Raw genomic sequence first — 54,958 nt, forward strand, 5'->3', positions numbered from 1 at the left:
GTCGTCGAAGCCGGGCACGTCGATGTAGGTCGTCCAGCCGCCCGGCCGTCCGGTCTCCTTGGGGATCACCGCGAACGGCACGTGCTGGTCGTCGCCGATGAGCGCGCGGGCGGTCCTGGCCAGGTCCTCCTCGGTGCGCGGGGTGGCGATCGGCAGCCAGCGCCACAGCTCGTCGTCCCCGCCGCCGGCGGCGAACAGGTCGGGGACGTGTTCCAGGGTGAGCGGCTCTAGGCGCACGACGTCGTTCTCCAGCACCACGGGCGCGGGCAGCTTGGCGGTCATGCCGCCACGATAGGCGGCGGTCCCGTCGCAGGTTGACGGCCACCTGGCCCTTTTTGCGGGGAACCACCTGTCGACATCCATACCGGCCGGTCGGTAGGCTCACCGGCATGGACTTCGCCTTCGACACCGTCACCGAGGACCTGCGCGAGCGCCTGCTCCGCTTCATGGACGAATGCGTCTATCCGGCCGAGCCCGCCTTCGAGGAGCAGGCCGCGGCCGCCGGCTGGAGCCCGCCACCGCTGCTCGACGACCTCAAGGACGAGGCGAGGAAGCGCGGCCTGTGGAACCTGTTCCTGCCCGGGGCGCACGGCGCCGGCCTGACGAACCTCCAGTACGCCCCGCTGGCCGAGATCATGGGCCGCAGCCCCAGCATCGCCCCCACCGCCACCAACTGCGCCGCCCCCGACACCGGCAACATGGAAGTGCTGGCGATGTTCGGCAGCCAGTGGCAGCGCGAGGAGTGGCTGCGCCCGCTGCTCGACGGCGAGATCCGGTCGGCCTTCGCGATGACCGAGCCCGACGTCGCCTCCTCCGACGCCACCAACATCGCCACCTCGATCGTCCGCGACGGCGGCGAGTACGTCATCAACGGCCGCAAGTGGTTCATCTCCGGCGCGATGAACCCCAATTGCAAGATCTTCGTCGTCATGGGCAAGACGAACCCCGACGCGCCCAAGCACCGGCAGCAGAGCATGGTCCTGGTGCCGCGCGACACCCCGGGGCTGCACGTCAAGCGCGGCATGCACGTCTTCGGCTACACCGACGCCGACCACGGCGGCCACGCCGAAGTGATCTTCGAGGACGTGCGCGTACCGGTCGAGAACCTGATCGGCGAGGAGGGCGGCGGCTTCGCCATCGCGCAGGCCAGGCTCGGCCCCGGCCGCATCCACCACTGCATGCGCCTGATCGGCATGGCCGAGCGCGCGGTCGAGCTGATGTGCCGGCGGGCCCTGGCCAGGACGGCGTTCGGCAAGCCGGTCGCCCAGCAGGGCGTGGTCCAGGACTGGATCGCCGAGTCCCGCATCAGGATCGAGCAGTTGCGCCTGCTCGTGCTCAAGACCGCCTGGCTGATGGACACCGTGGGCAACCAGGGCGCCCACACCGAGATCCAGGCCATCAAGATCTCCACCCCGATCACCGTCGAATGGATCCTGGACAAGGCCATCCAGGTGCACGGCGCGGGCGGCGTCTCCCAGGACTTCCCGCTGGCCGCGCTCTGGGCGGGCGCCCGGTCCCTGCGTCTGGCCGACGGCCCCGACGAGGTGCACAAGCGGTCCCTGGCCCATCGCGAGCTGAAGAGGTTCATGTGAACGAAGCGCAGATCAAGGAGCGCGTGCGCGCGTTCCTCGGCGAGCACGACCCCGAGGGGGACCGGCTGGAGTTCCTGCGGGCCAGGTTCGACGCCGGGCTGGCCTGGGTCTGGTTCCCCGAAGGGCTCGGCGGCCTCGGCGCGGCCAGGGAGCTGCAGCAGGTGGTTGAGCACGAGCTGGCCGGCACGCCGCAGATCAACAGCGGCGTCCAGGGCATCGGCCTCGGCATGGCCGCGCCGACGATCCTGGCGTTCGGCACGCCGGAGCAGAAACGGCGCTTCCTGCGCCCGCTGTGGACCGGCGAGGAGATCTGGTGCCAGCTCTTCAGCGAGCCCGGCGCCGGCTCCGACCTGGCCACGCTCGCCACCCGCGCGGTCCGCGACGGCGAGGAGTGGGTGGTCGACGGCCAGAAGGTCTGGACGTCGGGCGCCCACCACTCCCGCTGGGCCATCCTGGTCACCCGCACCGACCCGGACGTGCCCAAGCACCGCGGCATGACGTACTTCGTCTGCGACATGCACGCCCCCGGCGTCGAGGTGCGGCCGCTGCGGCAGATCACCGGCGAGGCCGAGTTCAACGAGGTGTTCCTGACCGGCGTGCGGCTCTCCGACGACCTGCGGCTGGGCGAGGTCGGCGACGGCTGGCGGGTCGCGCAGACCACGCTGATGAACGAACGCGTCGCGATCGGCGGCGCACCCGTGCGGCGCGGCGGCGGCATGGTCGGCGCGGTGCTGGAAGCCTGGCGCGCACACCCCGAGCTGCGCACCCATGACCTGCACCAGCGGCTGCTGGCGTTGTGGGTGGAGGCCGAGGTCACCCGCCTGTCCGGGGCCCGGCTGCGCGAGCAGCTCGCCGCCGGCCAGCCCGGCCCCGAGGGCTCGGGCATGAAGTTGTCGTTCGCCAAGCTCAACCAGGCGCTGTCCGGCTTCGACGTCGAGCTCCGCCGCGACCTCGGCTATGACGACTGGACGTTCCGCCGCTCGGAGGACGTCGACTTCTACGGCCGCGGCCCCGGCTACCGCTACCTGCGGGCCAAGGGCAACTCGATCGAGGGCGGCACGTCCGAGATCCTGCGCAACATCATCTCCGAACGGGTGCTCGGCCTGCCCTCCGAGCCCCGAGTCGACAAGGACGTGCCCTGGAAGGACCTGCCGCGATGACTCTGCTCTACTCCGAGGTCGAGGAGGAGCTGCGGGCGGCCGTGCGCGGCCTGCTCGCCGACCGCTGCCCGCCCGCCGCGGTGCTCGGGCGCGTCGAGTCGCAGCCCTACGACCTGGACCTGTGGAAGACGCTGGCGGGCGAGATCGGCGTCGCCGGGCTGCTCGTGCCCGAGGAGCTGGGCGGCGCGGGCGCCTCGGCCAGCGAGGCGGCCGTCGTGCTGGAGGAACTGGGCCGGGCCGTGGCGCCGGTGCCGTTCCTGACCAGCGCGGTCCTGGCCACCAAGGCGCTGCTGCCCACCGGTGACGCCCTGCTCGGCGAGCTGGCCGAAGGACGCAGGACGGCGGCGCTGGTCGTGTCGTTCGCGGCCTCGCCGTACCGGCCGGGGCGCGGGTCGTCGCTGCGGCTGGCGGACGGGCGGCTGTCCGGCACCGTCACCGGCGTGGCCGGCGCGGACGTGGCCGACGTGCTCCTCGTCCCCTTCGAGGGCAGGCTGTACGAGGCCGAGGGCGCCACCGTGGAGGTCGTGCCCTCGCTCGACCTGACCCGGCCGGTCGCCACCGTCACCCTGTCCGGGGCGCAGGTCCGCGACGTCGGCGCGTGCGACCTGGCCGGCGTGCTGAGGTTCGGGGCCGGGCTGCTGGCCTCCGAGCAGGTCGGCGTGGCCGAGTGGTGCCTCGACACGACGCTCGCCTACGTCAAGGAGCGCCACCAGTTCGCCCGGCCGGTCGGCTCGTTCCAGGCGATCAAGCACCGGCTGGCCGACCTCTGGCTGGACGTCGTCAGGGCCAGGGCCGCCGCCCGCGGCGCGGCCGCCGATCCCGGGGACATCGCGGTCGCGGTGGCGCAGTCGTGGAACGCGGGGGTGGCGGTGCACGCCGCCGAGGAGGCGGTGCAGCTCCACGGCGGGATCGGGATGACCTGGGAGCATCCCGTGCATCTGTATCTCAAGCGCGCCAAGGCCACCGAGATCGCGCTCGGCACGCCCGGCGACCATCGGGAGGCGCTGGCCTCACTCGCCGGCGTCCCCGGTCCCGAGGGAGTTCAGCAGTAGGTCGGCGAAGTGCTTGCCCACCTGGGCGCCGGTCAGCGGCCCGTCCGCGTGGAACCAGGTGCCCAGGTGGTGCACCGAGCCGAAGAAGTAGTCGACGACCAGCTCGGCGGGCACCCGGTCGCTGAGCACGCCGGTGCGCTGCCCCTCGGCCACCAGGTCGCGGAAACGCTCGTGGTAGCGGCGGCGCTCGGCGCGCACGGTCTTCTGCTTCTCGGTCGCGAGCAGGTGCATCGACCTGAAGAAGATCTTGGAGTCGTCGAGGTTGGCGGTCGTCGTCTCCACGACGTCGGCCGCGGCCCGGTGCAGCCGCTCGCGGATCGTGCCGGGGCCGTCGGCGATGCGCGTCAGCCGGTCCATCTGCATGCGGAGCAGGCGGGCGTAGATCTCGTGCAGCAGATCGTCTTTTGAGTCAAAATAGTGGTACATGGCGCCCTTGGTGACGCCGGCCGCCTGGACGATCTCCTGGACCGAGGTCCCCTCGAATCCACGGGCCGCGAACAGCCGGGTCGCCTCGGCGAGCAACCGCTGCCGAACGGGTTCTTCCTTCACATCGTCCCCCTTGTCACCCGCCATAGCATACCGACTGGTCGGTTGACGGTCTTGCAGGTTTTATTTGCGTCACCTTAGGCTCGCCTTGGTTCGTACTTGGGTATGCCTCCGTCCGGCGAGGGATCTTCGGAGTGGCAGATCCTGAGGGTTTCTACTCATTCGGGGAGTTTGCCGTGCCCGGTGGCTCTATCTACGTGCAGCAGGACGAGAAGTACACAGGCTCATCCCCGCAGTGGTGGTACGAGAAGTTCTGGCGCGAGGACGCGCCCAACCGCCGCCGCTCCCGGTACGTCAAGGCAGGCGTGGGCGCGGTGGGCGGCATCCTGCTGGCGCTGCGGTTCGGCTCGGAGTACATGCTGTTCTGGGGGGCCGTCACCGCCGGTCTCGTGGCCGCCGTCGACTGGTACATCGACTGGCGCGCCTTCCGCGCGACAGCCGTCTGGCGCGGCGCCCGGCGCGGTGAGCTGATCACCGGCCGGCTGCTGCGCAGGCAGCTCGCCAGGCGCGGCTACCAGGTGCTCGACGGCCGCGCGATCCGCGACCAGGCCTCCATCGACCACCTCGTGATCGGCCCGACCGGCATCTGGGTCATCGACAACGAGTCCTGGAGCCCCGACACCGAGATCGGCTGCTACAACGGCAGGCTGTTCTTCAGCGAGAAGTACGGCACCAAGTGGGCCAAACCGCTGGTGGACACCGCCGAGGCCTTCGCCGAGCTGCTGACCCGCGAGACCGGGATCGAGGTCACGATCTCGCCCATGCTGGCCGTCCACTGCGGGCTGCTGCCGCGCGGCGGCGTCGTGGTCGGGGAGGGGCTCACGCTGCTCAAGCCGCGCCTGGTGGCCAGGCGCATCAAGGCGGTCGACGGCGTGGTGTTCACCGACGAGCAGGTCGAGCTGCTGGCCCGCACCGCGGCCAGGGAGCTGCAGAAGGTCTGACCGCCGTCAGGCCAGCGTCTCGATGAACGCGGTGAGCTGAGCGACGTTGCGGCACTCGTGCATCTCCACCACGGTGCCGTACTCGCTCGCGACCGAGTCGCCGGTGTCCCACTGCTGCCTGGGCTCGGGGTTGAGCCAATAGGCGTGGCGGGCCCCCGACGTCAGGCGCCTGAGCACGTCGAGGGCCGGCGGCTGGTAGTTGGAGCGGGCGTCGCCGAGGATCAGCAGCGAGGTCCTGGGGCCGATGGCGTCGGAGTGCCGCTCGGCGAAGCCTTGTAGGGCGTGGCCGTAGTTCGTCCGTCCGAAGCGCGACATGTCGGCCTCGTTCGCGAGCCGCGTCATGGCCTCCACGACGTCCGCGCCGGGCACGAAGAAGCGGGTGATCTCGTCCACCCTGTCCACGAACCCGAACGCCCGCACCTTCGTGAACTGCTCCCGCAGCGCGTACGTCAGCAGCAGCGTGAAGTGCGCGAACGACGAGACCGAGTCGCTGGTGTCGCAGAGGATGACCAGCTCCGGCTTGTGCGGCCGGGGCGGTCTGAAGTGCGTGGTCAGCGGCACGCCGCCGCTCTGCAGCGAGGCCCGTACGGTGCGCCGGAAGTCCAGCCGCCCCCTGCGCCCCTTCCTGTGCTTGATCGTCAGCCGCGCGGCCAGCCGCCTGGCCAGCGGATGGACCTCCTTGCGCAGCCTGGCCAGGTCGGCCCTGGTGATGCGGAGGAAGTCGATCTGGTCGAGCGGCGGGCGCACGGCCGAGCGGGCGATGCGCTCGATCCCCGAGTCCTCGGCGATGCGCCGGCGCACGTCGGTGGCCACGGCCTCCTCGAACCGCCGGATGTTGCCGGTGACGCGCTGCCGCACGGTCTTCTCGGCCAGCCCGCCGCGTTCCTGCCCGGCCAGCACGTTCTGCAGGATGCGGGCCATCAGCGTCTCGGGGGACAGGGCGCGCAGGACGCTGTAGGAGAACCAGTTCTGGCGGCCCGGCCCGGTGGTCTGCTGGCGGCCGAACCGCTCGACCATGGCCTGGGCGAACTCCCGCAGCTCGCTGTCCGTGCTGCCGGTGAGCAGCTCCGCCAGGCGCTCGCGCAGCTCGTCCACCGGGGCCGTCTGAGGGTCCAGGCGGGCTTCGGCGGGGCGGGGGGCGTACATGCCGGTCGTGGACGACGGGAACCACAGGTCGAACAGCACGTCGAAGCCCGGACGGTAGGCCGGCTTCTTGACCAGCGTGGCCGCGTAGGCGGCGCGCAGCGACTCGCGCTCGCTCAGGTCGATCACCCGCAGCGCGCGGGCCGCGTCGAGCCCCTCGGCGAGCGACACCGGCAGGCCCGCCTCGCGCAGCGCGTGCACGAAACCGACATGCCGGTCCACCAGCGATCCGCGCTCAGGCATCCGGCAGCCCCAGCTCCTTGATCGCCCGCGTCTGGTCGGAGGCGTGCTTGAGCACCACGCCCAGCGTCCCGGCCACCGTCGCCTCGTCCAGCTCCTGGCGGCCGAGGGCCAGCAGCGTGTTGGCCCAGTCGACGGTCTCGGCGACCGACGGCGCCTTCTTCAGCTCCAGCGCCCGCATGGTGGCGACCGTCCTGGCGAGCTGCTCGGCCAGGTCGGCGCGGATGGTGGGCACCTGCGCGAGCACGATGTCGCGCTCCCGCTCCGGCGTCGGGTACTCGATGTGCAGGTAGAGGCAGCGCCGCTTGAGCGCCTCGGACAGCTCGCGGGTGGCGTTGGAGGTCAGCAGCACGAACGGCCGGCGGGTGGCGGCGATCGTGCCCAGTTCGGGGATGGTGACCTGGAAGTCCGACAGCAGCTCCAGCAGCAGGCCCTCGACCTCGACGTCGGCCTTGTCGGTCTCGTCGATGAGCAGCACGGTGGGGGCGGCCGACCTGATCGCCTTCAGCAGCGGGCGTTCGAGCAGGAACTCCTCGGTGAAGATGTCGTCGTCGGCGCTGGTGGCCTGGATGCGGAGCAGCTGCTTCTTGTAGTTCCACTCGTACAGCGCGCGGGCCTCGTCGAGACCTTCGTAACACTGGAGGCGGACCAGCTCCGAGCCGGTCGCTTGGGCCACGGCCTTGGCGAGCTGCGTCTTGCCCACCCCGGCGGGCCCTTCGACCAGCAGCGGCTTGCCCAGCGCGGCGGCGAGGAACACCGAGGTGGAGATGGCGTCGTCGGAGAGGTAGTCCACGGCGGCGAGCCGCGCCGTCACGTCGGCGGGCGAGTCGAACATCGATGCTCCCTGTCTGCAGGCCGAACTTTATTCTAGCGGTAGGAGCTCGACCCAGGTCGATTCGACCAACATGCGGATCACCGGTATATTCCTCTCTGCAAGCGCCGCTAGCTCAGTTGGTTAGAGCAGCTGACTCTTAATCAGCGGGTCCGGGGTTCGAGTCCCTGGCGGCGCACCGCACGAAAGCCCCAGTTCAGTACGCTGAGCTGGGGCTTTCTCGTTTTCCAGCAGCTGTGTGAGCCGCCTGCTTCCCTGGCCCGTTATGCAATCTTTGCTTGCGGCCAGGAGGAAGCTGCGTAATATGAACGTTCATATCGCTTCGCCCTGTTATCCCCGGTCAACAGCACGCTCCCCCTTCGTCATGCCTAGACGGGCCCGCCAGAGGATATGAACGTTCAAATTTTTGGAGAGCCGTCCGGCTACCTCGACTTCGCCCGGCTGGGGCCGCTCTCCCACGCGGTCGCGGCGGTCCTGGCCGAGTCGGCCCGCCGCCGCGTCGGCGACATGCCGCTCGCCTGGTTCGAGGAGCAGGCCGCGCGCACGCGCTCGGCCGCGGCGCGGCTGCTGCGGGCGGCCGAGCACGAAGTGGCGTTCCTCTCCTCCACCAGCCACGGGCTGTTCGCCGCCGCCGCCGCGCTGCCCGGAGAGGGCGTGGTGCTGCTGCCCCGGGGCGAGTTCCCCGCGAACGTCTACCCCTGGCTGCGGTTCGAGGGACGCGGCGGGCTCCGGGTGCGGTGGATCGACGAAGCGCGCCTCACCCCACAGGTGCTGGCCGAGCACCTGGACGCGTCGGTGCGGGCACTCGCGGTCAGCGCGGTCGACGCGCTCACCGGCTACCCGGCGCCGCTGGGCGCGCTGAAGGAGGTGCTCGGGCCGGGACGCGTGCTCGTCGTGGACGCGATCCAGGGGCTGGGCGTCGTGCCGCTGGAGGTGGAGGCCGCCGACGTGCTGGTCTGCGGCGGGCAGAAGTGGCTGCGCGCCGGATGGGGAGCGGCTCTCCTCCTGGCCCGCGACCGCGTCGCCGGGCTGATGGCGCCAGGACTCGGCGGGTGGTCGGGGGTCGAGGACCCGCTGGCGGGGCCCGCGCCCCGGCCGCCGCTCGCGGGAGCGGCCGCGCACACGATGACCAATCCCGACTGGTCCGCCGTGGCCGCCCTGGGCGTCGCGATCGAGCTGGTCCTGGAGGCCGGCGTCGCGGAGATCGGCCGCAGGACGGCCGACCGGCTGGGTGAGCTGCTCGACACGGCCCGCGCCGCCGGGGCACGGGTGCTGCTGGACGGGCCCGCCGGCGCCGGCGGACCGGCGCCGCCCGGCGCCGGACGTGGCGCCGGACATGGCGCCGGAGGCGGCACCGCGGAGTGGAGCGGGATCGGGTCCTTCACGATGCCCGGCCGGGATCCGGCGGCCGTCCATGCCGCGCTGGCCGCCGCCGGGCTCACCACGACTCTGCGGGGCGAGTGGATCCGTCTGTCGCCCCACGCCACCACCTCGGGCGAGGCCGTACAGCGTCTGGCCGCCGCCCTGCACCCCCCGAGAAAGGAATCATCATGAACCGACCTCTCGTCACGGTCGTCTCCGCGACTCTCGCCCTGGCTGTCACGGCCTGCGGCGGCGGGGGCGGGAGCGACCAGACGTCCACCGGTCCCGTGAAGATCACGGTCTGGAGCTGGAAGCCCGCCTCCGACGGGCTGGCCTCGGTGGCCAAGGACTTCGAGCAGGCGAACCCCGGCATCAAGGTCGACGTCCAGGTGGTCGGGAACCCCGCGATCTGGGAGAAGATCACGGTGGGGATGGCCGCGGGAGGCAAGGGCCTGGGGGACGTCCTGCACATCGGCATCGACTACCTGCCCGGATACATGGAGAAGTTCCCCGGCGGGCTGGCGGACCTGAGCGAGCTGGGCGCCGACAAGTACAAGGACGCCTTCGCCAAGGGTCTGTGGCCGACGGTCACCGGCAAGGACGGCAAGGCGTACGCGATGCCGTGGGAGGTCAACCCGGTCGGGTTCTTCTACCGTTCGGACCTGTTCGACAAGGCGGGCATCGACTCGGCGGCGATCAGGACCTGGGACGACGCGATCGAGGCGGGCAAGAAGCTCAAGGAGAAGACGGGCGCCTACCTGATCGGACTGAACAAGCCGGCGGCCGGCAGCGTGGACATGGACCTCTTCCAGTCGCTGCTGCAGCAGCAGGGCGCCTTCTACTTCGACCGTCAGGGAGAGGTCACGCTCTCCTCGGCGCCCGCCGTGCAGGCGATGACCCTGATCAAGAAGATGAACGACGCCGGGATCGTCGCCGACACCTCCGGCGAGGGCACGCGGAAGAAGCTGATCAGCGAGAACAAGGTCGCGGTGCTGCCGTGGGCGGCCTGGGCGGTCGGCTACATCCCCGAGATGTGGCCGGAGCAGAAGGGGCTCTGGCGCGTCATGCAGCCGCCGGCCGTCGTGCCGGGCGGCAAGCGCACCGCGATCGTCAACTCCACGTACCTGTCGGTCTCCGGGACCAGCCCGCACAAGGCGGAGGCGTTCAAGTTCCTCGAGTACGCGCTGACCAGGCCCGAGGTCATCAACAAGGCGTTCAAGGACGGCGGGGTCTTCCCCGCCCTGAACGCCGCCTACGCCGACCCGCGGTTCACCGCCAAGACGGACTACTACGGCGGGCAGCCCGCGCTCAAGACCTTCGTGGACGCGCTGGGCGAGGGCGCGGACGCCACCTACTACTCCGGCGACTACGCCCGCGCGCTGAAGATCGCCAGTGACGCGCAGACCCAGGTTCTGCTGAAGGGCGCCGACCCGGCCGCGGCGCTGAGCCAGGCGGCCCAGCAGTTGTCCCAGCAGTCCGGCAGGAAGCTCGCGGGATGACCGGCCGCCTGCTCACCAGGAGAAACGTTCCGTACTTCCTGGTGCTGCCCGCGCTGCTCGGCTTCGTCTGCTTCAAGGCCTATCCGATCCTGGCGGCGGCCTACATCAGCCTGACGACCGGCGCCGGGGCGGCGCGTTCCTTCGCCGGACTGGACAACTACGTCAGGCTGGTGAACGACCCGCTGTTCTGGACGTCGTTGTGGAACACCGCGCTGATCCTCGTCGTCCAGGTCCCGATCATGCTGACCCTCGCACTGCTGCTGGCGCTGGGCCTCAACTCCAGGCTCGTACGGCTGCGCGCCCTGTGGCGGCTCGGCGTCTTCATGCCCTCGCTGACCGGCCTGGTCGCCTACGGCGTGATGTTCTCGGTGATCCTCAGCAAGGACTCCGGCCTGCTCAACTGGCTGCTCGGCCTCTTCGGCGTCAGCCCGATCGACTGGCTGGGCAGCCCCTTCTGGGCACGAATCGCCATCGTCATCGCGCTGACCTGGCACTACTGCGGCTACAACGCGGTGATCTACCTGGCCGGGCTGCAGAGCATCGCGAAGGAGCTGTACGAGGCGGCGATGGTCGACGGCGCGGGAGCGGTCCGCCGCTTCTGGTCGATCACCGTCCCGCAACTGCGGCCGATCCTGCTGCTGACGATCGTGTTGTCGGCGATCGGCACGCTGCAGCTGTTCGACGAGCCGTTCGTGCTCACCGGCGGCGGCCCGGACAACTCCACCCTGACGATCTCCCTCTACCTGTACCAGAACGGCTTCCGCTACTTCGACTTCGGTTACGCCTCGGCGATCGCCTACGCGCTCACGCTGATCGTGGCCGGCTTCGGGCTGGTGCAGCTCAAGCTCACCGGAGGCAGGAAATGAAGGGCTGGCTGCTGACCTTCGCGCTCGCCGCGTGCTTCGCCCTGTGCGTCGGCCCGTTCTACTGGCTGACCATGGCGGCCACGCACGCCAACGCCGACATCTTCGGCGCCACGCCCACGTTCTCGCCGGGCGACCAGCTCGGAGCGAACACCGCGAAGCTGGAGGAGTCCATCGGCCTGCTGCACGTGCTGGGGAACACGCTGCTCGTGGCGACCGTCCAGACGTCGATCGCGCTGGTCGTGGCGTTGCTGGCGGGCTACGCGTTCGCCAAGTTCGAGTTCCGTGGCAGGAACGCCTTCTTCGTCCTGCTGCTGTCGACGCTGGTGATCCCGGGCGGCGTCACCATCATCCCGATCTTCGAGATGATGAACGACCTCGGGCTGATCGACACCTTCCCGGCGCTCATCCTGCCGAACCTGACCGTCCCGTTCGGGATCTTCCTCATCCGGCAGTCGCTGCAGGCCGTCCCCGACGAGTTGCTGGACGCGGCGCGCGTGGACGGGGCGGGGGAGCTCCGGGTGTTGTGGCGGGTGGTGGTGCCGGTCATGCGGCCCGCGCTCGCGGCGTTGGCGGTCTTCCTGTTCCTCGGCGCGTGGAACGACTTCCTGTGGCCGCTGATCGCGCTGCGCACGCCCGGGATGTTCACCCTGCCGGTCGCGCTGGCCACCCTCCAGGGGCTGGCCAGGACCGACTTCGGCCAGGTCATGGTGGGCACCGCGATCTCCGCGCTGCCCATGATGATCCTCTTTCTCGTCCTTCAGAAACAGTTCATCTCCGGCCTGCTGGCCGGGGCCACGAAAGGTTGATCATGCAGATCTGGGAGCCGCACGCCCTCGGGGAGACGACCGTCGTCCGCGCGGGCGAGGTCGAGGTGGCGATAGCCGGTACGGAGGCGATCACGGTCACCCCGGTCGCGCCGGACGTCTGGCTGATCGACGCCCCGGAAGGGACCGCGGCGCAGTGGAGACTGCCGTGCGTCGACGCCGCGGCCTTCTGGACGCCGGGCTCGGGCACCCGCTGGATCCCGCCGATCTGGAGCTCTGCGACGGCGGCCGGGCTGGTCTCCGGCGCGCCCGTCGTCAGCCTTGTCGGCACGGCGGGGGCCAACCTGTGCACGGTGGCCCTGGCCTCGGTGACCGGCAGCTTCACCGGCGGCGTGATCGAGGAGACCGGCGAGTTCGTCTTCACCGTGCAGAACGAGGGGCTGCGGATCCGGCTGGACCTGTCGGACCGGCAGTTCTCCGCGGCGCTGACCGAGGTCGCCGGATGGTGGCAGGAGGGCCGCGACCTGCCGCCCACGCCGCGTCAGGCCAGGCTGCCCGTGTACTCGACCTGGTACAGCATGCACCAGGAGGTCTCGCGGGAGTCGGTGGAGCTCCAGGCCCGGCTGGCGAAGAAGCTGGGCTGCGCCACGATGATCGTGGACGACGGGTGGCAGACGGCCGACCGGTCGCGGGGGTACGCCTTCTGCGGCGACTGGGAGCCCAACATCTCCGACATCCGGCAGCACATCCAGAAGGTCCAGAACGACGGCATGGCCTACCTGTTGTGGTACGCGCTGCCGTTCGTGGGCAAGCACAACGCCGCGTTCGAGCGTTTCGAGGGGAAGTTCCTGCGCTACCTCGACCACATGGACGCGGCCGTCCTCGACCCGCGTCACCCCGAGGTGCGCGCGTTTCTCGTCGACAAGCTGGCGCGAGCGGTGGAGGAGTGGGGCGCGGACGGCCTGAAGATCGACTTCGTCGACCGTTTCGGCACCGACGAAGGGGTGGCCGAGCTGCTGCGCGAGCTCGACGTCAGGCTCCGGGCGGCGAAGCCGGACGTGCTGATCGAGCACCGCCAGCCGTACACGAGCCCAGGTCTGTGGCCGTACGCGAACATGGTCAGGGCGGTGGACTGCCCGCTCAGCCCGCAGGAGAACCGGCAGCGGACGATCGACCTGCGGCTGACCGCCGGACCTCAGGCCGTGCACTCGGACATGATCCTCTGGCATCCGGACGAGTCCGCCGAGCAGGTCGCGGTACACCTGATCAACGTGCTCTTCTCGGTGCCGCAGATCTCCGTGGACTTGGCGGCCCAGCGGCCCGACCAGCTCGCCGCGATCCGGTTCTGGCTGGGCGTCTTCCGCAGCCACCTGGGCACGCTGCAGCTCGGCGTGCTGGAACCGCACGGGGTCGAGCACGGATACCCGCTGGTGCGGGCCTACAGTGAGGAGAGCGAGGTCGTGGCCCGGTACGCTGCCCTGCCTGTGGACGTGCCGGAGACCGCAGAGCTGCTCGTGGCCAACGCCGCCCCCGACACCCGCGTCGTCCTGTACGGGCGGGGTGTCGCGACGGCCGAGGTCCGCGACTGCGGCGGGCGGCTCGTGAGCGAGAGCGAGCTGCGCTTCACCTCCGGCGCGAGCGTGGTCGAGGTCCCCGTGGGGGGCCTGCTGACGGTGAGGAGAGACTGAGTGGCGGCACGCCGTGGGATCACCATCGAGGACGTCGCCCGCGCGGCCGGCGTGTCCCGCCAGACGATCTCCAACGCGCTCAACGCCCCCCAGCGGCTCAAGCCGGAGACGCTGGAACGGGTGACCCGGCTGATCGAGGAGCTCGGCTACCGGCCCGACCAGTCGGCGCGCAGCCTCAAGTCGGGCACCAGGCGCATCATCGCCTACCCGACGCCGGTGGACGATCCCGCCAACCCCAACCCGCTGATGGGCGGGTTCCTGGAGGCCGTGGTGGCCTCGGCCGGCGAGGTCGGCTACCGGATCCTGCTGCTGCGGCCGCGCCCGGGCCAGAGCCAGCAACAGGCGCTGGACGAGGTGATCGCGGCCCGCACCGTGGACGCCTTCCTGCTGTCGGACGTGATGCGCGACGACCCCAGAGTCGCGCACCTGACCGAGGCGGGGTTCCCGTTCGCCGCGTTCGGCAGGACGATGCCGGACCAGCCGCAGTCGTGGGTGGACGTCGACAGCGTTCAGGCGGTCATCGAGCTGGTCGGGCTGCTGGCCGCCAGGGGGCATCGGCGCGTGGCCTTCCTGGCCTCCGTCGGCGCGCAACCCTGGATGGAGGACCGCAGAGAGGGCTTCCGCGCCGGCGTCCGCAGGCACGGCCTGGTGGGGCAGGAGTTCTCCGCGCCGGGCGACGGCCCAGCGGAGCTCGTCACGGTCACCCGTGAGCTGCTGCGCGGACGCAACCGTCCGACGGCCGTCGTGGCCGCCGGCGACTGGCTCGCGCTCGGCGTCTACGCCGCGGCCAGGGAGGAGGGCATCGAGATCGGCGCCGACCTCGCTCTGGCCGCCTTCGACGACCTTCCCCTCACCGCATTCCTCCATCCCGCCCTGACCACGGTACGGCTGCCGCTCCAGCGCATCGCGCGGGCGCTGATCGGCCGGCTGATCCAGACGGTGGAGGACGGCGCGACCCCTCAGGCGGGGCTGCTGCTGCCCGGGGAGCTGGTGATCCGTCCCAGCATCGGCCCATGATGCGCATCGGCTCGGCCAGCTCCGAGCTGGTCGCGATGTTCGAGTGGGCCCGGGCGAAGGCGCTGCGCCTGCGGCACGAGGGCGGCTCGCAGGGCCCCGTCGACGTCGACGAGCACCGGCCCGAGGGGACGGGACAGGGCCGCTACCTGCCCTCCTACTGGGCGGGTTACGCACACCGCAGCGGCTTCTACGCCCGCGACTTCGCCCACCAGATCGTCGGCGCGCACCTGCTCGGCATGGCCGAGGCCAACCTCACCATGCTGCGTTGCTTCGCCGCCTCGGCCACCCCCGAGCACGGCTTCCACCTGGTGTGGGCGTTCAACTTCGACGGCTCCTACCTGTCCATCGACTACCGCGGCCCCGGCTCCTTCGTCCGCGAGCTGCCCGCGGTGTACGAGCTGGTGGAGAAGGCCTGGGCCGCCTACCGATGGACCTGGGACCGCGCCTACGTCGAGGATCCCGTGCTGTGGTCCTACTACCGCAACGCGCTGACGGAGATCGTGCCGCGGGCCACCGGAAAAGGCATCTTCCAGGGCGTGGCCAGCTACAACGAGCTGGCCGGCGAGCACCTGGCGGAGGCGGGGGACTCCGTCGGCTCCCGGTACCAGGCGTACCTGGCGATGAGCGCCCTGAGCCGGGCCCGCGGCCTGGACGGCGAGGACTTCGCCGGCCGGGCCGCCGAGCTGAGGCGGCACTTCAACGAGGTCTGGAGCGTTGGCGAGAACCCCGCGGACCTGGTGCGCGGCTACACCGTGGACGGCGCCCCCGTCACCGGATGGGGCTGTGAGAACAGCTGGTTCATGCCGCTCAAGGACCTCATCGAGCCAGGTCCGCGCAACGAGGCCTACCTCGACTTCATCGACGGCCAAGCCGCCGGCCCCGAGCGTCCCCGCAACATCGAGGCCTACACGTACCTGCCCGACACCTTCTTCCGTCACGACAGGAACGCGGCCGCCTGGCGCTGGATGCGGCACGTCTTCGACCGGCGTGCGGAACCGCACGTCGCGGGCGGCCTCAACGGCGACTACCCGGAGGTGTCCTTCACTCTCGTCAGCCAGGTCGTCGAGGGCCTGCTCGGCGTCACACCCGACGTGAACGCCGTGACCACGCTGTCCCGCCTGCCCGACGACATCGCCTGGGCCGAGGTCTCGGGCATCCCCGTGGGTGACGGCACGATCACCGTCCGGCACGACGGCAGGACCGCCACCACGCTCACCAACACCTCCAGCGACACCACCTACCGCTGGCAGGCCCGCTTCCCGGACGCCCCCGCCGTGGTCACGCGGGTCGCGCCGGGACAGAGCGCCCTGGTCACCGCTCCCGGCCGTCCAGGGTGAGAGCGGGCCCGGCCGGCCTCCCCTTCGGGTGGCCGGCCGGGCCTATTCGAAGAGGGACGGGTCTCCGGTGCCGCGACGAAGGATCTCGGGCTCGTCCTGCGAGAGGTCCACGACGGTCGTCGGCGTGGCGCCGCATTTCCCCGAATCGATGACGGCGTCCACCAGGTGGTCGAGGCTCTCCTTGATCTCCCAGCCCTGCGTCGAGGGCTCGGTCTCGCCGGGCAGGATCAGCGTGCTCGACACCAGCGGTTCGCCGAGCTCGGCCAGCAGCGCCTGGGTGACGACGTGATCGGGGATCCGGACGCCGACGGTCTTCTTCCGGGGATGCAGCAACCTGCGCGGCACCTCCTTGGTCGCCGGCAGGATGAACGTGTACCCGCCCGGAGTCGCCGCCTTGACCAGCCGGAACACCGCGTTGCTCACATGAACGAACTGACCGAACTGCGCGAAGTCCTTGCAGACCAGGGTGAAGTGGTGGTCGCTGCCGAGGTGCCGGATCTCTCTGATCCGGTCGAGGCCGTCCTTGTTGCCCAGCCGGCACCCCAGCGCGTAGCACGAGTCCGTCGGGTACGCGATCAGCCCGTCGGCGTGCAGGGACTCGACCACCTGGCCGATCAGGCGAGGCTGGGGGTTGTCAGGGTGCAGGTCGAAGTACTTGGCCACGCATCGGATCATAGGAGCACGTACGTGCACGCATGACACGCGGCCCGGCCCGTACGGCCGGGTCACGCACCGGGCGCGGACCGTCTACGGGCGGGACGGGCGGCGCAGGCGTAGGCCGGTGAGGGCGGCGGCGAGGACCAGCGAGCCGGCCAGCGCCAGCGCCCGCCCGTCGGGGCCCGCCTCGCCCCCGCCGCCCGTGTTCGCGCCGCCCGTCGGCGTGGCGGTGGGCGTGTCCTCGGCGGTCTCGTCCGGGGGCGTGGCCTCCGTGTCCGAGATGTCTTGGGTGTCCGGAGTGTCCGAGGTATCCGGGCTCGCGGCGGTGCCGGCGGCGGTGACGGTCAGGGGGTACGACTTGGGCGCGTCCTTGTCCTGGAGCTCGCACTCGATCAGGCGTCGCTGCGGGGTCGGCCCGAAGTTCACCGACGCGGGCCGGACCGTGCCCGCTCCCGGATCCCGGGGCGTGGTCCGCAGCTCGACCGTGCCCCGGGGGAGGGGGATGACCGCCCCCGGGACGATCAGGCCGGGGCTGCCGACGCCCGTCGCCGAGGTCAGCCGGTCGATCCCGCTGACGGCGGCGTAGGCGTAGAGGTTGACCTCGCCGTCCAGGCCGGTGGCGGGGGCGCGCAGCTCGGCGCCCTCGACGTACGAGCCGCGCCAGCCGATGGTCATCTGCCGGCCTGCGGAGGCGGTCGCGGGCACGGTGAGCGTGATGTCCATCTTGACGATCTGCGTCTCGTTCGTACCGGTGGTCCTGCACGTGTACGCCGCCACCGTGCCGCTCCCGGGCGCGGGCGTGGCGAACAGCAGGACGGCCAAGGGCAGGATCAGGGGCAGGCGCACGACGTTTTCCCTTTGTGACGGATGTGACACAGAAGGGACGGCGGACGGACGCGACAGGTTGACCGGACCGTCCACATCCGGACAACGCGGGCTGTGCGGAGCCGGTTCTGTCGGACCCGGGTGGTATCCATGGCTCCCATCAAGATGATCACGCTGGACGGCGGAGGCCCCGGGCTCTCGTGGAGAACGCGCAACTGAAGGTAATCGGTCTGCAACAATTCGTGCATGGCGATGTTGCGGTCAGTCAATGGCCTGCCCCACCACGGGTGCGGCGAGCTCGGGCGGGTGGCTCACGGCGCGCTGACCGGCCCCTCGGAGTCGGCCGGGTGGCCGAGGCTGTTCCTCGGCTACAACACCCTCCCCGACCCGCCGTTCCCGCTGGTCGGCTACCTGCAGTACGAGCTGGCTCCGCCGGCGGGCGAGCTCGACCTGCCCGCGTTGCTGCGCACGATGGCCGAGTCGATGCGGGCCCAGCCCGTGCCGCCAGAGACGGCCTTCGACGAGTCCCGGCGGCGGGTGGCCACGGCGATGCGGGTCGACGCGATGGTGCTCGTCGCCCCCGCGCCTGCCCTCGCGCCGGCGGAGGGCCAGGCCGCGTGGCGACCTCCGGCGCACCGGGAGGGGCCGCGCAGGCCCGCCGCGGCGCACCGCGACGGCGCGTGGGAGCCGGCCGCGGCCCTGGCGGTCGACCGGGCGGGCGCGCGGGTGCTGCTGGTGGCCGGGCGGAGCGCCGAGGGCGGCCGCATCGGGCCGAGGCAGTCGGCCGGGCGGGCCGACCCCGCGCTGGCCGGCCTGCTGGGCGAGGTTCTCGACGCCCAGTTCGCCTGGACCAAGGCGGCCTTCGCGCTCTGACGCGGCGCGGCGAAGGCGGCAATGAGCCGGACGCATCCCCGGCCCCCGACTACTCTCCTTTGGAAGGGCATGTCTGGTGGTGGAGGGATTCGTGACGGTCAACGGGGCTGCGAGCCGCGAGGCGTCTCCTGCGGCGATGGCGACCGGTGAGGCGGTCGGCCGGGTCCTGGGCACCCAGGCCGCCTCGCCGCTGTCGTTCTGGGTCGGCCTGGAGCCCGGCAAGGTGCTCCAGCTCGACGACGTCGTGGTCACCAGGCGCGACGTGCCCGGCCACGGCCCGGTGCTGGTCGCCGGCGTGGTGACCACGGTCGAGGCCAGGCACGAGGGCGCCGCCTACGACTCCGACGTGTTCCTCATCGCCGAGGGCGCGCTGCCCGCCGCCGTGGTCGAGGTGGCCGAGGTGCGGGTGACCAGGGTCGAGCCCGAGGTGTTCGTGCCGCCGCTGCCGGGCGCGAAGGTCTTCGTGGCCGGGGCCGGCGACCGCGACCAGGCGCTCTACTTCGACGTGATGGACCGCCGGGTGCCCATGGGCATGGGCCGCGACGGCCTGCCGCTCTACGTCAACTTCGACTTCCTCGACGGCACCCGCGGCGCGCACGTGTCGATCTCCGGCGTCTCCGGCGTGGCCACCAAGACGTCCTTCGCCACGTTCCTGCTCTACTCGATCTTCAACTCGGGCGTGCTCGACGCCGAGTCGGCCAACACCAAGGCCCTGATCTTCTCCGTCAAGGGCGAGGACCTGCTCTTCCTCGACCACGACAACGTGCGCCTCGACGACCAGGCGCGGGCCGCGTACGCCCGGCTCGGGCTGCCCGCCCAGCCGTTCGGCAGCGTGCACGTGTTCGCGCCGCCGCGGCCCGGCGACCCCAACGGCGTGCCGCACGTGTCCGCCCGCACCCAGGGCGTCAGCTCGTTCTACTGGACGCTGGTCGAGCTGTGCGAGGAGGAGCTGCTGCGGTTCGTCTTCGCCGACGCCGACGACGAGCGCGCCGGCTACTCCCTGCTGGTGGGCCAGGTGGCGGCCCGGCTGAAGTCATGGGCCGAGCCGGTCGGCGACGGCGGCGCGGTCATGATCAGGGGCACCGCCTGCCGCACCTTCGGCGACCTGGTCGAGCTGCTGTCCGACCAGTTGCAGGACGAGGCCACCCGCATCGAGTGGACCGGCGCCCAGACCCCGCTCGGCACGGTCAACGCCTTCCTGCGCAGGCTGCGCAGCGCCGTCAAGCCGCTGTCCCCGATCGTCCGCGGCGACCTGCCGTTCTTCCGGGCCCACTCGGTGCGCACGTCCGACGCCCAGGTCACCATCGTCGACCTGCACAACCTGCCCGAACGGGCCCAGCGGTTCGTGGTGGGCGTCGTGCTGCGCGGCGAGTTCCACCGCAAGGAGACCTCGGGCACGGCCAAGCCGCTGCTGTTCGTCGTGCTCGACGAGCTGAACAAGTACGCGCCGCGCGAGGGCGACTCGCCGATCAAGGAGATCCTGCTCGACGTGGCCGAGCGCGGCCGGTCGCTCGGCGTGATCCTCATCGGCGCCCAGCAGACCGCCTCCGAGGTCGAGCGCCGCATCGTCTCCAACAGCGCCGTACGCGTCGCCGGCCGCCTCGACCCGGCCGAGGCCGCCCGCTCCGAGTACGGCTGGCTGCCCCCGGCCGTCAGGGAACGCGCCACGATCGCCAAGCCGGGCACCATGTTCGTCGCCCAGCCGGAGATCCCGGTGCCGCTGGCCGTCGCCTTCCCGTTCCCCGCCTGGGCGACCCGGCCGGCCGAGGCGGCCTCGCGGGTCAGCCCGTCGGCCGACCCGTTCCAGGGGTTGCCGGGCGTCGAAGACGACATTCCGCCGTTCTGAAGGGAGCTCGGTGAAATTCCTGCACACCGCGGACTGGCACGTGGGCAAGGTGCTCAAGGGCCGCTCCCGCATGGACGAGCACCGGGCCGTGCTGCGCGAGCTGGTCGCGGCGGCCCGCACCCACGACGTCGACGCGGTCGTGGTGGCCGGCGACCTGTTCGACACCTCCGCGCCGACGCCCGAGGCGCAGTCGCTGGTGCTCAACGCGCTCATGGCGCTGCGCGGCGACGGCCGTGACGTGGTGGTGCTGGCCGGCAACCACGACAACCCGCAGCTCTTCGAGGTCTACCGGCCGGTGCTGGGCAAGCTCGGCATGCACGTGGTGGGCGTCTTCCGCCGTCCCGACGCGGGCGGCACGCTGGCCTTCACCGCGCGCACGGGGGAGCCGGTGCGGCTGGGCGTGCTGCCGTTCCTGTCCCACCGCTATGTCGTACGCGCCGCGGAGGTGCTCACCGGCACCACCGCCGACCACAACCGCGACTACGCCACCCGCATCTCCGAGCTGGTCGGCGCGCTGACCGCGGGCTTCCAGAGCGACACCGTCAACCTGATCACCACGCACGGCACCCTGCCGGGCGGCGCGTTCGGCGGCGGCGAGCGCGAGGCCCAGTCGATCTTCTCCTACTACTTCGAGCCCAACGCCTTCCCGGTCTCCACCCAGTACGCCGCGCTCGGCCACCTGCACCGCAGGCAGCAGATCCCCGGCCCGTGCCCGATCTGGTACAGCGGCTCGCCGCTGGCCGTCGACTTCGGCGAGGAGGGCAACACGCCGGGCGCGCTGCTGGTGGAGGTCACGCCGGGGCGGCCCGCGGTGGTGCGGGAGCTGACGTTCGCCGCGGCGCGCCGGCTGCGCACGGTGCGCGGCACGCTGGAGCAGCTGGAGGGCCTGGAGGCGGGCGACGACTGGCTCAAGGTGATCGTGGAGGAGAAGCCCCGCGTCGGCCTGTCCGACCAGGTGCGCGACCTGCTGCCCGGCTCGGTCGACGTCGTCCTCGACGAGCGGTTCCGGCCGGTGCCCGCGGTGCGCCGGGCCGGGTCGGCCGCACGCAGCCCGCGCGAGCTGTTCCGCGAGTACCTGAGTGCGACCGGCCGCCACGACGACCAGGTCGCCGCCCTGTTCGACCGGCTCTACGACGAGGTGACCGGCTGATGCGTCCCCTGCTGCTGCACCTCGACCACTTCGGCAGTTTCCGCGAGCCGGCCACCGTCGACTTCTCCGACACCGAGTACTTCGCCCTGGTCGGCCCGACCGGCGCCGGCAAGAGCACGATCATCGACGCCATCTGCTTCGCCCTGTACGGCACCGTCCCGCGCTGGGGCAAGGAGAACGTCATCGCCCACGCCCTGGCGCCGTCGGCGAGCTCGGGCAAGGTGGCGCTGGTGTTCGAGAGCGACCGGCGGCGCTACGGCGTGGTGCGCTCGCTGGTCCGCGACGCCAAGGGGACCGTCCGTACCAAAGAGGCCAGGATCGACGAGCTCGACCCGGCGGCGCCGCTCGACGCGGCGTACGAGATGGTGCTGAAGCCGCTGGCCGAGGGAGAGAACGTCACGCCCGAGGTGCAGCGGGTGACCGGCCTGGAGTACAGGTTCTTCACCCAGTGCGTGGTGCTGCCGCAGGGCCGGTTCGCCGAGTTCCTGCACGCCGCGCCGCGCGAGCGCCAGGACCTGCTGGTGCAGCTCCTCGACGCCGACGTCTACGAGCTGATCAGGCAGCGGGCCGCCCGCGACGAGGAGGCCGCGCGCAACGCCGCCGCCTTCGCCCGCGACCAGCTCGCCAAGCTGGCCGGCGCGTCCGACGAGGCCGAACGCGAGCTGGCCGACCGGCTGGCCGCGCTGCGGCGGCTGGCCGGCACCATCGACACCGACCTCGACCTGCTGCGCTCCCGCGAGGGCGACATCGGGCGGGCCGAGCAGGAACGCGCGGCGGTGGCCGAGCGGCAGTCGGCGCTGGCCGCGCTGCGCATGCCGCCCGCGGTGCCGACGCTGGCCTCGGCCCGCCGCGAGGCCGCCGACGCGGTCGCCGCGCTGGAGACCGAGACGGCGTCCGTGGAGGCCGACGAGCACGAGGCGTTCGAGGCGCTGGCCGCGCTAGGCGACCGCGCCGAGCCGGTGGCCGCGCTGGCCGCCCTCGACGCCCGCGAGCGCCTCACCGCCCAGGCCGCCGACGCCCGCCGGGCGGCGGCCGAGGCCGCCACGGCGCTGGAACGCCTCACCCCCGCGGTCGCCGACGCCGAACGCGCGCTGAGCGACGCCGAGCACGAGCGCGAACGGCTGCGCGACGCCCACACCGCGGCCGGTCTGAGCCACCGGCTGGCCGTGGGGGAGCCGTGCCCGCTCTGCCTGCGCCCGCTCACCGAGCTGCCCCACCACGACAGGCCCGCCGATCTCGGCGCCGCCGACCGCGCCCTGGCAGCGGCCCGCGACCACGCGGCCCGTGGCCGGGCGGCCCTGGCCAAGGCCGAGACGTCGGCGTCCATGCTGGCCACGCAGTCGAGCCGGCTCGACGCCGAGCTGGCCGCGCTGCCCGCCCCCGGCGACCGCAACGAGATCGAAGGCCGCCTGGCCGCCATCGCCAAGGCCGAGGCCCTGGCCACCGAGGCCCGTACCGCCATGCGCAACGCGCGCAAGAAGCTCGAACGCGCCCGTACCGCCGCCGAACAGGTCGAACGGCAGGCCGAGAGCGCCTGGCAGACGCTCGCGGCCACCCGCGACCGGCTGCTCGTGCTCGCGCCCACCGGCGACGCGCCGCCGCCGCTCACCCGCGACGACCTCCACCGCGCCTGGACCGAGCTGCTCGGCTGGCGCGACCGGGCCGCCGAGGCCGCCCGCGCCGCCCTGGCCGAGCGCGAGCAGGAGCTCGCCCAGGCCACCGCCCGGCTCGCCGCCGAACGCCACCGGCTGACCGAACGCCTGGCCGAGCACGGCGTCACCGTCCCCCGCAACGCCACCCCCGACCAGCTCGGCGCGGCCGTCGCCGGAGCGGTCGCGCGGGCCGACGGCGCCCTCGAACGGGTCCGCGAGGAACGCAGGCGCGCCGCCGAGCTGGAGACCGCCGTCGCGGAGAAGGATCACGAGGCCAAGGTCGCCCACGAGCTGGCGCTGCGCCTGCGGGCCAACGCCTTCGAGCGGTGGTTGTGCGCCGAGGCCCTGGCCGTGCTGGTCGCCGCGGCGTCCGAGACGCTGATGGAGCTGTCCGACGGCCAGTACGAGCTGGCGCTCGGCGAACGCACCGGCGACATCGAGGTCATCGACCACGGCGAGGCCGGCCTGCGGCGCAGCGCCCGCACGCTGTCCGGCGGCGAGACCTTCCAGGCCGCGCTGTCCCTGGCCCTGGCGCTGTCGGGGGCCGTCGCCAGAGGGCTCGACTCGATCTTCCTGGACGAGGGCTTCGGCACCCTCGACCCGGCCACCCTCGACACCGTCGCCACCACCCTCGAACGCCTGGCCGCCGGTCAGGAGCGCATGATCGGCGTCGTCACCCACGTCCCGGCGCTGGCCGACCGGGTGCCCGCGCGCTTCGAGGTGCTGCGCGACGCGAAGGGCTCGCACGTGCGCAAGGTGGGGCCGTGAACCCGGGCTTCACCGTCGACCCCTGGGACCCGGGTTACGCCGCCGCGATCGCCGTCGAGGCCCTGTCCGAACTGGGCGCCACCAGTGCCGAGCTGGTGCTCGACGTCGAGCGGCCGGCCGCCGACTGGAAGCCCGTCACGCCGGGCCCCGGCGCCGCCGCCCCCGAGACGCTGCTGGTCGCCGACGGGGTGCGCCGGATCGACGCCCGCGTGTGGGTGCACGATCCCGACCTGCCGATGCCCGTCCCCGGGATCGCCGCCTCCTACGCCGCCGGGATCGTCCGCTGCGGGCGCGAGGGGGCCGAGCTGGCCGCGATCGAGGTCAACAGGACGCTGATCTCGGCCTCGCCGTACGCGCCGGAGGTCAAGACCGCGCACGCCTCCTACCTGCCGAACAAGGCCGCCGACTCCAGCTTCGAGGAGCTGTCGCTCGCCCTGCAACGCCAGGTCACCCAGCTGGAGGTGGACCTCGCCGTCCGCCACCGGTCGCTGGGCGACGACCTGCTGCTGGTGGACGGCCCGCTGCGGGGACGCACCCACCTGCCCCGGACGGTCGGCTACATCAAGACGCACCACGCGGCGTACCTGCCGCAGCCGCAGTCGGCCGTGGTGGCCGCGCTCACGCCGGGGCAGCGCACGCCGGTGTTCCTCATGGGCACGAGCTGGCGCCGGCACGCCTGGTACCTGCGGCTGCCGGTCCAGTCGACGGCGCCGTGGGCGGGGATCGCCCGCTGCGAGGCCAGCGCCGAGCTCGACCCCTCGCAGGTCGTCGAGCTGGCCGACGCCGTCACGCTGGCCCTGCCGGCGCTGGCCGGCGTCGACTACAAGGACCCGCGCGCCCCCCAGAACCTGGTCCCGATCGGCGGCCTGGAGAAGCTGCTCCGCCACCATCTGGGCGACCCGCGCCTGCTCTACCGTTCACTGCGCACGGCCGCCCACCAGTAGCCCGGTCAGCCGGCCGGGAGGGTGGCGGTGACGACCAGGCCGCCGCCCTCGCGCGGGCGGGCCGTCACGTCCCCTCCGTGCGCGACGGCCACCGAGCGCACGATCGACAGCCCGAGCCCCGCGCTCGTCCCGGTGACCACCCGTTCGGCGCCGTGCCGGTGGAACGGCTTGAACAGCAGCGGCACGTCGTACGGGGGGATGCTCGGCCCGCTGTTGCTCACCTCCACCTCGGCCCGCCCGTCCGGCGTCGTCCGGCTCACCACCCGGACCCATCCGCCGTCGCCGAGGTTGTGCCGGACGCCGTTCTCGACCAGGTTGTGCACCAGCCGTTCGAGCAGCAGCGCGTCGCCCGCGGTCGGCGCGGGCCCGGCCTCCTCCTTCACGACGACGTTCGCCTCCGCCGCGGCGCGGGCGGTCTGGGCGACGACGTGCGAGACGATGTCGGCGAGGTCCACCGGGGAGCGGTCGGCGATCTCCTGCTCGGAGCGGGCCAGCAGCAGCAGGCCCGAGATGAGCCGCTCGTGGCGGGCGTTGATCTGCAGCAGGCTCTCGCCCAGCTCCTTGACGTCGTCGGAGGCGGTACGCCGGTGCATCGCCAGCTCCACCAGCGCCCGGTTGAGCGTCAGGGGGGTGCGCAGCTCGTGGGAGGCGTTGGCGACGAACCTGCGCTGGCCGTCGAAGGAGTGGTCGAGCCGCTCCACCATCGTGTCGAACGTGTCGGCCAGCGTCTTGACCTCGTCCGGGGGGCCGCCGAGCGCGATGCGCTCGTGCAGGCCGCGTTCGGCCATGGGGGCGGCGGCGATCCTGCGCGCGGTCTCGGTCACCAGGTGCAGCGGGGCCAGCACGCGTCCGGCCACCACCCAGCCGAGCCAGATGGCGGTCCCGCACACGACGACCAGCGCGATCGCGCCCTGGGTGAGCAGCGAGGTCGCGGCGGCCTCCCGCACCCCTTCCTCCTGCTGCCGCATCCAGTCGACGGCGGCGGCGCCGGCCAGCTCGACGCCGTCCTGCTTGAGGAAGATCACGTTCTTGCGGGTGCCGGCAGTGGTCACGAACCGGTTCTCGAACGACTGCGCGAGCTGCTGGTTGAACAGCAGGTACGTGACGCCCAGCAGGGCCAGCCCCGCCACCAGGAACAGGGCGCCGTACACGAGGGTGAGGCGCAGCCTGAGGGTGGGGTGCGGCAGTCTCATGCGATCCGGTACCCCACTCCCGGCACCGTCTCCACCACCGGCGGGTCGGCCAGCTTGCGGCGCAGCTTGAGTATCGTCAGCCGCACCGCGCCGGTGAACGGGTCGGCGTGCTCGTCCCACGCCTTCTCCAGCAGGTGCTCGGCCGAGACGACCGCGCCCTGCGCCCGCATCAGCTCGGCCAGGACGGCGAACTCCTTCTTCGACAGCGGCACGAACCGCCCGTTCCTGAACACCTCCCTGCGCCCGGGGTCGAGCGTGATCCCGGCCCGGCGCAGCACCGGGGGAGTGGCCGGGCGCGAGCGCCGTCCCAGCGCCAGGACGCGCGCCGCCAGCTCGGGGAAGGCGAACGGCTTGGACAGGTAGTCGTCGGCGCCGATGGACAGCCCGCTGACCCGGTCGTCGAGCTGGGCGGCGGCCGTGAGCATCAGCACCCGCGCGTCGGAGTCGGAGGCGACCAGCTCCCTGCACACGTCGTCGCCGTGCACGCGCGGCAGGTCGCGGTCCAGGACGACCACGTCGTAGTCGTTGACCGCGATCCGCTCCAGCGCCGCCGCGCCGTCGTGCGCGAGGTCGACCGCGTGGGTCTCGTCGCGCAGCCATTCGGCGATCGCGCCGGCGAGCACGCGCTCGTCCTCCACCACCAGCACCCGCATTCCGTACCTCCGGCTCGATTCTTGCGCGGGTGGTATTTGATCCGGATAAGCCGGAGATGGAAACGCTGGAGAAACACGTCCGCGTATTGCATCTCCCCTCGTAAGTCCACCGGCTTTCGAGCGAGGAGAGCATTCATGCGAGGACGATCCCTCATGGCGCTGGTCGCGGCCGCGCTGTTCCTGACGGCGTGCGGCGCCCAGGAAGGCGGGTCGGACGTGGCGTCGGTGACCGGCACCGGCACCGGCAACCAGCCGACGACCGGCGCCACGGCCACCGCCGACCGCAACGCGCAGGCCGTGAAGTACACCACCTGCCTGCGCGAACAGGGCCTGGACATCGCCGACCCCGGCCCGGATGGCCGGATCCAGATGAAGTTCGACAAGAGCTCCGGCGGCCCGGAGAAGGTCCAGAAGGCCATGGACGCCTGCAAGGCGCTCCAGCCCGCGGGCATGAACCTGGGCAAGGGCGGCGACCCCAAGCAGGCCGAGAACATGCGCAAGCAGGCGCAGTGCATGCGGGACAACGGCGTGGAGGCGTTCCCCGACCCCGAGGGCGGCATGGTGCGCATCACGCCCGAGGTCGGCGAGGACCCCGACTTCAAGGCCGCGCAGGAGAAGTGCCGGATGAACATCGGCGGGGGACAGGGGGGCTCTTGATGGGCACGGCCACCATCGACGGAAAGGCCGAGCCGGACGCCCCTTCCCCGCGCGCCCGCCGCCGCGGCGGGCGGGCGGTCCTCGCCCTCGTCGGGGTGGCCGCCGTCGCGGGGGCGGCGGTCCTGGCGGTCAATCCCGGCGGGCTGCTGGACGGCGGCGCCACCCCGTCCGCGTCGGCCGGCGCGCTGCCCCCGGCCACCACCCCGGTCACCCGCCAGACGCTGAACGACACCAGGGACGCCGACGGCGAGCTCGGCTACGGCCCGGTCACCACGGCCATGGCCAGGAAGGCCGGCACCGTCACCTGGCTCCCGGACAGCGGCGACCGGATCACCCGCGGCCGGTCCCTGTACCGCCTGGACAACAAGCCGGTCATGCTCCTGTACGGCACCACCCCCGCCTACCGCGACCTGCGGATCGGCAGCGAGGGCAAGGACGTCGAGAACCTGGAGCGCAACCTGCGCAAGCTCGGCTACGACGGCTTCACCGTGGACGACGAGTACACCTACGACACCGCGCAGGCGGTGCGGGAGTGGCAGGAGGACCGCGGCCTCGACGAGACCGGCGTGGTGGAGCTGGGACGCGTCGTCTTCGCCCCCGGCAAGGTCCGGGTGGAGAGCCTGGAGGCCGAGCAGGGCCAGCCCACCGGCCCCGGCCAGAAGATCCTCACCTACACGGGCACGAAGAAGGTCGTCACCGCAGAACTGGCCGCCGAGGACCAGCGGATGGCCAGGAAGGGCACCAAGGTCTCGGTCACGATGCCGGACGGCAAGGACGTCACCGGCCGGATCACCGAGGTGGCCACGATCATCGACCCCGGTGACGGGCAGAACGCCGACCCGGAGACCCGCCTGGAGGTGCAGGTCTCGCTGGGGAACGCCAAGGCGGCCAAGGGGCTGGACCGGGCGGCGGTGAAGGTGACGTTCACCGCCGACCGGCGCAGGGGCGTGCTGACCGTGCCGGTGTCGGCGCTGGTCGCGTTGCGGGAGGGCGGGTTCGGGGTGGAGGTGGTGGAGGGTGGCCGGTCGCGATATGTCGCCGTGCGGACCGGGTTGTTCGCCGGTGGGCGCGTCGAGATCTCCGGCGACGGGCTCACCGACGGCATGACAGTGGGAATCCCGAAATGACCCTCACCCCGAACAACCCCGAAACCCGCATCTCGCCCCCTGCGGACACCTCCGCCCCGGGCCTTGCGGGCACGCCCGCCACAAGCCCGGCGGAGGAGGGGCGGGCCATGATCGTGCTCGCCGGCGTGTCCCGGACCTATCCCGGCGGGGTGGCCGCGCTGGACGCGGTGTCGCTGGAGGTCCGGCGCGGCGAGCTGGTCGCCATCGTCGGCCCGTCGGGCTCGGGCAAGTCCACGATGCTCAACATCGTCGGCACCCTCGACCGCCCGTCGGCGGGCCGCGTCGAGATCGACGGCTACGACGTCTCGACGCTGTCGGACAACGAGCTCTCGGCCCTGCGCGCGACCACGATCGGCTTCGTCTTCCAGCACTTCCACCTGGCCGCCAAGGTCTCCGCCCTGGACAACGTGGCAGACGGCCTGATCTACACCGGCCTGCCGCCGGCCGAACGCCGCCGCAGGGCAGCGACGGCGCTGCGCCGCGTCGGCCTCGGGCACCGCGTCGACCACGAGCCGCACGAGCTGTCCGGCGGCGAGCGGCAGCGCGTGGCCATCGCCAGGGCGGTGGCCGGCGACCCGCCGCTGCTGCTGGCCGACGAGCCCACCGGCGCGCTGGACTCCGTCTCGGGCGCCGGCGTGATGGACCTGCTGCACGAGCTGAACGGGAGCGGCACCACCATCGTGATCATCACCCACGACCGCGAGATCGCCGCCGGCCTCCCCCGCCAGGTGAGCATGCGAGACGGCCGCATCGTCTCCGACTCGGCCTTCGACTCGGCCTCCGACTCGGCCTTCGACTCGGCCTCCGACTCGGCCTTCGACTCGGCCTCCGACGCTGCCTCCGGCTCCAGCGCGGACTCGGGCTCCGGTTCCGGTTCAGCGGGCGGTGGCCGGTGCGTGCGCGAGCCCGTCGAATCCGAGGTGGCGTGATGGCGACCCTGGAGCGCCCCAGGCTCTCCCCGGCCAGGATGCGCCCGCGCGACGTGATGCGCGTCGGCGCGGTCGGCCTGCGTACGCGCCCGCTGCGGGCGTTCCTGTCGGCGCTCGGCATCGCGATCGGCATCGCCGCGATGATCGGCGTGGTGGGCATCTCGTCCTCCTCCAGCGCCGAGCTGGACCGTACGCTGTCCGCGCTGGGCACGAACCTGCTCACCGTCTCCTCCGGCACCACGCTCCTGGGCGAGGCGGCCCAGATGCCGATGGACGCCGAGGCGATGATCGAGCGCATCGGCCCGGTGGAGTCGGTCTCGTCCACCGGCAAGGTGCCCGAGGCCAAGGTCTACCGCAGCGAGGAGATCCCGGCGCCCCAGACCAACGGCCTGGTCACGATCGCCGCCCGCCTCGACCTGCTGCCGACCGTGGGCGCGACGGTCCGCCGCGGCACCTGGCTCAACGCGGCCACCGAACGCTACCCGGCCGTCGTGCTCGGCTCGGCCGCCGCCCAGCGGCTCGGCATCGGCACCGTCACCCCCGACACGCAGGTGGTGATCGACGGCATCCGGTTCACGGTGGTCGGGCTGCTCGACCCGGTGCCCCTGGCCGAGGAGCTGGACAGCGCGGCCCTGGTCGGCTGGCCGGTCGCGGAGTCCAGGCTGGACTTCGACGGGCATCCGACCACGCTCTACACCCGCTCGCAGGAGGCGAGGCTGGAGGACGTGCGGTCGGTCCTGGCCGGCACGGCCAACCCCGAGGCGTCCAGCGAGGTGGACGTCTCCCGCCCGTCCGACGCGCTGGCCGCCAAGCAGGCGACCAGCCAGGCCTTCGCCGGGCTGCTGCTCGGCGTCGGGGCGGTGGCGCTGCTCGTGGGCGGCGTCGGCGTGGCCAACACGATGGTCATCTCGGTGCTGGAACGCCGCGCGGAGATAGGCTTGCGCCGGTCGCTCGGCGCGACGCGGGGCCAGATCCGCACCCAGTTCCTCGCCGAGTCGCTGCTGCTGTCCGCGCTGGGCGGCGCGGGCGGGATCCTGCTGGGGGCCGGCGTCACCGTCGCCTACGCCTTCTCCCGCGGATGGCCCGCCGTGGTGCCCGCGTGGGCGACCGTCGGGGGCCTGGCGGCCACGCTGCTCATCGGCGCGGTGGCGGGGCTCTACCCGGCCGTGCGCGCCTCCCGGCTGTCGCCGACGGAGGCGCTGTCGGCGCCGTGAGACAGGCGCCCCGGGGCAGGACGGAGCGGGTCAGGACAGGGCGGGTCAGGACAGAGCGGGTCAGGACAGAGCGGACCCGGGGGCGGGGGAGTAGCAGGTCGTCCTGCCGACGATCCTGACGTTCGGCCCGTCGAGCACGGTGAGCTCGAACGTCAGGTTCGTCCGGGGGTTGCGCACGACGGAGACGACCGGGGTCTCGTCACGCAGGTCGAGGTCCTCGACGATCTGGTCGTAGCCCAGGTCCTGGAGGGTGTGCAGGAGGCCGTCGGGAGCGTCGGCGGCCTCGCCCTCGGCCCGGACGAGCCGGCGCACCTGGCCGGGCACGCACGAGCGGTCCTCGGTCTCGTCGGAGCGGTCGGCCGGCGAGACGCGCAGAGGGCCGCTGGTGAGCAGGGCGTCGGTGTCGGCGGCGAGCTGCCTGGCCGCGTCCTCGAAGGAGGACTGGCGGCCGGAGGTACAGGCTGCCGCGACCGCGACGCACACGAGCACCGCGGACATCATGACCGAGCGACCAGCCAGGCGCACGTTGGGACGATATCGGAGATCAATTCCGCGCGCAGGGGGATTAACGCAATATTAATGGCCGATATCAAATTGCCATCTGGCCGCGCATTCTCAGGAGGGGCCGGATTTCAGCTCGTCCAGCTTGCGTTCGATGCGGTCGAGGCGCCGGCACAGCTCTTCCAGGTCGCCGCGTTCGGCTTCCTCCTCCTCGGGGCGCAGGCGGACCAGGAGCGAGCCGCCGGGCTCCAGGCGTACCAGGTCGGTGTCGGTGACGCTCTCGGCCCCCCGGAGCTGCAGCATCACGTTGAGGTCGGCCTGCCGCACGCCCATCCGGCGCAGCGCGGAGGGGATGAAGTGCCCGTCGCGGGCCAGGACGACCGGCGTGCCCTCGAACACCCTGCCGACCGAGGGCACGGTGGCCGCCAGCCGCACCACGATCGAGTTGACCGCCACCAGGATCACCACGCCCACCAGGCCGCCGACCAGCGAGTTGTCCGGGCCGATGATCGCGTTCTGCACGACGTTGCTCATCAGCAGCATGACCACGAAGTCGAAGTTGTTGAGCTGCGCGATGCCGCGTTTGCCGGCGATGCGGAGCAGCACGGCGATCGTCACGTAGACGGCGATCGTCCTGACGGTCTTGTCGGCGACGGAGACCCCCAGGTCGAACAGGTCGCTCACCGGCGCCTCAGCTTGGCGATCAGCCCCAGGTCCTCCACGCAGCGTCCGAGCCCCAGGGCCACCGAGTCGGTGGGCCGCTCCGCCCGCCGCACCGGCATGGACAGCCCCTCCTGCAGCCGCCGGCGCAGGCCGGGCAGCAGCGCACCGCCGCCGACCAGCACCATTCCGCGCTCGCCCAGATCGGCGGTCAGCTCGGGAGGGCAGCGTTCCATGGTGTGCTCGGCGGCCCGCACGATGTGCTCGACCGGCTGGACGGCCGCCTCGCGCACGCGCGCCGCGGGCAGCGCCACCGCGCGCTCCTCGCCGGTGCCGGCGTCCCTGCCGCGGATCAGCACGTTCCCGGTCGGCTCCCGCGTCGCGCGCAGCTTGGCCGCCTCGGCCTCCCGCTCGTCGGCCAGCAGGCCGTGCTCGTCCTCGACCAGGCGGGCGACGGCGCGGGTCACGGCGTTGCCGCCGCCGCGCACGGTTCCGGCGGCGACCACGGCCCCGCAGGACAGCACGGCGACCCTGGTGGCGTCCCGGCCGATGTCGACGACCATGTGCCCGCTGCCGTCGCGCACCGGCAGGCCCGCGCCGAGCGCGGCGGCGATCGCGTGCTTGACCAGCAGGATCCCGCGGGCCTCCGCCTCGAAGCCGGCGTCGCGCAGCGCCACCCGCTCGATCGGCGTGAACTCGTCCGGCACGGCCATCACCAGGCGCGGCCGGGGGAAGGGGTGCCGGTGCACCTTGCGCAGGAAGTGCCTGATCATGCGCCGGGCGAGCTCGCCGTCCTGGGGCAGGCCGTCGCTGATCGGCCAGTACGTCTCGCCGTCAGCGCCGTCAACTCCGTCAACGCCGTCAGCGCCGTCAGCGCCGTCAGCGCCGTCAGCGCCGTCAGCGCCGGTCACGGCATCGGCGCCGAAGCCGACGACCTTGCCCGTCCGCCGGTCGCGCAGGACGACCGACGGCTCGTCCAGCACGATGCCCCTGCCCTTGGCGTAGATCCTCGTGCCGGCCGCGCCGAGGTCGATCGCCAGGTCACGACCCAGGAGGCTCATCGCCGTACTGGGAGGTTGAGCATCATGCCTGGGTGTATATCCGGCGCTTCTCCAACGCAACACCAGGAACCGCAGAGTTCCGTTTTACCCTTCGCGCCGCAGGGCGGCCAGGGTCTCGTCGGCCCACTCGATGCCGGAGCGCGCCTGGTGCAGGCCCAGGGAGAGGGCGTACTTGCCGAACAGGCCCTCGGGCTGGCAGTCGAGCACCGCGAGGCGGGCCTGGAAGTGGCCCTTGATGCGCTCGACCACGGCGGCGGCCTGCTCGGCGTCGAGCAGCGCCAGCAGGAACGCCTGGAGGGCGGTCTCGCTGCGCACGGTCGCCGACGGGTCGTGGCCGACCAGCCACTCGGTGACCAGCGTGCGGCCCTCGGGGGTGATGGCGTAGATCTTGCGGCCCCGGGCGCCCTCGTGCTCGACCGTCACCAGGCCGTCGGCGGCCATCTTGACCAGCTCCGGATAGATCTGCGTGTGCCCCGCCTGCCAGACGTGGTTGAGCGAGTGCTCGAACTTCTTGGCCAGGTCATAGCCGCTGGCCGGGCCTTTGGTGGCGAGCAGGCCGAGGAGCGCGATCCGCAGGGACATGTCCGCCAGCATAGCGAAGGCTTGACATGTCAGCTCTTACATATCAATCTTCACCTGTGACTAATGACATGAAGACCAAGGGCAACGGGCTGGTGTTGCTGGCGGTGCTCGGCGGGATGTTCCTGGCGATGCTCGACCAGACGATCGTCGGCACCGCGCTGCCCCGCATCACCGGCGAGCTGGGCGGCACCCGGCTCTACACCTGGGTGGTCACGGCCTATCTGCTCACCTCCACGGTGACCGTGCCGCTGTACGGCCGGCTCTCCGACCAGCACGGCAGGAAGCCGCTGCTGCTCGTCGGGATGTCGGTGTTCGTCGTCGGATCGGCGTTGTGCGGGCTCGCCCAGGACATGACCCAGCTCATCGCCTTCCGCGCCGTGCAGGGGCTGGGCGCGGGCGCGTTGTTGCCGCTGTCGCTGGCCCTGGTGATGGAGATGTTCCCGCCCGGCCGCAACGGCGCCCGCGTGCAGGGCGCGCTCGGCGGCGTGATGGCGTTGACGTACCTGGCCGGGCCCTTCCTGGGCGGGTTGTTCACCGACCACGCGAGCTGGCGGTGGGCCTTCTACGTGAACGTGCCGCTCGGGATCGTGCTGATCGCGATCGTGGTGCTGCGGCTGCCGTTCCGTGCGGGCACCGGCGGCGGGGGCCGGCCGGACTACGCGGGCATCGCGGTGTTCAGCGTGGCCATCAGCGCCCTGCTGCTCGGCCTGACCGAGAAGGGCCTGGACGGCAACTCCTGGACGTCCCCGTCCGTGGCCGGGCCGATCCTGCTGGCGCTGGTGCTGCTGGCCGCGTTCGTACTGGTCGAGTTGCGGGCGGCGAACCCGGTCATGCCGATGCACCTGTTCCGGGACCGTACCTACACGCTGGTCAACGCGACCTCCTTCTTCACCGCCTTCTGCATGTACGCCGGCGTGGTGTTCCTGCCCCGCTACTTCCAGCAGGCGCTGGGCGTCAGCGCCACCGAGTCGGGGCTGAGGATCTACCCGATGACGCTGGCCATGGTGGCGGGCAGCGCGCTCATGGGCACGCTGATGTCCAGGACGCGCACGTACAAGCCGTGGCTGGTCGGGGCGCCGTTCCTGCTGGCAGCCGGCAGCCTGCTCTGCCTGAACCTCACCGTGCGCACCGACGGCCTGCTGCTGGCCGGGTGGATGGCGCTGCTCGGGCTCGGCATGGGGCCGATGTTGTCGGGGCTGACCGTGGCCGTGCAGCAGGCCGTCCCGCCGCGGTACATCGGCACGGCCTCGGCCAACCTCACCTTCTTCCGGCAGATCGGCGGCTCCGTGGCGCTGGCGCTGGCCGGCACCGCGTACACGTCGGTCATCACCACGGACGCGCCCGTCCACGGGCTCGCGGCCGCGCACGCCTCGGCGGCGGCCGTGGTCATCCCGTCGCTGGGCGTGGCGGGCGCGGTGATCGCCCTGGTCGCGCTGGTCATGATGCCCGGCAGGCGGCTGGAGCAGGCGCCCGCCGCGGAGAGCAGAGTGGAGGCCGGTTTCGCGTCGTAAGCGACGTCGTGCGAAGCTGTGGATGTCCCCAGAACCAGGAGGTCCTCATGGCGGAAACACCGGAGCCGGAAGTCAGCGAGACTCCCGAGGACGAGATGAAGCGCAAGTTCCGCGAGGCGTTGGAACGCAAGCGCGGGCAGCAGGCCGACTCGGCCGCGGGTGGCAGGGGCGTGGACCCGTCGAAGATCCACGGGGCGCACGGTCCGGCAGCGAGTAAAAGATCCTTCAGGCGCAAGAGCGGCGGCTGAAAGGCCCGATTTAGCAGGGGGTACGGCATGCCGTGCCCCCTTTCTCTTTGCCGTGATAGGTAGATCTTTACCCGGTTCATGACGATTCGTTTGTATTTGTCCGAATCTCTGGGTACGGTCTTAACCAATTACCAGCTGGTGGCGTAGTCCCTACCAGGAGAGGGACGACAGCTGGCGCCGAATCCCGACTTGTCGGGAACCGGGGACCCATCTCATTGGGGTGAATCCGGCCACGTGCCGGTAGGGCATCTCCACGCCCGAACCCGTCAGCTAACCCGGTAGGCGAGATGGAGAGGACTTCACGCATGTACCACCTCGTCGTACCCCCGGACAGTGTAGTGACGACCGCCTGCTGAGCGGTCTCTTCCCTGACTTCCCCCACGCGCCGCGTAACCACCTTTTCGGCGCTCTGCCCGGTTACGCACCGTAGTCACGCGCGTTCCCCCTGTCCCCTCGCGAAGGACTTCACTGCTTCATGTCTCGATTTGGCCTGCGCTCTCTCGCTCTGCTGTCCGTGTCCGCCATGGGCGCGCTGACGATCTCCGCCACCGGCGCCCACGCCGACACCGGCGACGACCAGAAGATCCTGCTCAAGGGTTCCACGAAGGCTTCCTACTTCTGGGACGACTCCTCCGGCCGCGCCGGCGACACCGGCCTGCCGGCCAGCGGCAAGCCCATGCAGAAGGGCCTGGCCGCCAGCCCCAGCTGGCCCCTCATGACCGAGGGTTACGTGACCTACAACGGCAAGAAGATGCCGTTCTTCGTGGGCGACCGCGGCCCCGGCGAGCCCTCCAGCCGTGGCGTCATGCTCGACCTCGACGCCAAGACCTTCGCCGAGCTGACCGGCGGCACCTTCAACCCCGACACGCTCGGCGTGGACGGCAACGGCGGCCAGGGCCACATCAAGATCGACTACGTCATCACCAAGTGGGGCGACGGCAAGGGCAAGAAGAACTACCCCGTGGCCTTCTCCACCGGCGCATGGGGCAGGTTCGACGACAACCCCGCCGAGCCCCCCAAGGTGCTGGCCGAAGAGCCCGCCGACGACGCGGCCGGTTCCGCCGGCGGCCAGGTCGGGAAGACCGTCGCGATGGGCGGCACCGTGATGGCCGGCGTGCTCGTGCTGGCCGGCGGCGGCGTGGTGCTCGGCGGCGAGCGTCTGCGCAAGCTCCTCAACGACTGATCTGCGGACAGACCACTCTTTACGCCTCGCGACCAGAATGACATTCTGGTCGCTGTGATCCAGCGCGCAGCCGCCAACGGCATCGAGATCGCCTACGAGAGCTTCGGCTCACCGGAAGGCAGGCCCCTGCTGCTCATCATGGGACTCGGCGCCCAGCTCATCCACTGGGACGACGAGTTCTGCGAACTCCTGGCCGAGCAGGGCCACCACGTCATCAGGTTCGACAACCGCGACGCGGGCCTGTCCACCCACCTCCACGACGAGGGCGTGCCCGCATGGGGTGCGCCCTCGCCGTACGTGCTGGACGACCTGGCCGACGACAGCGCCGGGCTCATGGACGTCCTGGGCCTGCCCGCCGCGCACGTCGTCGGCGCCTCGATGGGCGGGATGATCGCCCAGGCGCTGGCCATCCGGCACCCCGCCCGCGTGCTGAGCCTGACCTCGATCATGTCCACGCCCAGCCCGCAGGCGGCCCCGCCGACCGAGGCGGCCGCCGCGGTGCTCCTCGCCAAGCCCGCGACCGACCGCGAGGGGGTCGTCGCCGGCGCGCTGAGCACCTGGGCCGTGCTCGGGTCCCCCGGCTGGGAGCTGGACCGCGAACGCGTCACCAGGCTGGCCGGGCTCGCCTTCGACCGCTGCCACGACCCGTCCGGCACCGCCCGCCAGCTCGCCGCCATCATGGCCTCGGGCGACCGCACGTCCGCGCTGGGCGGGCTGAAGGTGCCCGCGCTGGTCATCCACGGCGAGGACGACCAGCTCGTGCCGCTCGCCGGCGGGCGGGCCACGGCCGCCGCCATCCCGGACTCCCGCCTGGTCACCTACCCCGGCATGGGCCACGACCTGCCCCGCCCCCTCTGGCCCGCGATCGTCGCCGAGATCACCGCCCACACCGGCTCCGCGACGCCCGCCCGGCCGGAGCCCGCCGCGTGACCCGCCACAAGACCCGCCGCAGAGCCTTTGTCGGCGCGGGCCGTCAGAGCTCCAGCTTCTCCTCGATGACCTTGAGCATGTGCCGGGCCAGGGCCAGGTTGGCCCGGTTGCGGTCGAGGGCGAGGTAGAGGAACAGGCCCTTGCCGCTGCGGCCGGTCAGCGGGCGGATGATGTGGTACTGGGCGGTCAGCGTGATCAGGATGTCCTCGATGCCGTCCTTGAGGCCCAGTGAGTCCATCGTGCGCAGCTTGGCCTTGATGACCTCGGTGTTGCCCGCCGCCGCGACCTGCAGGTCCAGCTCCTTCGAGCCGCCGAGCGTGCCGAGCGCCATGCCGCTGCCGTGGTCGACGATCGCCGCCCCGATCGAGCCGTCGATGCTCATCATCTCTTTGAGGGAGACGTCCATGCCTGCCATGCTTTCCTCCGCTTCGGTGGGGATGGTCAGTGTTTGCGTGCCACGGCGGCCACGGAGGCCGCCGTCTTCCTGCCCTCCAGCCGGAGGAGCCCGACGTTGGCGCCGGGTCCCGCCAGAACCGTGAGGACGATCGTGGGGCCCGCGGCGTAGAAGGCCACGAACCCTGCGGTGCCGGACACGAGGGTCTCCTCGAACGTCCCGCGGCCCGCCATGGTCAGCATCCGGCCGCTCATCGCGAGCAGCGCCGCCGACAGCGCCGCCACCTGCTCGCCGGTGTCTCCTTGCAGGTCGCAGGCGATCCGCAGGCCGTCGACGGTGCACGCCACGCTGCCGGTGACGTCCGGCGTGCGGCCGCGCAGGAGCTCCATCTCAGCCAGGACCTCTTGCCGTAGCTCCACGGGTGGCCTCCTCCTGCGTCGTGAGGGGAACCTCACGGCATCTCCTCCAGGGCCTTCTTCAGCCGCAGCAGCAGCGTCAGATCGGTCGGATCACCCGTCGGCACCGGCCCCGCGCCCGGCCCGGCGCGCCCGTCGCCGGCGGGAACGGCCACCGGGGCCGGCACCCGCTTGGGCAGCGCCTCCCCGTCGTCCGTACGGCGTTGCGCGGGCCGTGCCGGATCGGGCGGGACGAGGAGGCCGGCGGCGGCCAGCCTCCTGACGGCCAGCAGCACCGAGTAGCCCGACCGGCCCAGCTGCCGGGCCAGCTCCAGCGGGGTCGCCTTGTGGTCGGCCCGTACGACGACCTCCCACTGCACCTGGCTGAGCGCCACCCCGTGCCCGGGCAGGCGCGGGACCGGCCGCACGGGCTGGCTGTCCACCTCCGGCGAGGGCCAGATGCCGGCCAGCTGCTCCCGGCGGCGGGCGGACTCCCGCACCAGCTCCTGGACGTCGAAGAACCACTGCCCGCCCAGCCAGTGCTCCTCCCCGGGCCGGAACTTCGGCCGCACGCCGGTCACCGGCAGCAGGAAGAAGGCGGCGTCGTGGACCACGCCGAGCACGGCGTACTGGAGCTCGGCCAGGGTGACCGGGCCCTCCTGGAGCAGCCGGGCGCGGCCGCCGTCGGCCTGCAGGGCGCGCAGTGCCGGCTCCGGCACCCGCCCCCTGGCCGCGAACAGCCGCTCGACGCCCGGCGTCTGGGCGCACTCCATGTACGTCACGCGCCCGTCCGACAGGTAGATCGTGCCGTTGCGGCCCAGGCGGAGCGCACCCGTCGCGCGTTCGCGGGCGAGTCCGGCGAGGAGTGAGTCGAGCGCGGCCATGGCTCAGGCGGTCAGCAGGTCGGAGATGGCCCGCAGGCGGTAACGGGCCAGGGCCAGGTTCGACCGTTCCGGGTCGAGGCGGACGTAGATGACCAGCGGCCCCTCGAAGACCGTCTCCAGCAGCCGGAGCAGGTGGTGCCCCCGGTCGGTGGTGACGATCATGTCGTCGATGCGCACGATCTCGCCGGGGCACGTCCTGGTCAGCCCGTCGGTGGTGGCGCGCAACGCCTCGGTCAGCGCCGCGGCGGACCTGTCGGCGTCCACGCCGGACGCGCTGCTGAAGGCGACCGCCATGCCGCTCGTGCCATCGACCAGCATGGCGTCGAGCGCGCCCGGTATCGACATGACCTCAGCCAGGCAGGTGTCCACTCCCAGCACCGCGAGCCTCCCTCCGTCGTGGGACGGGGAAAGCGTAGGGGGCCACAAGAGACCAGAAGGTACGCGATTAACCGAGAGATACGTTTTTATACGGCCAGGACGAAGAAAAGCATCACTCGTGCGGAAATATGATCAATTCACGAGATTTTTTCACGATGACGGAGAATTTCGTGCACGTTCTCCTCGGCCCACCGCGCGACCACCGAGATCGGCGCGTGCAGCGAGCGGCCGAGGTCGGTCAGGGTGTACTCCACCCGCGGCGGCACCTCGGCGAAGACCTCGCGGGTGATCAGCCCGTCCAGCTCCATGGCCCGCAGCGTCTGGGTGAGCACCTTCGGCGTCACGCCGCCGATCCGCCCGCGGAGCACGGTGAAGCGCATCGGCCCGTCGCTGAGGCTGAGCAGCACCAGCACCGACCACTTGTCGCCGATCCGGTCGAGGACCAGCCGGGTCGGGCAGTTCGGGTCGAAGGCGTCACCGGTATCCATAAGGTACTTATAGCACGATGAAGTAACCAGTATCCATTGGATACTGTGCTTCTCATGAAGATCCTCGTGTTCGGCGCGACCGGAATGATCGGTCAGCGCATCGTCACCGAACTCACCGGCCGCGGCCACGACGTCACCGGTGTCAGCCGCCGCGGTCCCGTCAAGGGCGACGTCCACGACGCCGCCACGCTCGCCGAGGGCTACGACGCCGTCGTCTGCGCCATCGCCCCGCCGCGTGACGGCACCGAGCCCGAGCCGCCGTTCCTGGCCGCCAACCGCGCCCTCATCGACGGCCTGCGCGCGGCCGGGGTGAGCCGGGTGCTGGTCGTGGGCGGCGCGGGCAGCCTCAAGGCCGGGCCGGACGTCGACCTGGTCGACACGCCCGGCTTCCCGGAGATCTACAAGAAAGAGGCCAAGGCCGCGCGGGCCGCGCTCGGGCTCTACCGGGAGGTGACCGACCTCGACTGGACCTACGTCTCACCGGCCGCCGAGATCGCGCCCGGCGAGCGCACCGGCGTCTACCGGATCGGCCGCGACGACCTGCTCAGCGACGCCGACGGCCGCAGCTTCATCACCGCCGAGGACTACGCGGTGGCGATCGCCGACGAGCTGGAGGAGCACGCACACCCGCGCACCCGCATCACGGTCGCCTACTGATCGTCCTCGTCCGGGTCGTCGGGCAGCAGCGCCTTCTCGTCGGGCTTGTGCACCAGCACGTTGTCCACGTACGACTTCACCGCCGTGGCCAGCCCGACGTCGCCGCCCGCCGCCTCCGACAGGTACCAGCGGTGGTCGAGTATCTCGTGGAAGAGCTGCGCGGGCTCCAGCTTGCCGCGCAGCCCGGCGGGGATGTCGTCGACCGTCGGATGGAACACCTCGGCGAGCCAGCGGTGGGCGACGATGGCCTCGTCCTCGTGGCGCAGGCCCTTGGCGACCCGGTAGCCGTCCAGGTCGTTGAGCAGCCGCCGCGCCTGGTTCTCCTCCACGTCGAGCCCGGTCAGCCTGATCAGCCGGCGCTGGTGGTGGCCGGCGTCCACCACCTTGGGCCGGACGATCAGGCGGCCGGTGCCGACCTTGCGCCGCACCATCATCTCGGCGACGTCGAAGCCGAGCAGGTTCAGGCGGCGGATGCGCTGCTCCACGCGGTGCCAGTCGACCTCGTCGATGATCTCGCTGTCGGTGATCTCGGCCCACAGGCGGTGGTAGCGGGTGACGATGTCCTCGGCGGTCTCCATGGGGTCGATCGACGGGTGCAGCAGCCCGCCGGCCTCCAGGTCGAGCATCTCGCCGAAGATGTTGGTGTGGGCGACGTCGATGTCGGTCAGCCGCTGGCCCTCGCTGATCATCGGGTGCATCTCGCCGGTCTCGGCGTCCACCAGGTAGGCCGCGAAGGCGCCGGCGTCCCGGCGGAAGAGCGTGTTGGACAGCGAGCAGTCGCCCCAGTAGAAGCCGTTCAGGTGCAGGCGCACCAGCAGCACGGCGAGCGCGTCGAGCAGGCGGGTGAGCGTGTCGGGGCGCAGGGTGCCGGACATCACGGCGCGGTAGGGGAGCGAGAACTGCAGGTGCCGGGTGATCAGCGCGGCGTCCAGGCCCTCGTCGCGGCCGGTCACGTACGCCACGGGCTCGACGGCCGGGGCGTCCAGCCGGGCCAGGTCCCACAGGAGCTGGTACTCGCGTCTGGCGTACCGCTCGCTGATCTCCTTGATCGCGTAGACCTTGCCGGACAGCCGGGCGAACCGCACGACGTGGCGGGAGATGCCGCGCGGCAGATCGACCAGATGATGCTTGGGCCAGTCGGCCAGCGGGACGTCCCAGGGGAGCCGGATGAGGTCGGGGTCGCCTAGCGCGCCAGTGATCTGCAGGGGCATGAACGTCAGGATATGGTGCGTAGGTGGACGAGTTTCTCAACTGGTACTTTTCCGACCGTCCCGTCGTCGCCAGCCAATTGGGAGCCGACGGCTACGACCACACCCTCGGCGATTTCACCGCCGCCGCCTGGGAGAACAGAGCCCGGGAAGAGATCCGCTGGATCGACCGCCTCTCCGACGCCCCGGCCGACTCGCTCGACGACGCCATCGACAGAGACCTGGTCCTGTCCCAGCTGAGGGGCTCGGTCGCGCTCGAATCCTGGCCCGAGTGGCGGCGCAACCCGGGCCTGTACCTCTCGGCCGTCTTCGGGTCGCTGTTCAACGCCTTCCAGCAGCGGCTCAAGCCGGAGGCCGAACTGGTCGCCGCCGCGATCTCCCGCCTGGCCGAGGTGCCCGGCGTGCTGGCCGCCTGCCAGGCCAACCTCGACCCCGACCTCGCCGCGCCGCTGCTGGTCACGCGCGGGCTCAACCAGGCACGTACGGGCCGCAACTTCCTCACCCGCACGCTCCCCGCGATGGTCGGCGACGAGACGCTGCGCGCCCGGCTCGCCGAGGCCGCCGGACCCGCCGCCGACGCGTTCGACGCGCTGGTGTCCTTCCTCGAAGGCTTCCGGTGCGGCGGCACCTGGCGGATGGGGGAGAAGCTCTACTCCACCCTGCTGCGCGAGCGCGAGATGCTCACGTACGGCGCCGCCGAGCTGCACCAGAAGGGCAGGGCCGCCTGGGCCGACCTGGACGCCCGGATGCGCCGCGTCGCCCTCGGCATGACCGGCGCCGAGGACTGGCGGGCCGCCATGGAGTCCCTCATGGACGACCACCCGCCGACCCTGGCCGACATGCGGGCCGAGTACGAGGCCGAGACCCGGCGGGCCCGCGAGTTCGTCCGCGAGCGCGGGCTGGTCACCTTCCCCGAGGGGGAGGAGTGCGAGGTCCTGCCCTCGGCCGAGTACGCCCGCCCGGTGCTGTACGTCGCCCACTACCTGGCCCCGCCGCCGCTCAGCAGCTCGCGCACGGGCATCTTCTTCGTCCCCTACACCCCCGACGACTTCACCGAGGAGCAGGTGCGCCAGCGCCTGCGCACCAACGCGCGCGCCCAGATGCCCTCGATCGCCGTGCACGAGGCCTACCCCGGGCACCACTGGCACCTGTCGTACATGGCGGACAACCCGCGTACGGTCCGCAAGGTCTTCAGGACGCCGTACTTCACCGAGGGCTGGGCCCTGTACGTCGAGAAGGTGCTGCACGAGCAGGGCTACTTCGACACCCCCGCCACCGAGCTGGCCCACCTGGACTTCCGCCTCTTCCGCGCCGCCCGGATCATCGTGGACACCGCGCTGCACTGCGAGGACATGTCGATCGAGGAGGCCGAGACGTTCATGGCCACCAAGGCGTCGCTGTCGCCCGGCACCGCCCGGGGCGAGGTGAACCGCTACTGCGCCTGGCCGACGCAGGCGCCGTCGTACCTGACGGGGGCCATCGAGATCGACCGCATCCGGGAGTCGTTCACCGGGTCGCTGCGGGAGTTCCACGACCGGATCGCCGGCTCCGGCGGCCTGCCGCTGGGCCTGGCCGAACAGGCCGCGCTGGCCTGACCGGGCCGATCGCGCTCCCGGGGCTCATCGCGCTCCCCGGGCCCCCGGCTCCCGGGCTCTTCGCGCTAGCTCGGGCGGCGCGGGAAGGCCGGCGGGTTGGCCGCGCGGTCCACGACGGCGGCGAGCTGCTCGTCGGTCAGGACCGTCGGCCGGCCCACGGCCAGCCCGCGCACGTAGACCTCGCACAGCCACTCCAGCAGGCGGGTGGCCTCGAACGCCTGCTCCATCGTCGCCCCGATGGTCACCCCGCCGTGGTTGGCCATCAGGGCGGCCTGCTTGCCCGCCAGCGCCGCCCGCACGTTGGCGGCCAGCTCCGGCGTGCCGTAGGTGGCGTACTCGGCCACCTTGACCACGCCGCCCAGCAGCAGCGCGTTGTAGTGGACCGGCGGCAGCTCGGTCATCGTCGTGGCCACGACCGTCCCGAACACCGAATGCGTGTGCACGATCGCCTGAGTGCCCGTCGCCTGGTAGACGGCCAGGTGCATGGGGGTCTCCGACGACGGCTGCAGCTCGCCCTCGACCAGGTGGCCCTCCAGGTCCACGATCGGGCACGCCTCCGGGGTCAGCCGGTCGAGCGCCACGCCGGACGGAGTGACCGCCACCTGGTCGCCCCGGCGCACGCTCAGGTTGCCCGAGGTGCCGATGACCAGGCCCAGCTCGACGGCGCGCCTGCCGTACTCGCACAACTGCTCGCGGAGGCTCATGGGCGGGCATAGTAGTCGGTCGTCCGAAATACTTCCAGCTACAGCCTCTCTTCGTCAGAGGCGGTCGAGCGCCTGGAGCATGAGCCGTTCGAGGTCGACGCGGGTGAGCCGGCCCGGGTAGAGGAGCAGGTGCAGGCTGAGGCCGTCGACCAGGGCGAGCAGGTGCTCGGCGAGGTCGTCGAGGCTGCCGTCCGCGCGCACCTCGCCGGCCGCGCGGGCCTGGGCCAGCAGCTCCCGTACGGCGGCGCGCAGCTCGTCGGCCTCGGCGCGCTGGACCTCCGCCAGCCGTTCCGAGGCCAGGCTGCGGCTCCAGAAGCTGACCTCCAGCCGGCTCTCCTGGGTGCGCTCGGCGTCCAGCGGCAGGTTGTCCAGCAGCAGCTCGCGCAGGGCGGCCAGGCCCGTGACGCCCTCGACCTTGCGCGTCAGCCGCTCCCTGATGCGCTGGTGCGACTGGCTCAGCGCCGACAGCAGGATCTCGTCCTTGTCGGCGAAGTAGTGCGCCAGCACGCCGTTGGAGTAGCCGGCCTCCTTGGCGATGGCCCTGGTGGTGGCGGCGTCGATGCCGTCCCTGACGATCACCCTGCGGGCCGCCGACAGGACCTCGGCCCTGCGCTCATCGTGATCGACGATCTTCGGCATCGGGATCCCCCCTCTTTGTCGCGGCGACTCCCACCATATTGACTTTTTATTCGGACGTCTGTCTATTTAGTCCATGACCGTCGCCACGGTCGGCGTGCACATCGTCGACATCCTCGCCAGGCCCGTCGAGCACATCCCCGAGGGCCAGGACACCGTACTCGTCGAGCAGATCCGCCTCACCGCCGCCGGCGCCGCCGCCGGAACGGCCGTGGACCTGGTCAAACTCGGCAACGACGTGATCACCATGGGCGCGATCGGGGACGACGAGCTCGGCGACTTCCTGGTGGCCGTCCTCGCCAAGCGCGGCGTGGACGCCTCCCGCCTGGTCCGCAGGGCCGGCGAGCAGACCGCCGCCTCGATCCTGCCCATCCGCCCCGACGGCGGCCGGCCCAGCTTCCACGTGCCCGGCGCCAACCTCGGCGTCACCCTCGCCGACCTGGACCCCGACGTGCTCCGCCGCGCCCGGGCGATCCACCTGGGCGGCATGGACGTCACCTTCGGCCTGGGCGACCCCGCCTTCTTCGCGCTCCTCGACGAGGTGCGCGCGGCCGGCACGATCGTCACGATGGACCTGCTGTCGGAGCTGCCCGACCTGCTGGCGATGGCCCGCGCGTTCCTGCCCCACGTGGACTACGTGCTGCCCAACGAGTCGCAGGCGCTGCTCATGACCGGCGACCCCGACGTGGCCACCGCCGCCGCGACCCTGCTCGCCGACGGCCCCGAGGGCGTGCTCGTCACCCTCGGCGCGGCCGGCAGCCTCGTGCTGACCTCCGGCGGCGGGCCCGAGCGGGTGCCCGCGCTGGAGACGGAGGTCGCCGACACGACCGGATGCGGCGACGCGTACTGCGCCGGCTTCCTGACCGGCCTGCTGCACGGCCGCGACGTCGTCGAGGCCGCCCGCTGGGGCACCGCCGCGGCGGCCCGCGTGGCCACCGGGCTCGGCTCCGACGCCGGCCTCACCGACCTCGAATCCACCCTAAGGACTCTCGCATGACTGACGCCGAACTCCGCGAGCGCGCGCTGAAGGTCGTCCCCGGCGGCATGTACGGACACCTCAACGCGGCCATCTTCGCCCCCGGCTACCCCCAGTTCTTCCAGCGCGGCGAGGGCTGCCGCCAGTGGGACGTGGACGGGCGCGAGTACATCGACCTCATGTGCAGCTGGGGACCGGTCGTGCTCGGGCACCGGCACCCGCGCGTGGAGGAGGCCGCCGCGCGCCAGCTCGCGCTCGGCGACTGCCTCAACGGCCCGGGGCCGATCATGGTGGAGCTGGCCGAGCTGCTGGTCGACACCGTGCCGAGCGCCGACTGGGCGATGTTCTCCAAGAACGGCACCGACGCCACCACCCAGGCGCTCATGGTCGCCCGCGCCGCCACCGGCCGCACGAAGGTGCTGATGGCGCACGGCGCGTACCACGGCGCCGACCCCTGGTGCACGCCCTCGACCGCCGGCACCACCCCGAACGAGCGCGCCGACCTGGTCGAGTTCACCTACAACTCGCTGGAGTCCCTGGAGGCCGCCGCCGCCACCGTCGAGGGCGACGTCGCGGCGATCATCTGCACCCCCTTCAAGCACGACTCCTTCGAGGACCAGGAACTGGTCGAGCCCGCCTTCGCGCGCGGCGCACGCGCCCTGGCCGACCGCATCGGGGCGGCCCTGGTGATCGACGACGTGCGGGCCGGGTTCCGGATCGACCTGCGGGGGTCGTGGGAGCCGTACGGGGTGCGTCCCGACCTGACCGCCTGGTCCAAGGCCATGGCCAACGGCTACCCGATCGCCGCCGTCACCGGCACCGACGCCCTGCGCGGAGCTGCCCAGACCCTCTACACGACTGGCTCCTTCTGGTTTTCGGCCGTGGCGATGGCCGCCGCCAAGGCCACCATCGAGACCCTGCGCGACACGGACGGCATCGCCGCCATGGAACGCGCCGGCGCCCAGCTCAGGGAGGGCCTGTACGCCCAGGCCAAGTCCCACGGCTTCGTCGTGAACCAGACCGGCCCGGTGACCATCCCGTGGCTCAGCTTCGACGGGGACGCCGACCTGTCCACGGCCCTGTACTGGAGCGACGCCTGCCTGCGGCACGGGGTGTACCTGCACCCGTGGCACAACTGGTTCATGTCGGCGGCCCTGACGGAGCAGGACGTGGCCCGCGCCCTGGAAGCCACCGACCAGGCCTTCACCGAAACCCGCACCCACTTCGCCTGACCCCCTCCCCGGTCCCCGCATGCCATCGGCCCACCCGCTGCCCGGTCACCGGGTGGGCCTGCCGGCGCTTGAGGTAGGCCCTGCCTGTCGGCCCGTTACGAGCGGGCCCGACGCGACCGCCTTAGCACGCTTCGCCCGCAGTAGACGGGGTGGCACGATGCCACGGCCCCCGGACCATGGTCACGCTACGCGCTCGCCGTGTAACAATAAGTGCCATGCCGTCCCCCCGACATGACGCCCTCAGACAGATGTTCGCCGACCGTCCCCAGGCGGCGGTGGAGATCCTGCGTGACCTCATGGGCGTGCAACTGCCGTCCACTCCGCTGGTGCGCCAGGAGGACCGGTTGTTCAACACCCGTCCCTCCGACGACATCGAACCGGATCTCAGCATCGTGCTCGGCCCGCCTCAGAGCCCCGCGCACGCCATCATCGTGGAGATCCAGCAGGACACGTCCAAAGACCCCCGGCAACTGGCCCGGTACGCCGCCGCGCAATGGCTGATGCTCCGCTGCGACGTGACGGTCCTGATGGTGTGCCCCGATCGAGCCGCCGCCGCCTACTACTCCAAGCCGATCGACTCCGGGCTGACCGGCTACCGCCTGCAGGCACACGTGCTCGGTCCGGGCGACGTGCCGGCCATCACCGACCCGCAGGAGGCCGCCGCTCACATCGAACTCGCAGTCATGTCCGTCATGATCCACGGACGCGAACGCAAGGTGCTGGAGGCATTCGCGACGGCTCTGACGGAGACGACCGTCGATCACGCTCCGAAGTATTATGAATACGCACAGGGTATGTCCGTCCCTGAGATCGCACGCACGTTGGAGGAGATCATGAAGTCCACCTACTGGCCGGTCTACACCCCCTTCGCCCGTGAACACTTCGGCCGAGGCCACACGATCGGCCACGCGGAAGGGATCCAGGAGGGCCGCGCGGAGGGCCGCGCGGAGGGCCGTGCGGAGGGCCGTGCGGAAGGCCGTGCGGAAGCGGCCCCTGCAATCGGGCGGGATTTCGTGCTGTACGCGCTGGAAGCGCGCGGACTCGATGTTCCCGAGGACGTTCGTGCGCGCATCGATGCCTGTACCGACGTCGACCTGCTCAAGCGCTGGGCTCTGCGTGCGAGCAGTGTTCGGTCCGCCCGTGACGTGTTCGACGAGTCGGACGGCCAACGCTCCTAGCGTCGGGTGCTCGGGTACACCCGGTTCAGGTTCTGATCGATCCGTCCGCTGGTTCAGTGGCAGCGCGCTGACCCGTGTTCGGGATGTCGGGGTGCCGCGGCGTGGCGATGTGCCGGATGTCCCGAAGGCGGGCCGGGAGCGTGTGATCGGCCGTCGGTTCGGCCCGCTCACGGGGATTCGGCGTTTGCGTAGGCCATGACGTCCATCAATTGGCCGTCCTTCCCGTTCGCGAACCGTACAAGCATGCCCGCCTACCTGACGGCCCTGGTCACGGCCGGGCGGTGGGTGGCGGCGTGATCCTGTAGAGTCCGTCGCCGGAGCCGGGAGCCGGGATGGCCAGGACGAGGGCGGTCGCCGGGAACAGCGGCGACGGCAGCCCGTCGTAAGGGAACCACTGCCATGAGCGGAAGACATGCGGCTCGGTCACCGCCGGAGCGTCGGCGCCCCGGAGCAGGGTGACCGCCGCCGTCACCCGCACGGCTCCCTCCGGATGGTCCAGGGCCACGCCGGTGACGAGCGGCGGCCCGGCGTCGCGGATGCCGGTCTCCTCGGCCAGTTCCCGGACGGCCGCCGCCTCGAAGGTCTCGCCGGGCTCCACCGCCCCGCCGGGCAGGCACCACGACAGGGGTTCGCCCGCCTTCACCCGCTCGCCGAGCAGCACGCGGCCGTCCGGGTCCGTGAGCAGCACGCCGACGCCTACGATGCGATTCACCGTCAAAACAGACTCCTCCCGCCAAGAGCTGTAATGCTGCCAAAAATCCGGACATGGGGTGAGTGTTGTTGATGCTCACTTAAGGAGACCGGATGGGAGCCGATCCCGAGAGCCGGTTCGAGGAGATCTACGCATTCTCCTATAGACCCCTGCTCGGCTACGCGCTGCGCCGCTGCCCCGATCCCGACGACGCGGCCGACGTGGTGGCCGAGACGTTCATGATCGCGTGGCGGCGCATCGAGGAGGTGCCGGGCGGCGAGGAGGCCCGGCTCTGGCTGTACGGCGTGGCCAGGAAGGTGCTGGCCAACCACCGGCGCGGTGAACGCCGCCACGAGCGGCGCACCGAGGCGTTACGCGCGGAACTGGCCGCCGCGCCCATGGTGGCCGGGCCGTCCGTCGAGGATCTGTCGCCGCTGGCCCGGGCGTTCAGGACGCTGTCCGACGACGACCGGGAGCTGCTCACCCTGGTCGCCTGGGAGAAGCTGGACACCGGCCAGATCGCCACCGCCCTCGGCATCACCCGCAACGCCGTACGGGTCCGCCTGTACCGGGCCCGCCGGCGCTTCGCCCGCCGCCTGACCGAGGCCGGGGTCGAGCGCCCACAGGCCGTCGCCCTCGAAGGGAGCCCGTTGTGAACATCGCCGATCTCGCCCGCGTGCGCGACGAGGAACTGGCGGGCGTGCCCGCCGGGCAGGCGTCCGGCGCGGGGGCGCGGGCGCTCATGAAGTCGATCACGTCGGAGCCGGTCACGTCCGAGCCGGTGACCGCCGGGGAGCCCGAGTCCGTCGCGCGCCGCAGGGGGCCGCGCAAGGTGTTCCTGCTGGGGCTGGTGGCGGCCGGGCTGGCCGCCGTGCTCGCCGTCACGCTGCCGATCTTCGGCCCGGTCACCGAGTACGCCAACGCCGCCGTCACCGTCAAGACCGGCGACGACTTCATCGACGTCGTCATCACCGACCCCGAGGCGGAGGCGGCGGCCTACACCGAGGCGTTCAGGGCCGTCGGCCTGGACGCCACGGTGAAGAAGATCCCGGTCGCGCCCGAGTACGCGGGCATGCTGTTCGGCCCGGCCACCCCCGGGAACTTCCCGCCGGGGACCGGCGTGACCGTTCGCGGCGCCGAGAGTTGCGCGTCGGTCTGGTGCGGCACGATCTCCATGCCGACGGGGTACCAGGGCAAGATCGTCATCGGCATCGGCCGCCCGGCCGCGCCCGGCGAGCGGTATGCCGCGATGGCGCCGAGCACGGTGGGCCTGGCCGCCGACGGCGTGGCCGGGGTCAAGCTCGTGGGCAAGCCCGTCTCGCACGCCAGGGCCGAGCTGTCGCGCCGCGGCCTCAAGATCGAGTACGTGGTGATGTGGTCGAACCCCGACGGCAGCGGCAGCGGTTACGACGTGGCCGCGGAGCACGTCAAGGACGACTGGATCGTCGACAGCGTGATGAAGGTCGCCTCGGACACGGTCAGGGTGGACGCCGTGGCTTCCGCCGACGTCCCCAAGGACTCCCTCCCGCGGGCCGACCGGCCGCAGGACGGCTGGACCGGCGGCTGAGCCCGCGAACCCCGGCGCCGGCCCCGCAGGCGTCTAAGCGCCTTCGGGCGGCGCCGGGGTTCCCCGGTCCGCCCGGGCCGAGGATTCGGTGGCGCCCCGGTCCGCCCGGGCCGAGGATTCCGTGGCGGCCCAGGTGAAAATTCCCTTCGCCATCAATGACTGTTCACCGGCCGCCCGCGCGGCGAAAACCTGGGCCCTGACCCGGTGCACACCCGCGTCGTCAGGGGCCGCCAGTGCGGCCATTTCCGCGAGATGCCCGGCGAGCCGCTCGTCGCCCTCGGAAAGGGCTTTGAGCGCCGCGTCGGCGAGCGCGTGCGGGCCGCCCGCGAGTTCCGCCACGGATTCGGCCAGCACCGCCTCGGGGGCCGGTTTGAGATTGGCCGGGTTGCCGTCGTACCAGCCGCCGTAAAGGCGCCAGAGATTGCGTACGACGAATTCCGGCTCGTCATAACGGGCCCGCAGATAGGGCCGGTCGGAATGGCGCTGCGAAGGTTTCACCGAATGCACGATCTCGTCGAGCCGGGCGCCCGCGTTGAGCAGGTCGAGCGTCTGCGTGATGATCGACTCCAGCCATTCGGCCGTCTCCAGCAGCGCCTGCCGCACGCGGTCGGCGCCGAAGACGGGCGCGCCGTGGCTGGGCAGCATGATCTCGGCGTCGAGGGCCGCCATCCGGCGCAGCGCGTGCACCCACTCGCGCGGGTAACGCTGCACCTTCTGGGGGTTGCCGCAGTTGGGGGTCACCCAGATGAACAGGTCGCCGGGCAGCAGCAGCCGGTGCTCGCGCACGTAGCCGACGGTGGCGTCGTCGGTCTCGCCCTTGGCGTGCAGCAGGTCGAAGGTCAGCCCGCCACGCCGTACGGTCAGCGCGTCGGTGTAGGTGACGTCGGGCCGCCGGTAGTCGGCGGGCCAGCGCAGGCGGGTGTTCTGGAACTGCCGCTGGTTGATCACCGTGTTGTAACCATTTGTCAGCAGGTAGCGGTCGAACCGATCGACCACCGCCTGATGGGCGTAAACCGTGGCCCGAGGGCCCGACTCCTCGAACGGTCCCGTGCCGAAGACGTGGTCGATGTGCCCGTGGGAGTAGAACGCGGTGGTCAGCGACGCCCGGGACCAGCGGCGGACGTCCTCGTGCAGGCGGGCGGCGGCCCACGGCCCGCCGGTGTCGAAGAGCAGCAGCTCGCCCTCGGTCTCGAAGGCGATCGCGTTGCCGAACCCGGCCCACCAGCCCACGCCTTCCGTCACGGTCTGGACGCCCTTGCCCTCCATGCCGGTGTCCACGATGCTGTCGTCAGACTCGCCGCGCCACACCCGGTCCGCGTACTCGATAATCATGTGACCCACCCTGCTTCTAGAACGTCGTTCTAGGCAAGGGATCACGGCAAGGTCACGTCTCGATTGCGCCCCCTTGACGCGTGTCGGCGGGCGTTCGTACGTTCGGGCAAACGTTTAGGAAACTTTCCTAACTGAATCCTCTTCGGGAGCCCCCCATGACCCACCCGGGCGAGATCACTCGGCGTCAGCTGCTCCGCCGCATCGGCCTGACCGCGCTCGTGGCCGGGCCCGGCGCGAGCCTGCTGAGCGCCTGCGCGACCAGCGGCGGTGGCGGTGACCAGCCCTCGGCGGCGCCCGCCACGTCGATCGCGGCGTCGGCGGACCCCAAGAACCCCTTCGGCGTCGACGTCAAGAAGCCGCTCGAAGTGGTCATCTTCAGCGGCGGCTACGGCGACTCCTACGCCAAGGACCTGCACGAAGAGCTCTACAAGAAGGCCCACGCCGGCGTCACGGTCAAGCACACCGCCACCCAGCAGATCGGCACCCAGCTCCGGCCGCGCATCGTCGGCAACGACATGCCCGACGTGATCAACAACTCCGGCCCCGAGGCGCTCGACCTGGCCGCGCTGGCCGCCGAGGGCCACCTGGCCGACCTGACCCCGCTCTACGACGCGCCCTCCTTCGACGACCCGTCCAAGAAGGTCCGCGACACGATCACGCCCCTCGTGCTGCAGAACGGCAAGCTCGACGGCAAGGACCTGGTGCTCAACTACACCGTCTCCCACCGGGCGCTGTGGTACAACGCCAAGCTGTTCGCCGCCAAGGGCTGGAGCGTGCCGAAGACCTGGGCCGAGTTCACCGCGCTCGGCGAGACGGCCAAGAAGGAAGGCATCGCGCTCTTCGCCTACCCCGGCAAGAAGGGCCCGTACTACCAGCTCTGGAACGTCCTCTACACGGCCGCCAAGATCGGCGGCAACCAGGTCATCATCGACATCGACAACCTCGTCGACAACGCCTGGAAGAGCGAGGCGGTCAAGCAGGCGGTCACCGCCTGGCTGGACATCCAGCAGAAGTACGGCGACAAGGCGTACCTGGGCCTCGACCACACCCAGACCCAGGTCAAGCAGCTGCAGAACAAGGTGCTGTTCTACCCGTGCGGCTCCTGGCTCGAGAACGAGATGACCAAGGACATCCCGTCCGACTTCGAGTACGCCCTGGCTCCCATCCCCGACGTCACCGCCTCCGACAAGATGCCGTACGGCGCGATCCAGGTCGGCGTGGGCGAGAACTTCGTCGTCGCGGCGAAGGGCAAGAACCCGCAGGGCGGCCTGGAGTACCTGCGGATCATGTTGTCGAAGGAGGGCGCGGCGGGCTTCACCAAGAAGACCAACAACCTCACGGTGGTGACCGGCGCCGCCGACAGCTCCGAGTTCCCGCCCGGCCTGGTCAGCGCCGCCAAGGCGCAGGAGGCGGCCGGCGAGAACATCATCACCGACGCCCGGTTCGAGGGCTGGTACAAGGAGCTGTTCGACTACGGCTGGGAGCAGACCAACGTCCTGATGTCCGGCCGCATCACCCCCGACGAGTTCTGCGAGCGCATGCAGAAGAAGGCCGACGACGTCAAGAAGGACGACTCCGTCACCAAGCAGACACGGAGCGCCTGAGCACATGGAGCGGTTGCGCAAGTACGGATTCGTCATCGGGTTCCTGGCCGTCCCGGTCGCGCTTTACACGGTCTTCGTGATCAGCCCCTATGTGCAGGCTTTCCAGCTCTCGCTGACGAGCTGGAACGGCGTCAGCTCGGTCGTCCGATACGTGGGGCTGGACAATTTCGGCCGGTTGTTCGAGGACGACAATTTCTGGCAGGCCCTGCGCAATCACGGAATTCTCCTGCTGGTGCTGCCGCTCCTGACGATCGTCATCGCATTGTTCCTGTCGTTCCTGCTGAATCTCGGCGGCGGCACCCGCGGCGCAGGAATGCGCGGGGTGTGGGGGTCGAATTTCTACCGGGTGGTGTTCTTCTTCCCCCAGGTTCTCGCCGTGGCCGTGGTCGGCGTGCTGTTCCAGGCCATCTACCGTCCCGACGAGGACGGTGTGATCAACGGCACGCTGGCCAGGCTCGGGCTGTCCGAGCCGATCGGCTGGCTCACCGAGCCGGGACTCGCGCTCTGGTCGATCATCGCGGTGATGGTCTGGCAGGCGGTCGGCTTCTACGTGGTGCTGTTCTCCGCGGGCATGGCCGCCATTCCCAAGGACTACTTCGAGGCCGCCTCGATCGACGGGGCCGGCCGCGTGCGACTGTTCTTCTCCATCACGCTGCCGCTGCTACGCGACACCCTCCAGGTCGGCTGGATCTACCTGGGGATCGCCGCGTTCGACGGCTTCGCGCTGATCCAGGTGCTGGCGGGCGACCGGGGCGAGCCCGACGGGGCCACCACCATCCTGCCCATCACCATCTACAAGACCGCCTTCGACTATCACAAGGTCGGCTACGCCTCGGCGATGGGCGTCGTGTTGTTCTTCCTGACCGTGACGTTCGCCGTGCTGACGCTCCGCACGACCAGGCGTGAAAGGGTTGAGCTCTGATGGCTTCGCGTGGAGCGGGCAGGCCGCGGCCCGGCGTGCTGAGCGGGCTGTCCCATGTCGCCCTGGCCGTCTGGGCCCTGCTGATCATCCTGCCGCTGTTGTGGACGTTCCTGGCCTCGTTCAAGAGCAACACCGAGATCTTCGGCGACCCGCTCCAGCTCCCGGGGGCGCTGCGGCTGGACGCCTGGGGCCGGGCCTGGGACAAGGCGCACGTCGGGCAGTACATGCTCAACACGGTCATCGTCGTGTTCTTCGGCACGGCGGGCACGATGTTGTTCGGCTCGATGGCGGCGTACGTGCTGGCCCGCTACAAGTTCCTCGGCGGCAAGCTGATCTACTACTACTTCGTCGCCGGGCTCGCCTTCCCCATCTTCCTGGCGCTCGGGCCGCTGTTCTTCGTGGTCAAGCAGTTCGGGCTGCTCGACTCGCACATCGGCCTGATCATCGTCTACATCGCGTACTCGCTGCCCTTCACGATCTTCTTCCTGGCCGCGTTCTTCCGCACCCTGCCCGAGGCGGTCGCCGAGGCGGCGCTGATCGACGGCGCCTCGCACACCAGGACGTTCTTCCAGATCATGGTGCCGATGGCCAAGCCCGGCCTGGTCAGCATCACGATCTTCAACGTGCTGGGGCAGTGGAACCAGTACCTGCTGCCCCTGGCGCTCATGGGCGGCGCGCCGGACAAGTGGCCGCTCACGCTCGGCATCGCCAGGATCTCCACCAGGGCCGGCTACGAGGCGGACTGGCCGGGCCTGTTCGCCGCGCTGAGCATGACGATCCTGCCGGTGATGGTGGTCTACATCATCTTCCAGCGGCAGATCCAGTCCGGGCTCAGCTCGGGCGCGCTGAAGTGAGTTTCGCCGAACACGGCGTGTAGCCGTACGGCTACTCGTTAGAGTGAGGGGCCTTCCGTC

The 54,958-nt window shown here is 71.4% G+C and carries 55 protein-coding genes, 1 tRNA gene, 1 pseudogene and 1 riboswitch (1 of these 58 cut by a window edge); of the genes and pseudogenes, 35 read left to right on the top strand and 22 right to left on the bottom strand.

The genetic code is table 11. The features are described 5' to 3' along the window. Positions 1-282, bottom strand: the 5' end (the start) of a protein-coding gene (locus AB0J76_RS32865; protein WP_352319560.1) for a GNAT family protein. Its footprint begins 294 nt before the window's first position; the window shows 282 of its 576 coding nt (coding positions 1-282); it begins with the start codon at positions 280-282; its stop codon lies beyond the left edge, outside the window. A gap of 107 nt (positions 283-389) precedes the next feature. Between AB0J76_RS32865 and AB0J76_RS32870 the strand changes: the two genes are divergently transcribed. Genes AB0J76_RS32870 through AB0J76_RS32880 form a run of 3 tightly spaced genes read left to right on the top strand, consistent with a single transcriptional unit; the run spans position 390 to position 3,804 of the window. Then, a complete protein-coding gene (locus tag AB0J76_RS32870; protein ID WP_352319561.1) occupies positions 390-1,592 on the top strand; it encodes an acyl-CoA dehydrogenase family protein in 1,203 nt (400 codons plus the stop codon). After that, positions 1,589-2,752: an acyl-CoA dehydrogenase family protein gene (locus AB0J76_RS32875; RefSeq protein WP_352319563.1), complete on the top strand. Its 1,164-nt coding sequence runs from the start codon at positions 1,589-1,591 to the stop codon at positions 2,750-2,752. The genes AB0J76_RS32870 and AB0J76_RS32875 overlap by 4 nt, the downstream gene beginning before the upstream one ends. Then, positions 2,749-3,804, top strand: a complete 1,056-nt coding sequence (locus AB0J76_RS32880) for an acyl-CoA dehydrogenase family protein (protein ID WP_352319564.1) — start codon at positions 2,749-2,751, stop codon at positions 3,802-3,804. The genes AB0J76_RS32875 and AB0J76_RS32880 overlap by 4 nt, the downstream gene beginning before the upstream one ends. Here AB0J76_RS32880 and AB0J76_RS32885 read toward each other — a convergent pair. Further along, a complete protein-coding gene (locus tag AB0J76_RS32885) occupies positions 3,763-4,353 on the bottom strand; it encodes a TetR/AcrR family transcriptional regulator (protein ID WP_352319566.1) in 591 nt (196 codons plus the stop codon). The genes AB0J76_RS32880 and AB0J76_RS32885 overlap by 42 nt on opposite strands. 173 nt (positions 4,354-4,526) lie before the next feature. Between AB0J76_RS32885 and AB0J76_RS32890 the strand changes: the two genes are divergently transcribed. Continuing rightward, complete coding sequence (locus AB0J76_RS32890; RefSeq protein ID WP_352319568.1) at positions 4,527-5,291, top strand: nuclease-related domain-containing protein; 765 nt, start codon at positions 4,527-4,529, stop codon at positions 5,289-5,291. 6 nt (positions 5,292-5,297) lie between these two features. Here AB0J76_RS32890 and AB0J76_RS32895 read toward each other — a convergent pair whose 3' ends face one another. Both AB0J76_RS32895 and AB0J76_RS32900 read right to left on the bottom strand, forming a co-directional pair. Next, complete coding sequence (locus AB0J76_RS32895; protein WP_352319570.1) at positions 5,298-6,677, bottom strand: VWA domain-containing protein; 1,380 nt, start codon at positions 6,675-6,677, stop codon at positions 5,298-5,300. After that, a complete protein-coding gene (locus AB0J76_RS32900) occupies positions 6,670-7,509 on the bottom strand; it encodes a MoxR family ATPase (protein WP_352319572.1) in 840 nt (279 codons plus the stop codon). The genes AB0J76_RS32895 and AB0J76_RS32900 overlap by 8 nt, the downstream gene beginning before the upstream one ends. Positions 7,510-7,610: 101 nt before the next feature. Here AB0J76_RS32900 and AB0J76_RS32905 point away from each other — a divergent pair. The 8 genes from AB0J76_RS32905 to AB0J76_RS32940 all read left to right on the top strand — a co-directional run bounded on the left by AB0J76_RS32905 (position 7,611) and on the right by AB0J76_RS32940 (position 16,039). Then, positions 7,611-7,684, top strand: a tRNA-Lys gene (locus tag AB0J76_RS32905). Between the two features lie 212 nt (positions 7,685-7,896). Then, the gene (locus tag AB0J76_RS32910) at positions 7,897-9,060 is read left to right on the top strand and encodes an aminotransferase class V-fold PLP-dependent enzyme (RefSeq protein WP_352319574.1); all 1,164 of its coding nucleotides are present in this window, start codon (positions 7,897-7,899) and stop codon (positions 9,058-9,060) included. Next, a complete protein-coding gene (locus AB0J76_RS32915) occupies positions 9,057-10,367 on the top strand; it encodes a sugar ABC transporter substrate-binding protein (RefSeq protein ID WP_352319576.1) in 1,311 nt (436 codons plus the stop codon). Before AB0J76_RS32910 ends, AB0J76_RS32915 begins: the two co-directional genes overlap by 4 nt. Then, positions 10,364-11,233: a sugar ABC transporter permease gene (locus tag AB0J76_RS32920; RefSeq protein ID WP_352319578.1), complete on the top strand. Its 870-nt coding sequence runs from the start codon at positions 10,364-10,366 to the stop codon at positions 11,231-11,233. The genes AB0J76_RS32915 and AB0J76_RS32920 overlap by 4 nt, the downstream gene beginning before the upstream one ends. Beyond that, a complete protein-coding gene (locus AB0J76_RS32925) occupies positions 11,230-12,039 on the top strand; it encodes a carbohydrate ABC transporter permease (RefSeq protein WP_352319580.1) in 810 nt (269 codons plus the stop codon). Before AB0J76_RS32920 ends, AB0J76_RS32925 begins: the two co-directional genes overlap by 4 nt. A gap of 2 nt (positions 12,040-12,041) precedes the next feature. Beyond that, a complete protein-coding gene (locus AB0J76_RS32930; protein WP_352319582.1) occupies positions 12,042-13,685 on the top strand; it encodes a glycoside hydrolase family 36 protein in 1,644 nt (547 codons plus the stop codon). Then, positions 13,686-14,702 (top strand): LacI family DNA-binding transcriptional regulator, encoded by a 1,017-nt coding sequence (locus AB0J76_RS32935; RefSeq protein ID WP_352319583.1) that lies wholly within the window; start codon positions 13,686-13,688, stop codon positions 14,700-14,702. Beyond that, a complete protein-coding gene (locus AB0J76_RS32940) occupies positions 14,699-16,039 on the top strand; it encodes a hypothetical protein (protein WP_352319585.1) in 1,341 nt (446 codons plus the stop codon). Before AB0J76_RS32935 ends, AB0J76_RS32940 begins: the two co-directional genes overlap by 4 nt. A 42-nt stretch (positions 16,040-16,081) precedes the next feature. On the opposite strand, the gene AB0J76_RS32945 is transcribed toward AB0J76_RS32940, so the two are convergent. Further along, positions 16,082-16,702, bottom strand: a complete 621-nt coding sequence (locus tag AB0J76_RS32945; RefSeq protein ID WP_352323313.1) for an L-threonylcarbamoyladenylate synthase — start codon at positions 16,700-16,702, stop codon at positions 16,082-16,084. 84 nt (positions 16,703-16,786) lie between these two features. Next, positions 16,787-17,542, bottom strand: a complete 756-nt coding sequence (locus AB0J76_RS32950) for a hypothetical protein (RefSeq protein WP_352323314.1) — start codon at positions 17,540-17,542, stop codon at positions 16,787-16,789. A gap of 225 nt (positions 17,543-17,767) precedes the next feature. Between AB0J76_RS32950 and AB0J76_RS32955 the strand changes: the two genes are divergently transcribed. From AB0J76_RS32955 to AB0J76_RS32975, 5 genes are all read left to right on the top strand, one after another. Continuing rightward, on the top strand, positions 17,768-18,394 hold the full coding sequence (locus AB0J76_RS32955; RefSeq protein WP_352323315.1) for a hypothetical protein: 627 nt from the start codon (positions 17,768-17,770) through the stop codon (positions 18,392-18,394). Positions 18,395-18,530: 136 nt separating this feature from the next. Beyond that, the gene (locus tag AB0J76_RS32960; protein ID WP_352323316.1) at positions 18,531-20,240 is read left to right on the top strand and encodes an ATP-binding protein; all 1,710 of its coding nucleotides are present in this window, start codon (positions 18,531-18,533) and stop codon (positions 20,238-20,240) included. A gap of 10 nt (positions 20,241-20,250) precedes the next feature. Continuing rightward, positions 20,251-21,390 (top strand): exonuclease SbcCD subunit D, encoded by a 1,140-nt coding sequence (locus AB0J76_RS32965; RefSeq protein WP_352323317.1) that lies wholly within the window; start codon positions 20,251-20,253, stop codon positions 21,388-21,390. After that, positions 21,390-23,810, top strand: coding sequence for an SMC family ATPase (locus AB0J76_RS32970; protein ID WP_352323318.1), 2,421 nt, complete (start codon positions 21,390-21,392; stop codon positions 23,808-23,810). The genes AB0J76_RS32965 and AB0J76_RS32970 overlap by 1 nt, the downstream gene beginning before the upstream one ends. After that, complete coding sequence (locus tag AB0J76_RS32975; RefSeq protein ID WP_352323319.1) at positions 23,807-24,754, top strand: hypothetical protein; 948 nt, start codon at positions 23,807-23,809, stop codon at positions 24,752-24,754. Before AB0J76_RS32970 ends, AB0J76_RS32975 begins: the two co-directional genes overlap by 4 nt. A gap of 5 nt (positions 24,755-24,759) precedes the next feature. On the opposite strand, the gene AB0J76_RS32980 is transcribed toward AB0J76_RS32975, so the two are convergent. Then, entirely contained in the window at positions 24,760-25,947 is a 1,188-nt protein-coding gene (locus AB0J76_RS32980; RefSeq protein ID WP_352323320.1) for a HAMP domain-containing sensor histidine kinase, read from the bottom strand. Next, positions 25,944-26,600 (bottom strand): response regulator transcription factor, encoded by a 657-nt coding sequence (locus AB0J76_RS32985; protein WP_352323321.1) that lies wholly within the window; start codon positions 26,598-26,600, stop codon positions 25,944-25,946. The genes AB0J76_RS32980 and AB0J76_RS32985 overlap by 4 nt, the downstream gene beginning before the upstream one ends. A 135-nt stretch (positions 26,601-26,735) precedes the next feature. On the opposite strand from AB0J76_RS32985, the gene AB0J76_RS32990 reads away from it, so the two are divergent. From AB0J76_RS32990 to AB0J76_RS33005, 4 genes are all read left to right on the top strand, one after another. Continuing rightward, a complete protein-coding gene (locus AB0J76_RS32990; protein ID WP_352323322.1) occupies positions 26,736-27,257 on the top strand; it encodes a hypothetical protein in 522 nt (173 codons plus the stop codon). Next, positions 27,257-28,384 carry an efflux RND transporter periplasmic adaptor subunit gene (locus AB0J76_RS32995; RefSeq protein ID WP_352323323.1) on the top strand — a complete coding sequence of 376 codons (1,128 nt, stop codon included), beginning with the start codon at positions 27,257-27,259 and terminating at the stop codon, positions 28,382-28,384. Before AB0J76_RS32990 ends, AB0J76_RS32995 begins: the two co-directional genes overlap by 1 nt. 107 nt (positions 28,385-28,491) lie before the next feature. Beyond that, positions 28,492-29,313 (top strand): ABC transporter ATP-binding protein, encoded by an 822-nt coding sequence (locus AB0J76_RS33000; RefSeq protein ID WP_352323324.1) that lies wholly within the window; start codon positions 28,492-28,494, stop codon positions 29,311-29,313. Then, positions 29,313-30,527, top strand: a complete 1,215-nt coding sequence (locus tag AB0J76_RS33005) for an ABC transporter permease (protein ID WP_352323325.1) — start codon at positions 29,313-29,315, stop codon at positions 30,525-30,527. Before AB0J76_RS33000 ends, AB0J76_RS33005 begins: the two co-directional genes overlap by 1 nt. A gap of 60 nt (positions 30,528-30,587) precedes the next feature. On the opposite strand, the gene AB0J76_RS33010 is transcribed toward AB0J76_RS33005, so the two are convergent. The 4 genes from AB0J76_RS33010 to AB0J76_RS33025 all read right to left on the bottom strand — a co-directional run bounded on the left by AB0J76_RS33010 (position 30,588) and on the right by AB0J76_RS33025 (position 33,331). Further along, positions 30,588-31,052 (bottom strand): hypothetical protein, encoded by a 465-nt coding sequence (locus AB0J76_RS33010; RefSeq protein WP_352323326.1) that lies wholly within the window; start codon positions 31,050-31,052, stop codon positions 30,588-30,590. 90 nt (positions 31,053-31,142) lie between these two features. Next, positions 31,143-31,712 (bottom strand): YetF domain-containing protein, encoded by a 570-nt coding sequence (locus AB0J76_RS33015; RefSeq protein ID WP_352323327.1) that lies wholly within the window; start codon positions 31,710-31,712, stop codon positions 31,143-31,145. Next, complete coding sequence (locus tag AB0J76_RS33020) at positions 31,709-32,749, bottom strand: rod shape-determining protein (protein WP_352323328.1); 1,041 nt, start codon at positions 32,747-32,749, stop codon at positions 31,709-31,711. The genes AB0J76_RS33015 and AB0J76_RS33020 overlap by 4 nt, the downstream gene beginning before the upstream one ends. Positions 32,750-32,833: 84 nt before the next feature. Beyond that, a complete protein-coding gene (locus AB0J76_RS33025; RefSeq protein ID WP_352323329.1) occupies positions 32,834-33,331 on the bottom strand; it encodes a PadR family transcriptional regulator in 498 nt (165 codons plus the stop codon). Positions 33,332-33,387: 56 nt separating this feature from the next. On the opposite strand from AB0J76_RS33025, the gene AB0J76_RS33030 reads away from it, so the two are divergent. The 4 genes and pseudogenes from AB0J76_RS33030 to AB0J76_RS33045 all read left to right on the top strand — a co-directional run bounded on the left by AB0J76_RS33030 (position 33,388) and on the right by AB0J76_RS33045 (position 37,203). Next, positions 33,388-34,842, top strand: coding sequence for an MDR family MFS transporter (locus AB0J76_RS33030; protein WP_352323330.1), 1,455 nt, complete (start codon positions 33,388-33,390; stop codon positions 34,840-34,842). A 47-nt stretch (positions 34,843-34,889) separates the two neighbouring features. Beyond that, on the top strand, positions 34,890-35,090 hold the full coding sequence (locus AB0J76_RS33035) for a DUF5302 domain-containing protein (protein WP_352323331.1): 201 nt from the start codon (positions 34,890-34,892) through the stop codon (positions 35,088-35,090). Between the two features lie 165 nt (positions 35,091-35,255). Then, a riboswitch (cyclic di-AMP (ydaO/yuaA leader) is annotated at positions 35,256-35,390 on the top strand. A 223-nt stretch (positions 35,391-35,613) separates the two neighbouring features. Further along, positions 35,614-36,042, top strand: a pseudogene (locus AB0J76_RS33040) (hypothetical protein); the annotation flags it as partial. Positions 36,043-36,327: 285 nt separating this feature from the next. Continuing rightward, complete coding sequence (locus AB0J76_RS33045) at positions 36,328-37,203, top strand: alpha/beta hydrolase (RefSeq protein ID WP_352323332.1); 876 nt, start codon at positions 36,328-36,330, stop codon at positions 37,201-37,203. 43 nt (positions 37,204-37,246) lie between these two features. On the opposite strand, the gene AB0J76_RS33050 is transcribed toward AB0J76_RS33045, so the two are convergent. The 5 genes from AB0J76_RS33050 to AB0J76_RS33070 all read right to left on the bottom strand — a co-directional run bounded on the left by AB0J76_RS33050 (position 37,247) and on the right by AB0J76_RS33070 (position 39,742). Further along, the gene (locus AB0J76_RS33050) at positions 37,247-37,618 is read right to left on the bottom strand and encodes a hypothetical protein (RefSeq protein ID WP_352323333.1); all 372 of its coding nucleotides are present in this window, start codon (positions 37,616-37,618) and stop codon (positions 37,247-37,249) included. 26 nt (positions 37,619-37,644) lie between these two features. Further along, the gene (locus AB0J76_RS33055) at positions 37,645-38,016 is read right to left on the bottom strand and encodes a roadblock/LC7 domain-containing protein (RefSeq protein ID WP_352323334.1); all 372 of its coding nucleotides are present in this window, start codon (positions 38,014-38,016) and stop codon (positions 37,645-37,647) included. Between the two features lie 32 nt (positions 38,017-38,048). Then, entirely contained in the window at positions 38,049-38,876 is an 828-nt protein-coding gene (locus AB0J76_RS33060; RefSeq protein ID WP_352323335.1) for a DUF4388 domain-containing protein, read from the bottom strand. A gap of 3 nt (positions 38,877-38,879) precedes the next feature. Beyond that, on the bottom strand, positions 38,880-39,254 hold the full coding sequence (locus AB0J76_RS33065; RefSeq protein WP_352323336.1) for a roadblock/LC7 domain-containing protein: 375 nt from the start codon (positions 39,252-39,254) through the stop codon (positions 38,880-38,882). Positions 39,255-39,391: 137 nt separating this feature from the next. Then, positions 39,392-39,742 (bottom strand): helix-turn-helix domain-containing protein, encoded by a 351-nt coding sequence (locus tag AB0J76_RS33070; RefSeq protein WP_352323337.1) that lies wholly within the window; start codon positions 39,740-39,742, stop codon positions 39,392-39,394. Positions 39,743-39,796: 54 nt separating this feature from the next. Here AB0J76_RS33070 and AB0J76_RS33075 point away from each other — a divergent pair, with 54 nt between their 5' ends. Further along, a complete protein-coding gene (locus AB0J76_RS33075; RefSeq protein ID WP_352323338.1) occupies positions 39,797-40,399 on the top strand; it encodes an NAD(P)H-binding protein in 603 nt (200 codons plus the stop codon). Here AB0J76_RS33075 and AB0J76_RS33080 read toward each other — a convergent pair. Continuing rightward, positions 40,393-41,610 (bottom strand): DUF4032 domain-containing protein, encoded by a 1,218-nt coding sequence (locus tag AB0J76_RS33080; protein WP_352323339.1) that lies wholly within the window; start codon positions 41,608-41,610, stop codon positions 40,393-40,395. The genes AB0J76_RS33075 and AB0J76_RS33080 overlap by 7 nt on opposite strands. Positions 41,611-41,633: 23 nt before the next feature. Here AB0J76_RS33080 and AB0J76_RS33085 point away from each other — a divergent pair, with 23 nt between their 5' ends. Then, positions 41,634-43,202 carry a DUF885 domain-containing protein gene (locus AB0J76_RS33085; RefSeq protein ID WP_352323340.1) on the top strand — a complete coding sequence of 523 codons (1,569 nt, stop codon included), beginning with the start codon at positions 41,634-41,636 and terminating at the stop codon, positions 43,200-43,202. A gap of 65 nt (positions 43,203-43,267) precedes the next feature. On the opposite strand, the gene AB0J76_RS33090 is transcribed toward AB0J76_RS33085, so the two are convergent. Together AB0J76_RS33090 and AB0J76_RS33095 are read right to left on the bottom strand one after the other, a co-directional pair. Next, positions 43,268-43,906, bottom strand: coding sequence for a class II aldolase/adducin family protein (locus AB0J76_RS33090; RefSeq protein WP_352323341.1), 639 nt, complete (start codon positions 43,904-43,906; stop codon positions 43,268-43,270). A 54-nt stretch (positions 43,907-43,960) separates the two neighbouring features. Further along, the gene (locus tag AB0J76_RS33095; protein ID WP_352323342.1) at positions 43,961-44,545 is read right to left on the bottom strand and encodes a TetR/AcrR family transcriptional regulator; all 585 of its coding nucleotides are present in this window, start codon (positions 44,543-44,545) and stop codon (positions 43,961-43,963) included. Between the two features lie 73 nt (positions 44,546-44,618). On the opposite strand from AB0J76_RS33095, the gene AB0J76_RS33100 reads away from it, so the two are divergent. From AB0J76_RS33100 to AB0J76_RS33110, 3 genes are all read left to right on the top strand, one after another. After that, complete coding sequence (locus AB0J76_RS33100) at positions 44,619-45,539, top strand: carbohydrate kinase family protein (protein WP_352323343.1); 921 nt, start codon at positions 44,619-44,621, stop codon at positions 45,537-45,539. Then, positions 45,536-46,750, top strand: coding sequence for an aminotransferase class III-fold pyridoxal phosphate-dependent enzyme (locus AB0J76_RS33105; protein WP_352323344.1), 1,215 nt, complete (start codon positions 45,536-45,538; stop codon positions 46,748-46,750). Before AB0J76_RS33100 ends, AB0J76_RS33105 begins: the two co-directional genes overlap by 4 nt. 248 nt (positions 46,751-46,998) lie before the next feature. Continuing rightward, positions 46,999-47,928 (top strand): hypothetical protein, encoded by a 930-nt coding sequence (locus tag AB0J76_RS33110; protein WP_352323345.1) that lies wholly within the window; start codon positions 46,999-47,001, stop codon positions 47,926-47,928. Positions 47,929-48,196: 268 nt separating this feature from the next. On the opposite strand, the gene AB0J76_RS33115 is transcribed toward AB0J76_RS33110, so the two are convergent. Beyond that, a complete protein-coding gene (locus AB0J76_RS33115; protein WP_352323346.1) occupies positions 48,197-48,640 on the bottom strand; it encodes an NUDIX domain-containing protein in 444 nt (147 codons plus the stop codon). Positions 48,641-48,732: 92 nt separating this feature from the next. Here AB0J76_RS33115 and AB0J76_RS33120 point away from each other — a divergent pair, with 92 nt between their 5' ends. Together AB0J76_RS33120 and AB0J76_RS33125 are read left to right on the top strand one after the other, a co-directional pair. Further along, positions 48,733-49,275, top strand: a complete 543-nt coding sequence (locus AB0J76_RS33120; protein ID WP_352323347.1) for a sigma-70 family RNA polymerase sigma factor — start codon at positions 48,733-48,735, stop codon at positions 49,273-49,275. After that, positions 49,272-50,186, top strand: a complete 915-nt coding sequence (locus tag AB0J76_RS33125; protein ID WP_352323348.1) for a hypothetical protein — start codon at positions 49,272-49,274, stop codon at positions 50,184-50,186. Before AB0J76_RS33120 ends, AB0J76_RS33125 begins: the two co-directional genes overlap by 4 nt. A gap of 33 nt (positions 50,187-50,219) precedes the next feature. On the opposite strand, the gene AB0J76_RS33130 is transcribed toward AB0J76_RS33125, so the two are convergent. Then, entirely contained in the window at positions 50,220-51,518 is a 1,299-nt protein-coding gene (locus AB0J76_RS33130) for an alkyl sulfatase dimerization domain-containing protein (RefSeq protein WP_364391618.1), read from the bottom strand. Between the two features lie 155 nt (positions 51,519-51,673). Between AB0J76_RS33130 and ngcE the strand changes: the two genes are divergently transcribed. Genes ngcE through AB0J76_RS33145 form a run of 3 tightly spaced genes read left to right on the top strand, consistent with a single transcriptional unit; the run spans position 51,674 to position 54,898 of the window. Continuing rightward, positions 51,674-53,122 carry an N-acetylglucosamine/diacetylchitobiose ABC transporter substrate-binding protein gene (gene ngcE / locus AB0J76_RS33135; RefSeq protein WP_352326099.1) on the top strand — a complete coding sequence of 483 codons (1,449 nt, stop codon included), beginning with the start codon at positions 51,674-51,676 and terminating at the stop codon, positions 53,120-53,122. A 4-nt stretch (positions 53,123-53,126) separates the two neighbouring features. Next, the gene (locus AB0J76_RS33140; protein WP_352326100.1) at positions 53,127-54,044 is read left to right on the top strand and encodes a sugar ABC transporter permease; all 918 of its coding nucleotides are present in this window, start codon (positions 53,127-53,129) and stop codon (positions 54,042-54,044) included. After that, a complete protein-coding gene (locus AB0J76_RS33145) occupies positions 54,044-54,898 on the top strand; it encodes a carbohydrate ABC transporter permease (RefSeq protein ID WP_352326101.1) in 855 nt (284 codons plus the stop codon). Before AB0J76_RS33140 ends, AB0J76_RS33145 begins: the two co-directional genes overlap by 1 nt. Positions 54,899-54,958 lie beyond the last annotated feature (60 nt).

Source organism: Nonomuraea sp. NPDC049624, assembly GCF_040675255.1.
Classification (GTDB): Bacteria; Actinomycetota; Actinomycetes; order Streptosporangiales; family Streptosporangiaceae; genus Nonomuraea.

Bases quoted from the DNA above. Each gene is read 5' to 3' on its own strand.
- AB0J76_RS32955 (WP_352323315.1), top strand. From the start codon at position 17,768: ATGGCGATGTTGCGGTCAGTCAATGGCCTGCCCCACCACGGGTGCGGC.
- AB0J76_RS33090 (WP_352323341.1), bottom strand. From the start codon at position 43,906: ATGAGCCTCCGCGAGCAGTTGTGCGAGTACGGCAGGCGCGCCGTCGAG.
- AB0J76_RS32880 (WP_352319564.1), top strand. From the start codon at position 2,749: ATGACTCTGCTCTACTCCGAGGTCGAGGAGGAGCTGCGGGCGGCCGTG.
- AB0J76_RS32900 (WP_352319572.1), bottom strand. From the start codon at position 7,509: ATGTTCGACTCGCCCGCCGACGTGACGGCGCGGCTCGCCGCCGTGGAC.
- AB0J76_RS33140 (WP_352326100.1), top strand. From the start codon at position 53,127: ATGGAGCGGTTGCGCAAGTACGGATTCGTCATCGGGTTCCTGGCCGTC.
- AB0J76_RS32870 (WP_352319561.1), top strand. From the start codon at position 390: ATGGACTTCGCCTTCGACACCGTCACCGAGGACCTGCGCGAGCGCCTG.
- AB0J76_RS32915 (WP_352319576.1), top strand. From the start codon at position 9,057: ATGAACCGACCTCTCGTCACGGTCGTCTCCGCGACTCTCGCCCTGGCT.
- ngcE (WP_352326099.1), top strand. From the start codon at position 51,674: ATGACCCACCCGGGCGAGATCACTCGGCGTCAGCTGCTCCGCCGCATC.
- AB0J76_RS33130 (WP_364391618.1), bottom strand. From the start codon at position 51,518: ATGATTATCGAGTACGCGGACCGGGTGTGGCGCGGCGAGTCTGACGAC.
- AB0J76_RS32910 (WP_352319574.1), top strand. From the start codon at position 7,897: ATGAACGTTCAAATTTTTGGAGAGCCGTCCGGCTACCTCGACTTCGCC.
- AB0J76_RS33035 (WP_352323331.1), top strand. From the start codon at position 34,890: ATGGCGGAAACACCGGAGCCGGAAGTCAGCGAGACTCCCGAGGACGAG.
- AB0J76_RS32980 (WP_352323320.1), bottom strand. From the start codon at position 25,947: ATGAGACTGCCGCACCCCACCCTCAGGCTGCGCCTCACCCTCGTGTAC.
- AB0J76_RS33075 (WP_352323338.1), top strand. From the start codon at position 39,797: ATGAAGATCCTCGTGTTCGGCGCGACCGGAATGATCGGTCAGCGCATC.
- AB0J76_RS33120 (WP_352323347.1), top strand. From the start codon at position 48,733: ATGGGAGCCGATCCCGAGAGCCGGTTCGAGGAGATCTACGCATTCTCC.
- AB0J76_RS33095 (WP_352323342.1), bottom strand. From the start codon at position 44,545: ATGCCGAAGATCGTCGATCACGATGAGCGCAGGGCCGAGGTCCTGTCG.
- AB0J76_RS32940 (WP_352319585.1), top strand. From the start codon at position 14,699: ATGATGCGCATCGGCTCGGCCAGCTCCGAGCTGGTCGCGATGTTCGAG.
- AB0J76_RS33000 (WP_352323324.1), top strand. From the start codon at position 28,492: ATGATCGTGCTCGCCGGCGTGTCCCGGACCTATCCCGGCGGGGTGGCC.
- AB0J76_RS33100 (WP_352323343.1), top strand. From the start codon at position 44,619: ATGACCGTCGCCACGGTCGGCGTGCACATCGTCGACATCCTCGCCAGG.
- AB0J76_RS33145 (WP_352326101.1), top strand. From the start codon at position 54,044: ATGGCTTCGCGTGGAGCGGGCAGGCCGCGGCCCGGCGTGCTGAGCGGG.
- AB0J76_RS33060 (WP_352323335.1), bottom strand. From the start codon at position 38,876: ATGGCCGCGCTCGACTCACTCCTCGCCGGACTCGCCCGCGAACGCGCG.
- AB0J76_RS33020 (WP_352323328.1), bottom strand. From the start codon at position 32,749: ATGAGCCTCCTGGGTCGTGACCTGGCGATCGACCTCGGCGCGGCCGGC.
- AB0J76_RS33025 (WP_352323329.1), bottom strand. From the start codon at position 33,331: ATGTCCCTGCGGATCGCGCTCCTCGGCCTGCTCGCCACCAAAGGCCCG.
- AB0J76_RS33105 (WP_352323344.1), top strand. From the start codon at position 45,536: ATGACTGACGCCGAACTCCGCGAGCGCGCGCTGAAGGTCGTCCCCGGC.
- AB0J76_RS32895 (WP_352319570.1), bottom strand. From the start codon at position 6,677: ATGCCTGAGCGCGGATCGCTGGTGGACCGGCATGTCGGTTTCGTGCAC.
- AB0J76_RS33080 (WP_352323339.1), bottom strand. From the start codon at position 41,610: ATGCCCCTGCAGATCACTGGCGCGCTAGGCGACCCCGACCTCATCCGG.
- AB0J76_RS32970 (WP_352323318.1), top strand. From the start codon at position 21,390: ATGCGTCCCCTGCTGCTGCACCTCGACCACTTCGGCAGTTTCCGCGAG.
- AB0J76_RS33005 (WP_352323325.1), top strand. From the start codon at position 29,313: ATGGCGACCCTGGAGCGCCCCAGGCTCTCCCCGGCCAGGATGCGCCCG.
- AB0J76_RS32920 (WP_352319578.1), top strand. From the start codon at position 10,364: ATGACCGGCCGCCTGCTCACCAGGAGAAACGTTCCGTACTTCCTGGTG.
- AB0J76_RS32990 (WP_352323322.1), top strand. From the start codon at position 26,736: ATGCGAGGACGATCCCTCATGGCGCTGGTCGCGGCCGCGCTGTTCCTG.
- AB0J76_RS33050 (WP_352323333.1), bottom strand. From the start codon at position 37,618: ATGGCAGGCATGGACGTCTCCCTCAAAGAGATGATGAGCATCGACGGC.
- AB0J76_RS32925 (WP_352319580.1), top strand. From the start codon at position 11,230: ATGAAGGGCTGGCTGCTGACCTTCGCGCTCGCCGCGTGCTTCGCCCTG.
- AB0J76_RS33110 (WP_352323345.1), top strand. From the start codon at position 46,999: ATGTTCGCCGACCGTCCCCAGGCGGCGGTGGAGATCCTGCGTGACCTC.
- AB0J76_RS32985 (WP_352323321.1), bottom strand. From the start codon at position 26,600: ATGCGGGTGCTGGTGGTGGAGGACGAGCGCGTGCTCGCCGGCGCGATC.
- AB0J76_RS32930 (WP_352319582.1), top strand. From the start codon at position 12,042: ATGCAGATCTGGGAGCCGCACGCCCTCGGGGAGACGACCGTCGTCCGC.
- AB0J76_RS33070 (WP_352323337.1), bottom strand. From the start codon at position 39,742: ATGGATACCGGTGACGCCTTCGACCCGAACTGCCCGACCCGGCTGGTC.
- AB0J76_RS32995 (WP_352323323.1), top strand. From the start codon at position 27,257: ATGGGCACGGCCACCATCGACGGAAAGGCCGAGCCGGACGCCCCTTCC.
- AB0J76_RS32960 (WP_352323316.1), top strand. From the start codon at position 18,531: ATGGCGACCGGTGAGGCGGTCGGCCGGGTCCTGGGCACCCAGGCCGCC.